This window comes from Streptomyces avidinii (assembly GCF_014650695.1).
In the GTDB taxonomy this organism is placed as follows: domain Bacteria; phylum Actinomycetota; class Actinomycetes; order Streptomycetales; family Streptomycetaceae; genus Streptomyces; species Streptomyces avidinii.
The window spans coordinates 309436-367106 of sequence record NZ_BMVL01000001.1; the positions used below are offsets into that span (position 1 = coordinate 309436).

Annotated in this window: 49 protein-coding genes (2 of these 49 only partly in view); 25 read left to right on the forward strand and 24 right to left on the reverse strand. The window is 72.1% G+C overall.

Annotation, left to right across the window (positions count from 1 at the left end; all coding sequences use genetic code 11):
* On the forward strand, positions 1-1396 hold the 3' portion of the coding sequence (gene pdxR / locus IE257_RS01435; RefSeq protein ID WP_189963695.1) for a MocR-like pyridoxine biosynthesis transcription factor PdxR. It extends 29 nt beyond the left edge of the window; the window shows 1396 of its 1425 coding nt (coding positions 30-1425); the start codon falls outside the window, past its left edge; the stop codon is at positions 1394-1396.
* Here the strand turns inward: pdxR and fabV are convergent.
* Complete coding sequence (gene fabV / locus IE257_RS01440) at positions 1285-2541, reverse strand: enoyl-[acyl-carrier-protein] reductase FabV (protein ID WP_189963697.1); 1257 nt, start codon at positions 2539-2541, stop codon at positions 1285-1287. The two genes, pdxR and fabV, sit on opposite strands and share 112 nt — an antisense overlap.
* 353 nt (positions 2542-2894) lie before the next feature.
* Between fabV and IE257_RS01445 the strand changes: the two genes are divergently transcribed.
* Positions 2895-3449: a hypothetical protein gene (locus IE257_RS01445; protein WP_229920048.1), complete on the forward strand. Its 555-nt coding sequence runs from the start codon at positions 2895-2897 to the stop codon at positions 3447-3449.
* On the opposite strand, the gene IE257_RS01450 is transcribed toward IE257_RS01445, so the two are convergent.
* Positions 3442-4311, reverse strand: a complete 870-nt coding sequence (locus IE257_RS01450) for a Gfo/Idh/MocA family protein (protein ID WP_229920095.1) — start codon at positions 4309-4311, stop codon at positions 3442-3444. The genes IE257_RS01445 and IE257_RS01450 overlap by 8 nt on opposite strands.
* Positions 4312-4620: 309 nt before the next feature.
* Here IE257_RS01450 and glnII point away from each other — a divergent pair, with 309 nt between their 5' ends.
* From glnII to IE257_RS01465, 3 genes are all read left to right on the forward strand, one after another.
* Entirely contained in the window at positions 4621-5640 is a 1020-nt protein-coding gene (gene glnII, locus IE257_RS01455; RefSeq protein ID WP_189963699.1) for a glutamine synthetase, read from the forward strand.
* Positions 5641-5815: 175 nt separating this feature from the next.
* Positions 5816-6145, forward strand: a complete 330-nt coding sequence (locus IE257_RS01460; RefSeq protein WP_189963700.1) for a hypothetical protein — start codon at positions 5816-5818, stop codon at positions 6143-6145.
* A 363-nt stretch (positions 6146-6508) separates the two neighbouring features.
* Complete coding sequence (locus tag IE257_RS01465) at positions 6509-7123, forward strand: winged helix-turn-helix domain-containing protein (protein WP_189963702.1); 615 nt, start codon at positions 6509-6511, stop codon at positions 7121-7123.
* A 112-nt stretch (positions 7124-7235) separates the two neighbouring features.
* Here the strand turns inward: IE257_RS01465 and IE257_RS01470 are convergent, their stop codons facing one another.
* Complete coding sequence (locus tag IE257_RS01470) at positions 7236-8690, reverse strand: PepSY-associated TM helix domain-containing protein (protein ID WP_189963704.1); 1455 nt, start codon at positions 8688-8690, stop codon at positions 7236-7238.
* A gap of 63 nt (positions 8691-8753) precedes the next feature.
* Positions 8754-9449, reverse strand: a complete 696-nt coding sequence (locus tag IE257_RS01475; RefSeq protein WP_229920049.1) for a hypothetical protein — start codon at positions 9447-9449, stop codon at positions 8754-8756.
* An 84-nt stretch (positions 9450-9533) separates the two neighbouring features.
* Here IE257_RS01475 and IE257_RS01480 point away from each other — a divergent pair, with 84 nt between their 5' ends.
* From IE257_RS01480 to IE257_RS01490, 3 genes are all read left to right on the forward strand, one after another.
* A complete protein-coding gene (locus IE257_RS01480; protein ID WP_229920050.1) occupies positions 9534-10121 on the forward strand; it encodes a rhomboid-like protein in 588 nt (195 codons plus the stop codon).
* 38 nt (positions 10122-10159) lie between these two features.
* A complete protein-coding gene (locus tag IE257_RS01485; RefSeq protein ID WP_189963706.1) occupies positions 10160-10954 on the forward strand; it encodes a tyrosine-protein phosphatase in 795 nt (264 codons plus the stop codon).
* Between the two features lie 91 nt (positions 10955-11045).
* A complete protein-coding gene (locus tag IE257_RS01490) occupies positions 11046-12986 on the forward strand; it encodes a hypothetical protein (protein ID WP_189963709.1) in 1941 nt (646 codons plus the stop codon).
* Between the two features lie 66 nt (positions 12987-13052).
* Here IE257_RS01490 and IE257_RS01495 read toward each other — a convergent pair whose 3' ends face one another.
* The 5 genes from IE257_RS01495 to IE257_RS01515 all read right to left on the reverse strand — a co-directional run bounded on the left by IE257_RS01495 (position 13053) and on the right by IE257_RS01515 (position 16936).
* A complete protein-coding gene (locus tag IE257_RS01495; RefSeq protein WP_189963711.1) occupies positions 13053-14042 on the reverse strand; it encodes a hypothetical protein in 990 nt (329 codons plus the stop codon).
* Positions 14042-15043 carry a hypothetical protein gene (locus tag IE257_RS01500; protein WP_229920052.1) on the reverse strand — a complete coding sequence of 334 codons (1002 nt, stop codon included), beginning with the start codon at positions 15041-15043 and terminating at the stop codon, positions 14042-14044. The genes IE257_RS01495 and IE257_RS01500 overlap by 1 nt, the downstream gene beginning before the upstream one ends.
* Positions 15033-16043: an ABC transporter ATP-binding protein gene (locus IE257_RS01505; protein ID WP_229920053.1), complete on the reverse strand. Its 1011-nt coding sequence runs from the start codon at positions 16041-16043 to the stop codon at positions 15033-15035. The genes IE257_RS01500 and IE257_RS01505 overlap by 11 nt, the downstream gene beginning before the upstream one ends.
* Positions 16044-16045: 2 nt before the next feature.
* A complete protein-coding gene (locus tag IE257_RS01510; RefSeq protein ID WP_189963713.1) occupies positions 16046-16579 on the reverse strand; it encodes a septum formation family protein in 534 nt (177 codons plus the stop codon).
* Between the two features lie 93 nt (positions 16580-16672).
* Positions 16673-16936, reverse strand: coding sequence for a hypothetical protein (locus IE257_RS01515; RefSeq protein ID WP_189963715.1), 264 nt, complete (start codon positions 16934-16936; stop codon positions 16673-16675).
* Between the two features lie 145 nt (positions 16937-17081).
* Between IE257_RS01515 and IE257_RS01520 the strand changes: the two genes are divergently transcribed.
* From IE257_RS01520 to IE257_RS01540, 5 genes are all read left to right on the forward strand, one after another.
* Positions 17082-18506: a hypothetical protein gene (locus tag IE257_RS01520; protein ID WP_189963717.1), complete on the forward strand. Its 1425-nt coding sequence runs from the start codon at positions 17082-17084 to the stop codon at positions 18504-18506.
* Between the two features lie 116 nt (positions 18507-18622).
* Positions 18623-19519, forward strand: a complete 897-nt coding sequence (locus tag IE257_RS01525; protein WP_189963718.1) for a metal-dependent hydrolase — start codon at positions 18623-18625, stop codon at positions 19517-19519.
* A complete protein-coding gene (locus IE257_RS01530) occupies positions 19516-20562 on the forward strand; it encodes a PDR/VanB family oxidoreductase (RefSeq protein WP_189963720.1) in 1047 nt (348 codons plus the stop codon). The genes IE257_RS01525 and IE257_RS01530 overlap by 4 nt, the downstream gene beginning before the upstream one ends.
* 39 nt (positions 20563-20601) lie before the next feature.
* On the forward strand, positions 20602-21354 hold the full coding sequence (locus IE257_RS01535; protein WP_189963722.1) for a TetR/AcrR family transcriptional regulator: 753 nt from the start codon (positions 20602-20604) through the stop codon (positions 21352-21354).
* Between the two features lie 42 nt (positions 21355-21396).
* Positions 21397-21933 carry a GNAT family N-acetyltransferase gene (locus IE257_RS01540; protein ID WP_052876246.1) on the forward strand — a complete coding sequence of 179 codons (537 nt, stop codon included), beginning with the start codon at positions 21397-21399 and terminating at the stop codon, positions 21931-21933.
* Here IE257_RS01540 and pulA read toward each other — a convergent pair.
* Both pulA and IE257_RS01550 read right to left on the reverse strand, forming a co-directional pair.
* The gene (gene pulA, locus IE257_RS01545) at positions 21920-27289 is read right to left on the reverse strand and encodes a pullulanase-type alpha-1,6-glucosidase (RefSeq protein WP_229920054.1); all 5370 of its coding nucleotides are present in this window, start codon (positions 27287-27289) and stop codon (positions 21920-21922) included. The genes IE257_RS01540 and pulA overlap by 14 nt on opposite strands.
* Positions 27290-27383: 94 nt before the next feature.
* Complete coding sequence (locus IE257_RS01550) at positions 27384-29096, reverse strand: carbohydrate-binding module family 20 domain-containing protein (RefSeq protein ID WP_189963725.1); 1713 nt, start codon at positions 29094-29096, stop codon at positions 27384-27386.
* 499 nt (positions 29097-29595) lie between these two features.
* Here IE257_RS01550 and IE257_RS01555 point away from each other — a divergent pair, with 499 nt between their 5' ends.
* Both IE257_RS01555 and IE257_RS01560 read left to right on the forward strand, forming a co-directional pair.
* The gene (locus IE257_RS01555; protein WP_189963727.1) at positions 29596-31527 is read left to right on the forward strand and encodes a multicopper oxidase family protein; all 1932 of its coding nucleotides are present in this window, start codon (positions 29596-29598) and stop codon (positions 31525-31527) included.
* 73 nt (positions 31528-31600) lie between these two features.
* Positions 31601-32392 carry a hypothetical protein gene (locus IE257_RS01560; protein WP_189963729.1) on the forward strand — a complete coding sequence of 264 codons (792 nt, stop codon included), beginning with the start codon at positions 31601-31603 and terminating at the stop codon, positions 32390-32392.
* 106 nt (positions 32393-32498) lie between these two features.
* Here IE257_RS01560 and IE257_RS01565 read toward each other — a convergent pair whose 3' ends face one another.
* From IE257_RS01565 to IE257_RS01585, 5 genes are read right to left on the reverse strand one after another with little or no spacing between them, the layout of a single operon-like run.
* Positions 32499-33512: a LacI family DNA-binding transcriptional regulator gene (locus tag IE257_RS01565; RefSeq protein ID WP_189963731.1), complete on the reverse strand. Its 1014-nt coding sequence runs from the start codon at positions 33510-33512 to the stop codon at positions 32499-32501.
* On the reverse strand, positions 33497-35086 hold the full coding sequence (locus IE257_RS01570) for a glycoside hydrolase family 13 protein (protein ID WP_189963733.1): 1590 nt from the start codon (positions 35084-35086) through the stop codon (positions 33497-33499). Before IE257_RS01570 ends, IE257_RS01565 begins: the two co-directional genes overlap by 16 nt.
* Positions 35087-35137: 51 nt before the next feature.
* The gene (locus IE257_RS01575; protein ID WP_229920056.1) at positions 35138-36064 is read right to left on the reverse strand and encodes a sugar ABC transporter permease; all 927 of its coding nucleotides are present in this window, start codon (positions 36062-36064) and stop codon (positions 35138-35140) included.
* A 2-nt stretch (positions 36065-36066) separates the two neighbouring features.
* Positions 36067-37116 carry a carbohydrate ABC transporter permease gene (locus tag IE257_RS01580; protein ID WP_189963735.1) on the reverse strand — a complete coding sequence of 350 codons (1050 nt, stop codon included), beginning with the start codon at positions 37114-37116 and terminating at the stop codon, positions 36067-36069.
* A gap of 7 nt (positions 37117-37123) precedes the next feature.
* Complete coding sequence (locus IE257_RS01585) at positions 37124-38398, reverse strand: extracellular solute-binding protein (RefSeq protein WP_189963737.1); 1275 nt, start codon at positions 38396-38398, stop codon at positions 37124-37126.
* A gap of 222 nt (positions 38399-38620) precedes the next feature.
* Here IE257_RS01585 and IE257_RS01590 point away from each other — a divergent pair, with 222 nt between their 5' ends.
* From IE257_RS01590 to IE257_RS01605, 4 genes are all read left to right on the forward strand, one after another.
* Positions 38621-40519, forward strand: a complete 1899-nt coding sequence (locus IE257_RS01590; protein WP_229920057.1) for a glycoside hydrolase family 13 protein — start codon at positions 38621-38623, stop codon at positions 40517-40519.
* Positions 40520-40545: 26 nt separating this feature from the next.
* Entirely contained in the window at positions 40546-41577 is a 1032-nt protein-coding gene (locus tag IE257_RS01595; protein ID WP_189963739.1) for a LacI family DNA-binding transcriptional regulator, read from the forward strand.
* A gap of 71 nt (positions 41578-41648) precedes the next feature.
* Complete coding sequence (locus IE257_RS01600) at positions 41649-42659, forward strand: DUF389 domain-containing protein (RefSeq protein WP_229920058.1); 1011 nt, start codon at positions 41649-41651, stop codon at positions 42657-42659.
* Between the two features lie 113 nt (positions 42660-42772).
* Positions 42773-43657, forward strand: coding sequence for a phosphatase PAP2 family protein (locus IE257_RS01605; protein WP_189963741.1), 885 nt, complete (start codon positions 42773-42775; stop codon positions 43655-43657).
* A 137-nt stretch (positions 43658-43794) separates the two neighbouring features.
* On the opposite strand, the gene IE257_RS01610 is transcribed toward IE257_RS01605, so the two are convergent.
* From IE257_RS01610 to IE257_RS01630, 5 genes are all read right to left on the reverse strand, one after another.
* Positions 43795-44226 carry a GNAT family N-acetyltransferase gene (locus IE257_RS01610; RefSeq protein ID WP_189963743.1) on the reverse strand — a complete coding sequence of 144 codons (432 nt, stop codon included), beginning with the start codon at positions 44224-44226 and terminating at the stop codon, positions 43795-43797.
* Positions 44227-44320: 94 nt separating this feature from the next.
* The gene (locus IE257_RS01615; RefSeq protein WP_189963745.1) at positions 44321-46390 is read right to left on the reverse strand and encodes a phosphocholine-specific phospholipase C; all 2070 of its coding nucleotides are present in this window, start codon (positions 46388-46390) and stop codon (positions 44321-44323) included.
* A gap of 183 nt (positions 46391-46573) precedes the next feature.
* Positions 46574-47080 (reverse strand): GNAT family N-acetyltransferase, encoded by a 507-nt coding sequence (locus IE257_RS01620; RefSeq protein ID WP_189963747.1) that lies wholly within the window; start codon positions 47078-47080, stop codon positions 46574-46576.
* Positions 47081-47084: 4 nt separating this feature from the next.
* Positions 47085-48230, reverse strand: coding sequence for a hypothetical protein (locus IE257_RS01625; protein WP_229920059.1), 1146 nt, complete (start codon positions 48228-48230; stop codon positions 47085-47087).
* Positions 48227-48388, reverse strand: a complete 162-nt coding sequence (locus IE257_RS01630; RefSeq protein ID WP_189963751.1) for a DUF397 domain-containing protein — start codon at positions 48386-48388, stop codon at positions 48227-48229. Before IE257_RS01630 ends, IE257_RS01625 begins: the two co-directional genes overlap by 4 nt.
* Positions 48389-48647: 259 nt before the next feature.
* Between IE257_RS01630 and IE257_RS01635 the strand changes: the two genes are divergently transcribed.
* Entirely contained in the window at positions 48648-48911 is a 264-nt protein-coding gene (locus IE257_RS01635) for a hypothetical protein (protein ID WP_189964813.1), read from the forward strand.
* Between the two features lie 254 nt (positions 48912-49165).
* Here the strand turns inward: IE257_RS01635 and IE257_RS01640 are convergent, their stop codons facing one another.
* Both IE257_RS01640 and IE257_RS01645 read right to left on the reverse strand, forming a co-directional pair.
* On the reverse strand, positions 49166-49750 hold the full coding sequence (locus IE257_RS01640) for a DinB family protein (RefSeq protein ID WP_189963753.1): 585 nt from the start codon (positions 49748-49750) through the stop codon (positions 49166-49168).
* 225 nt (positions 49751-49975) lie between these two features.
* On the reverse strand, positions 49976-51127 hold the full coding sequence (locus IE257_RS01645) for a hypothetical protein (RefSeq protein WP_189963755.1): 1152 nt from the start codon (positions 51125-51127) through the stop codon (positions 49976-49978).
* 292 nt (positions 51128-51419) lie between these two features.
* Here IE257_RS01645 and IE257_RS01650 point away from each other — a divergent pair, with 292 nt between their 5' ends.
* The 4 genes from IE257_RS01650 (at position 51420) to IE257_RS01665 (ending at position 53842) form a co-directional block, all read left to right on the forward strand.
* Positions 51420-51947, forward strand: a complete 528-nt coding sequence (locus IE257_RS01650) for a CAP domain-containing protein (RefSeq protein ID WP_189963757.1) — start codon at positions 51420-51422, stop codon at positions 51945-51947.
* Positions 51948-52054: 107 nt separating this feature from the next.
* A complete protein-coding gene (locus IE257_RS01655; RefSeq protein WP_189963759.1) occupies positions 52055-52327 on the forward strand; it encodes a hypothetical protein in 273 nt (90 codons plus the stop codon).
* A gap of 41 nt (positions 52328-52368) precedes the next feature.
* Positions 52369-52644, forward strand: coding sequence for a hypothetical protein (locus IE257_RS01660; RefSeq protein WP_189963760.1), 276 nt, complete (start codon positions 52369-52371; stop codon positions 52642-52644).
* Positions 52645-53071: 427 nt separating this feature from the next.
* Positions 53072-53842, forward strand: coding sequence for a CAP domain-containing protein (locus tag IE257_RS01665; RefSeq protein ID WP_189963763.1), 771 nt, complete (start codon positions 53072-53074; stop codon positions 53840-53842).
* A 39-nt stretch (positions 53843-53881) separates the two neighbouring features.
* On the opposite strand, the gene IE257_RS01670 is transcribed toward IE257_RS01665, so the two are convergent.
* Positions 53882-56869: a bifunctional [glutamine synthetase] adenylyltransferase/[glutamine synthetase]-adenylyl-L-tyrosine phosphorylase gene (locus tag IE257_RS01670; protein WP_189963765.1), complete on the reverse strand. Its 2988-nt coding sequence runs from the start codon at positions 56867-56869 to the stop codon at positions 53882-53884.
* A 228-nt stretch (positions 56870-57097) separates the two neighbouring features.
* Between IE257_RS01670 and IE257_RS01675 the strand changes: the two genes are divergently transcribed.
* Positions 57098-57671, forward strand: the 5' portion of a protein-coding gene (locus IE257_RS01675) for a PIG-L family deacetylase (protein WP_189963767.1). The gene runs 2309 nt beyond the window's last position; only the first 574 of its 2883 coding nucleotides appear in the window; the start codon lies at positions 57098-57100; its stop codon lies beyond the right edge, outside the window.

Sequence of the window (57671 nt, forward strand, 5' to 3'; positions counted from 1 at the left end):
CCTGCACCTCGACCTCCCCGCCGAGGGCGCCCGGCGGACCGCCCTCGCCCAGGCCCTGCGCAACGCCGTACGCAGCGGGCGACTCGCCGGCGGCACCCGGCTGCCGCCGTACCGGACCCTGGCCGCGGACCTCGGGCTGGCCCGCAACGCCGTCGCCGACGCGTACGCCGAACTGGTCGCCGAGGGCTGGTTCACGGCCCGCCAGGGATCCGGTACCCGGGTCGCGGAGGGAGTCGCGACCGCCGGCGTCCCGGCCGACGCGGCCGGTCCCGCGCCGGCGCGGCTGCGCCACGACCTGCTCCAGGGCAAACCCGACCCGGCCTCCTTCCCGCGGGGCCCCTGGGCCGCCAGCGCCCGCCGGGCCCTGGCGGAGGCGCCCACCGAGGCCTTCGGCCCCGGCGATCCGCAGGGCCGCCCCGAACTGCGGCGGGCCCTCGCGGGCTACCTCGCCCGGGCCCGGGGCGTGCGCTGCGCCCCCGAGAACATCGTGATCTGCTCGGGCTTCGCCAACGGACTGCGGCTCCTGGCGTCCGTCCGGCCCCGCGACTGGGCCGTCGAGGCGTACGGGCTCCCCTTCCACCACGACATCCTCCGGACCGCCGGCGTCCGCCCGCACCCCGTCGAGGTCGACGAGGACGGCGCCCGGACGACAGAACTCCCGGCCCGGGCCGGCACGTTGCTGCTCACTCCGGCGCACCAGTTCCCGACCGGCGCCCGCCTGCTGCCCGCACGGCGCGCCGCCGCGGTGGAATGGGCCCGCGCGGCCGGTGGCGTGATCGTGGAGGACGACTACGACGGGGAGTTCCGCTACGACCGCAAACCCGTCGGCGCCCTGCAGGGACTGGCCCCCGAACACGTGGTGTACGCGGGCTCGCTGAGCAAGAGCCTCTCCCCCGCGCTCCGCCTGGGCTGGCTCGTCCTCCCGGACCACCTCCGCGACCAGGTCCTGGCCGCGAAGGGCCTGCGGGAGTCCTGGGCGAGCGCGCTGGACCAGCTGGCGCTGGCCGACTTCATCGAGTGCGGGGCGTACGACCGTCACGTCCGCCGGATGCGGCTGCGCTACCGGGACCGCCGCGACCAGCTGGTCGCCGTACTGGCGGCACGCGCCCCGGAGGTCCGGGTGACCGGCATCTCGGCCGGGCTGCACGCGGTCGTGGAACTCCCGCCGGGCCACGAGGCCCGGGCCCTCGCGGCGGCCCACGCCGCGGGGCTGGCTCTGGACGGCCTCTCGTCCTACCGCCACCCGGCCGCGCCGACGCCACCCCGCGAGGGCCTGGTGGTCGGCTACGCGGCGCCCCCGGAGACGGCGTTCACCCGTGCGCTGGGGGCACTGGCGGAGGTGGTGGGTCGGACCTCGGCGGGCCAGGGGACGGTGGTCTCGGCCGCGACCCCGTAGTCCACGCCGGGAACCTCCCAGCCGTAGAGCCGGCCGACCTCTTCGCGGAACCAGCGGGTGTCCGCGCCGGCGGCGATGGTGTCGGAGTCGACCCGGTCCCACGTGGCGCGGACGGCGGCTTGAACCTCCGGATCCATCTCCCAGCCGTCCAGCCGGATGCGGTCCCGGTCGTCCAGGCCGAGCTCGGCGTCACCGGTGAGGCGGCGCCACAGGTCCGCCGCCTGGTCGACGGTGCCCTGCCAGCGGTCACCGGTGACGCGGTGAAGGATGCCGGTGTAGAGCGCGATGCTCGGGATGGCGGTGGAGGCCTGGGTGACGGCCGCACCTGCGACGACGGTGTGGGCGTGGCCCGTGCCCTTGAGGCGGGTGTTGATGGCGCGGGCGGTGTCTTCCAGGTGCTGCTTGGCGGCGCCGATGGTTCCGGCCCGGTAGATGGGCGCGGTGATGTCGGAGCCGACGTACGAGAGGGCGACGGTCCGGAAGCCGTCGGCGAGCAGGCCCTTCGACTGCAGGGCGTCGATCCACATCTGCCAGTCGGCTCCGCCCATGACCTGCACGGTCGCGTCGCGCTCGGCCTCGTCCGCGGGCTGCAGGTGCAACTCGCCCACCCGCGGGACGCCTTCCTCGAACACGAGGGTCTTGGCGCGGTAGTCGGTGCCGAGCGGCTTGATGACCGAGTGGTGGACCTCGCCGGTCAGCGGGTCCGTGCGACGCGGGGCCGCGATGCTGTAGATGAGCAGGTCGACCTTGCCGAAGCGGGCGGCGAGCCGGCCCACGGCCTCGTCCTTGACGGCGTCGGAGAAGGCGTCGCCGTTGAGGAAGGTGAAGTCGACGCCGGCCCCGGCAGCGAGTTCGGCGGTCCGGGCGGTGCGGTACCAGCCCGCGCCGGCGGTGCGGCGCTCGGTCTCGGCGGCCTCGAAGGCGATACCGAGCCCTCGCATCCGGTGGGCGCGCAGTCCCACCAGGGTCGCGGCCAGTCCGTAGCCGGCGCTCGAACCGATGACGAGGGCGACCGGACCGGGCCGGTCGCCGGCCGGCTCCGGCGCCTGCTCCCACATGCGGTCGACCACCGCCCTGCAGCCGGTCGGGTGGCTGTTGACGTACAGGTAGCCGCGGTTGCCGGGCTTGATCTCGCGGAGGCTCACTCGTGGGGTCCTTCGTGTGCGGGGATCATGATGGACGGTTTCCGACCGGCCGGTGGCTCCGTCGGCGACGAGGCGAACCGCACCCGTTCTCAATCGGGTTGGGCCCTTCCTCCATCCTCGGCGAGCGCGACCCGACCGAACGATGTTGATCTTCACCAGAAGTACCCGCGCATTCTTGTCGGTGTCGCGCGGGGGATTTGGGGTGGGCGGGGTGCGGGTGGGCGACCCCGCCCCGCCCCGCCCACCGACCCCGCCCCGAGCGGGTCGGTCCCGCCTCTTCACCTCACCCCCACCCCCCGCCCCCGTAGGGTGGCCGGAACACCAAAGAGGACGAATCGCATCAAAGGACCCTCGTGAACGAGCAGCAGCCTCAGCCCGAGCCGCATCCGCAGGACCAGCCGGCTCAGCCCGCCCGGTCGGTCCGGCCCGGTCGGCGGGGGGCCGACTGGATGTTCGGTGGGGTGTACGGGACCGTTCTGGCCAGTGCGTTGCTGGCCGCACTCGGTCAGGAGGGGGAGGCCTTCACCCCGTTCTACGACGCGAGCTGGGTGTTCGTGACGGGCGCGACCGCCGGGCTCGCGCACGGGTACTCGCACCACATGGCGGCCCAGCGGCAGGAGTCCGCCGGACACCGGTGGCGGATGCTGGCCCTGGCGCTGTGGAACGAGTGGCCGCTGATCGTGGCCACCCTCCCCACCGTCCTGCTCCTGCTCGGCGCCGGACTCTTCCACTGGGACGCGTACGCGGTGACCGCCGTCGGGCTGGGTCTGAACACCGCCCTGCTGTTCGGGTGGGGTTCGCTCGTCGCGCTCCGCGTGGGCTACCGGATCGGCTCCGCCCTGCTGATCGGCATGGCCGACGCCACCATCGGCCTTGCCATCATCGTCGCGAACGCCGTGATCAAGTAGCGAGCTGCGCCTCGGCCTCCGCCAGGATCTCCGTCAGCCGGGCCCCGAACTCCACCCCGCGCGGATCCGGCATCCCCGTCCGGGCGGCGGTGAGCAACGCGTCCAGGGCTCGTCCGTAGGCGCCCGGCACGTCGCTCCAGCCGGGCAGCTCGTGCACGCCCTCGGTGCCGCGCAGTTCCAGCCCCACTCCGGCGGCCGCGCGCGGCGCGCCCAGGCTGAGCACTGCGGTGCTGGCCGCGCCGGAGGTGTGCCGGAGTGCCAGTTGGACGACGTCGGAGGGGCCTCGGGTGGCGCTGACCTCGATGACCTCGCCGAGGACCGGGATGAGGACGGAGAGGGCGTGCGGGCCGACGTCCCACAGCCCGCCCTTGGCCTTGCGCCAGGGCGAGTCGGCGTAGGCGCTGGGCGTGCCGTCGGGCGGGAAGACGGCGCCGAGCCAGTGGGCAGCGGCCGTGAACCAGCCGGAGCGCGCGGCCTGCTCCTCGACCCAGCCGGCGGTGGGCTCGGCGAAGCGCAGGGTGAGGAAGACGACGGAGGCGACCCGGTGGCGCGCGACGGCTTCGGCGAGGCCGCGGGCGTCCTCCACGGTGGTGGCGACGGGTTTGTCGAGGAGCAGGTGGCATCCGGCCGCGGCGGCGCGGACGGCCATCGGGGCCTGGACGTCGGGCGGCAGGGCGAAGGCCACGATGTCACAGTCGGCGAAGAGCCGGTCGGGGTCTTCGTACACCTTCACGCCGTACTCGTGCGCCAGCTCGGCGGCGGCCTCGGGCCGGCGGCCCCACACACCGACGAAGTCGGAGCCGGGGTGTGCGGCGAGGGCGGGGGCGTGGGTGCGGTGCGCCCAGGGGCCGGTGCCGAGCAGCCCGACCCGGGGGCGGAGGCCTGCGGGGGCCTGATCGGCGGCGCGTTCGGCAGCACGGTCGGCGGCGCTCTCGACGGGACCCTCTGCGGAGTTCAAATCAGACGAAATGCTCACGCGGCCAGTCTGCCCCACTCGGACGGGCGCGCCGCCACCAACCCGCACAACCCGCCCGACCTGCGGTGCAAACCTCGGTAACACGGGGTTCACACATGGGCAACGGAAGAGAAATCGCGGACGGGCACGCTGCGGTCATCACCGCAGCGATGAAGCAGCGACCAGCAGCACCCGCAGAGTCTGAGGATGGGGCCCGTGAGCTACAAGGCTGAGTACATCTGGATCGACGGCACCGAGCCGACGGCGAAGCTTCGCTCCAAGACGAGGATCCTCGGCGACGGCGACGCGCTGCCGATCTGGGGCTTCGACGGATCGAGCACGAACCAGGCCGAGGGCCACGCCTCCGACCGCGTGCTCAACCCGGTCTTCTCGTGCCCGGACCCGATCCGCGGCGGCGACAACGTCCTGGTCATGTGCGAGGTCCTGAACATCGACATGACCCCGCACGAGTCGAACACGCGCGCGCTGCTGCGCCCGGTCGCCGAGAAGTTCGCCGGCCAGGAGCCGATCTTCGGCATCGAGCAGGAGTACACGTTCTTCGACGGCATCCGTCCGCTCGGCTTCCCGGTGGGCGGCTTCCCGGCGGCGCAGGGCGGCTACTACTGCGGTGTCGGCTCGGACGAGATCTTCGGCCGCGACATCGTCGAGAAGCACCTGGACCACTGCCTCGCGGCGGGCCTGAGCATCTCCGGCATCAACGCCGAGGTCATGCCCGGGCAGTGGGAGTTCCAGGTCGGCCCCGTGGGCCCGCTGGAGGTCTCCGACCAGCTGTGGATCGCGCGCTGGCTGCTCTACCGCACCGCCGAGGACTTCAACGTCTCCGCGACGCTGAACCCGAAGCCGGTCAAGGGCGACTGGAACGGCGCGGGTGCGCACACCAACTTCTCGACGAAGGCGATGCGCGAGGACTACCGCGCGATCATCACCGCGTGCGAGGCGCTGGGCGAGGGCAGCAAGCCGCTCGACCACGTGAAGAACTACGGCGCCGGCATCGACGAGCGCCTGACGGGTCTGCACGAGACCGCCCCCTGGAACGAGTTCAGCTACGGCGTCTCGGACCGCGGCGCCTCGGTCCGCATCCCGTGGCAGGTGGAGAAGGACGGCAAGGGCTACATCGAGGACCGCCGTCCGAACGCGAACGTGGACCCGTACGTGGTGACCCGCCTCATCACGGACACCTGCTGCACGGGCCTGGAGAAGGAGGGCCTGGTCTAGGACCACGCCCGGCCCACCCGGCCCCCGCCCCACCCGGCACCCGGCCCCGGCCCCCGGCACCGTCCGGCGCCGCCGGGACCGCACACGGCCGATGACCGACCGACGCCCGCCCGCCCGCCCGACCTCATGGTCCGGCGGGCGTTGCGTTGTCAGTGGCGTGTGGCACGGTGTGGCCATGTTGGCGATCAAGATCCAGACGGAACGCGGCGAGTCCTACGAACGCCCCGCGCTCGGCGTGCTGTCCGAACTCGTGGAGCGCATCGGCGCGGCCGGGGACCGCTTCGTCATCGTCGAGCGGCTCGTCGATGAGCCGGACCTCTACATACAGGTCTGGCACGACGAGGGCGACGACTACCAGTTGGAGCACCGGGACGGGTCGGCGGAGCGCCACTTCCAGGTGCATCTGCCCACGGCGGCCGAGGTGGTGGAGGTCATGGCGCGCTGGGCCCGCCAGGAGAAGGGCTGGGACGCCGGTCCGGGTTGGCAGCGGCTGCGTCTTCCCTGAGGTCCCCCGCCCCCGAGGAGTTGGCTTTGTCCCGGATTGACAGAGGGGTAGGCTCGGGATGTGAGATTTCGATCCACAAGGTGAGACGGAGCCTGCCTCGGGGAGGTGACATCTGCTTGAATGGGGCCATGGCCAGCCATTCGCACACCTCGTCAGGTCGCAGCGACCTCGAGCCTTTCTGGCCGTCCCGTCAGGATCACGATTACGACCGGGAGTGTTGCCGCGCGAAGAACGCGCCGGCCCTCTAAAGCCTCCGGGACCATCCACCTGACCTTCCCCGAGGCCTTCGGTCTGCGCGGTATCGACATCGACGACGTACGCACGTCTCCCTGCCGACCACTCGCGTGAAAGAGCTGACCACTCATGGCGAACACCCGCTCCCTCTCCTCCGCCGCCTCCGCTGCGACCGCTTCCCTGACCTATCCGCCCGGTCCGCGCCACCGGCTCCGTTCCGTTGACCGAGACGAAGTGGCCCGGGTCGTGGACCTCCTGCCGCCGGGAGCCACCTGGCTGCCCGCGCCGCAGCACACCCTCCCGGCGCTGCCGGGCCAGCCTCCGATGATCGGCTACCTGGTCCTCGTACCGGCCGACCAGCAGCCGCCGGTCGCCTTCGCCCCGCAGGCCGTGGCCGCCGCCGTCCAGGCGGCTCCCGTCGGCCGGGTCGCGGACCGGGCCCCGGTCGCGGCCGGGGCGGGTGACGGCCTGGTCCGCATCGACCCGGCGCAGCGCACCGCCGAGGTCGACGGCCGGGTGCTCGACCTGACGTACCTGGAGTTCGAGCTGCTGGCCCACCTCGTGCAGCACCCGCACCGGGTGCACAGCCGGGACCAGCTGGTCAACACGGTCTGGGGCTACGGCCACGTCGGCGACGGTCGGACCGTGGACGTCCACATCGCCCGGCTGCGCCGCAAGCTGGGCACGTCCCACCGCTCCGCCATCCGGACGGTGCGCCGGGTCGGTTACAAGTACGCCCCCTGAGCGGCCCGTTGACCCGATACGACGGTGGGCCCGTACTCCCTCGGGGAGTACGGGCCCACCGCGTGCGTGCGTTCAGCGCCTACCGGCTACCGGCACCCGCAACCGGCACCGGCTACGCCGCCGCGGCCCGGCGGCGGCCCGCGACGAAGCCCAGCAGGACGTCGGCCGCGAGGAAGACGACCAGGCTGATCCCGAGCAGCGGAATGAACCAGCCGATCACGGCGGTCACCGCGGCCAGCGGCAGCAGTACGGTCACCGGGAGCCTGCGCCAGGCGCCGCGCGGCTGGGCCCGGCCGACGGACAGCCGGCGTTCCTTGGTCGGCCGGCGCAGCCACCACATCCGGTAGCCCCAGAAGACGAGGAACATCACGGCGAGGGCGAGCGCGGCCAGTGCGAGCTGGTTGACGAGCCCGAAGGTCGTGCCCATGTGGAGGTCGATGCCGAAGCGGGTCATCTTGGCGAGCAGCGGGTAGTCCGCGAAGCGCAGTTCGTCCATGACCCGGGCGTCCGCGGGGTCGACGGAGGCCGCGTCCAGGTGCACCGGCACCAGCTTGTCCTGCTCCTTGACGACGTACCCCTTGCCCTTGGCGGGCAGGGTCACGCGGAGCGCCTCGGTGACCCCGGCGGCGCGGGCGGCGTCCACGGCCCGGTCGATGCCGACGTCGGTGGTGGGTGCGGGCGGCGGGGCCATCGGGGTGCCGTCGGGATTGGTGTGCCCGGCGTGCTCGTCGGAGCCGGAGTCCGCGCCGGCGGTCAGGTTGGCGGAGACGGCGGGGGTGGCCCCGCCGAGGCCGTCCTGGAGCTGCCCGATGTTCTCGCCGGCGTACTTCGACCAGGTCAGGCCGGTGGCGGAGAGTACGACGAGTCCGGCGACGGCCCACAGGCCGACGGTTCCGTGCCAGGAGAGGGTGCGGCGGCGGCCGGTGGCCTTGCGGTCCGGGAGGACCAGCTGCGACCTGCGCTTGCGGCGCCGGCCGAGCCACAGGGCGAGCCCGCCGAGCGCGACCACCCACATCCAGCTGGCGGCGAGCTCGCTGTAGTTCCGGCCGAACTCGCCGAGCTGGAGGCTGGAGTGGAACTCGCTCAGCCAGGCCCGCAACGGCAGCGCGTCGCCGACGGTGGCGAGCTGTCCGCGCACCTCGGCCGTATACGGGTCGACGAAGACGGTGAGGGTTTCGCCCTCGGGGAGACCCCGGCTCTCCATGATCACCCGGGTGGTGGCCTCGGTGTCGGGGGCGGGCCACACGGACACGACCTCGCCCTCGGGGGCCGCGCCCTTGGCCGCGTCGACCTGGGCGCTGAGCGGCAGGACGCTGTCGCCGACGCGGGCGACGGTCAGTTCGTCGGAGTAGATGATCGCCTCGGCCTGCCAGGAGGCGGCGTAGAGCAGCCCGGTGGCGGCGGCGAGGAAGAGCAGCGGGGCGATGAGCAGGCCGGCGTAGAAGTGCAGGCGCAGGAGCAGCGGCCGTACGGCTGCCCAGTTGCCGCCGCGGTCCGTGGCCTTCTCGGCCGGTTCGGCCGGTTCGGCGTCCTGGGTGCGGACGTCTTGAACCTCGTCAAGAGACATGGGGATCCTAGGTGTTGGCGAAGACATGGGGAGTGGGCCCCAGGTCTCGCCGCGACGCCGGGATCAGGCGTGGGCGGGTCGGCCGGGGGCCGTGGCGCGTGGGAGCGGGAGGCGTCCGGGTGGCCCGCGGCGCACCACGGCGTGGGCGAGCACGGCTCCGCGCAGGCGGCGCGGCCGTTCGTACGGGGTGGGGTGGACGGGCGGGGCCGGTACGGCGGCCGCCCGGGTCCGGACCAGGGCGAGCGCGCGGGCGAGCGGCCGGGCCGCGTGCAGCGCGGCGGTGGCCAGGACGCGGGCCAGGCGGAAGACTGCGGCCTCGCCGCGCGCGAGCCAGGCGGCGCAGAGCAGCCCGGCGAGCACGTGCGCGGCGATCATGCCGGCGCCGCCGTGTCCGGCCGTGCCTGCCATGCCCGCCAGGTCGGCCGTGCCGGGGGCCTCGGCGGCCATGGCGCCCGCGTCCGCGGCGGGCATGTGGTGGTGCCCGTACACCGGGGCGGTGACGGGGGCGGCCGGGTGCTTCGCGGCCGCCCCGCTCCCCGAGAAGACGAGGTGCAGCACGCCCTGGACACCGAGCACCGCGGTGGTGATGCCCAGGGGGCCCCGGCGCCGCCCGGCGGCGAGCCAGGCGAGCCCGGAGGTCACCCCGAAAGCACCCAGAAGGCCGAAGAGGGGTAGGTCCGTGCCGGACATGTACGAATGACCCACCGCGCCCAGGGCAACACACATGGCCGCGAAGGTCGCGGCTCGCGTGGCGCGCATCGGCGCGAATGATTCGAACATGGCCGGGACATGTTCGCACGGGCCCCCTCGGGTTCCGCCAGAGGCTTATCCGATCATGAGTGGATGAACCCAATTCCATGGGGAGCGGTGTACGCCGGTGGGGTCCAGCTCGGGGCGTACGCACTGGAGCGCTCCGGACCGGCCGAGCGGGAGCGCCTGCTCCGCGACTGCTCCACAAATGTCGACAATCTTGCCGCCGGGCGCTGGGAGACGCTGCTGAGCAGCGCCCTCGTCGTCGAGGAGCCGATGCCCCTGCCCTACGCACTGCTGCTGGTCGCGGTGCTCGGCTACGCCGAATACGCGTACGGGGCCTGGTGGGCGGCTGCGGTGTTCCTGTTCGGGCACGCCACGGCGACCCTCATCGTGTACGGGGCCCTGCGCAGGACGGCCGATGCGGGCACCCGGCGCGCGCTGGACGTGGGGACGAGCTACGGGTTCAACGCGGTGCTCGGCGCCCTCACCTCGGCCCTGCCGCGCGGGCCGGTCCGCACGGCCGCCCGGGTGGGGCTGCTGGCCCTGGCGGCAGCGCCGGTGGTCCGGCGCGGCCGGACCTTCACGGACGTGGGGCACCTGGCCGCGCTCGGGATGGGCGTCGGGGTCTCGCTGGCCCTCGATTGTCTTTCCGGGATGAAACATCCGAAAATTACATGAACCGACCATCACCGTATGACCTCGCTGGAGCCGCCACGATGACCGCCACCCCGTCCACCACCGTCGCCAACCTCCGCGACCTCGGCGGCACCCCGCTCCCCGGCGGCCGCACCGTCCGGCCCGGCCTGGTCCTGCGCTCCGGCCAGCTCGACCGGCTCGACCTCGATGCCGACCCGGTGGTGGCCGCGCTCGGCCTGCGTACCGTCATCGACTTCCGGACCGACACCGAGCGCACCGACCACCCCGACCGGATACCCGCCGGGGCACGGCTCCTGATCGGCGACGTCCTCGCCGACAAGCTGAACTCCGCCAGGATGCCCGCCGCGGTGCAGCTCAAGGACCTGCTGTCCGACCCGGCCGTGGCCGAGGAGCACCTGGGCGGCGGCCGGGTGCAGGCGCTCTTCGCCGACACCTACCGGTCCTTCGTGAACACCGGCTCGGCGCAGGCCGCGTACCGGATGCTGCTCACCGAGGCCGCCGCCGCCGACGCGGGCCCGCTGCTGTTCCACTGCACGGCCGGCAAGGACCGTACCGGTTGGGGCGCGACGATCGTGCTGGCACTCCTCGGCGCGGACGACGACACGCTGATGGCCGAGTACCTGTCCGTCAATCCGGCGGTCAAGCAGGCCTTCGCCCCGATGATCGAGGGTTTCACGGCGGCGGGCGGCGACCCGGACATCGCGCTCGCGCTGATCGGGGTCTTCCCCTTCTACCTGCAGGCGGCGCTGGACGAGGTCGAGACGCGGTACGGCTCCATGGAGAAGTACGTGCGCGAGGGGCTCGGCGTCTCCGACGAGACGGTCGAGGCGCTGCGCGCCCGTCTGGTGGCCTGACCCCGGCCCGCGACCGGCTCCGCACCGGCGACCGGCGACCGGGGAACCGGGGAACCGGTGACCATCCGACGATTCGCTCGTTCTGCTGAACGTGACTGCGCCGGATACCGCCACCCGCCCCATCCCTCCCGTGTCTCCCGTGCCGCCGGACGTCGAGCAGGCCGAAGCCGCCATCGTCGAGCACTACCCCCGGCTGGTGCGGCTCGCCTATCTGGTGCTGCCGCCCGCACTCGGCCGCAACCGGCGGGTGCTCACCGCCCACTCGCTGGTCCAGCGGGCACTGCCGCGGGGGCGGCGGGACGCGGGGGCTGCCGCGGCCGCCGTGCAGGGCGGGGTGCCGGGGCAGCGGGGCGGCGCGGACGACTCCGGGTACGGCTACGTCCGGCTGCGGGTGCTGCGAGCCGCCCTGGAGGCGGGGCTCCCGCTGACCTTCCGGGCGCTGCCCCGGCGGGCGCAGCTCCCGCCGGTGCTCCCCCAGGTGTGGGGGCTGCGGCTGTTCCCGCGCTCGGGCGGGGCCGAGGAGCTCGCCCTCGACCAGTGGCTGGCCACCCTCGACGGGCCGGGGCGGGCCGCCTGCGTCCTGCGGGCGCTGGAGCGGCTGCCCGAACCGGAGGTGCTCCGGGTGCTCGACGACGCCGGGGTCCCGGATCCGGCCGCCGCGGTCCGGGAGTCCGGGGATCCGGCGAACGACGCCCTGTTCACCTCCCCCGAGTTCGACCCGTGCGTGCTCCAGGCCCGGCCCACCGACCTGCTGCGGCGGCGCCGCCTCGGGCGGGCCGCGCTGGCCGCCGGGGCCGCCCTCGCGATCTGCGGGGCGCTGCTCGCGCTGCCGGGCGGGGGCTGGGGCTCGGACGGGGCCGCCGCCCCGCTGTACGCGCGCAACGCCGTGGCCGAGCAGGCCCTGGATCCCGGGAAGCTGGTCCGGGCCGCGCCCACCCTCTGGCACACCTCCTCCCGTACGGACTTCTCCACCTGGCCCGCCCGCGGCGACCGCGCCGCCGACACGGAGCTGCTGCGCAGGGCGCTGGCCGTCTGGGCCCGGCCCGGTCCGTCGGTGGTCACCTCGGCGACTCCGGGCACGCCCGCGGGGCCGCCGATGGGACCGGCGCAGCTGCTGTTCGCGGGCGCCGTGGACCAGGCCGTCGTGGTCCTGATGTACGACGGCCTGCGCGTGGTCCGCTATGCCGAACCGCGGACCGGGACCGCGGGCGCCGCGCTCGACTTCGCCCGCACGGACGGCGCCTCGGCGGACACCGCGACCGCGCTGGTGCTCAGCCGGGTCGACGGCAACGTCCGCTATCTCACCGCGCCCTGGGTGACCGGCGCCGCGCTGCGGGACCTGCTCAAGCCGGCCGTCCCGGCGGTGGTGCTGAAGTCGGCCCCGGACGGGGTGACGCCGCCGGTGGCGAGCCCCGCTCCGGCGGGCAGCTGCACGGGCTGGAACGCGCTGGCCCTGACGGGCGACGGCGCCACCCGGCTGATCACCGACCTCGGTGAACTGACCCCGGCCCGGCTGACGTCGGGCGCGCCGGGCGCGGAGCGCGATGTGACGGAGGCCGCCGAGCTCGGGGACTGGGCGCGGATCGCCTGCCTGCTGCCCGCGGTCCGCTCGCACGGGGTGCGTACGGTCAACGCCTGGACGTACGCGAAGCAGCCGCTGCCGGAGGGCGACGGGACGGCGGCCTGGCTCTGCACGCGGGCCGAGACCTGGCAGGGCGCGGCGGACCGGGTGCAGGCGCAGTTCCTGGCCCCGGGTGCCCCGATGGCGGCGCAGGCGGCCCGGTCGGAGGGGTCCGCGGCGTGCGGACCGCGCGAGCCGCGGGTGCTGGCGGGCGTGCTGTGGAAGTCGCGGGCCGGCCAGTGGTACGTACTGGCGGCGGGCAGTGCGCAGTTCGCCTCGCTCTCGGTGTCGGGCGGCGGGGTGAGCGGTTCGGCGAACGGCAACCGGCTGGCGGTGAAGGCGCAGGCGGGTGCCCAGGTGGACCTGTCGGGCAAGCTGACGGACGGGACCAAGGCGGGCGTGCTGCGGTAGCAGCCCCGGGGTGCACCCGATGCACCCCGGCCGCGTGCCTCCCGGCCTCCCGGCCCCCCGGTCGGCTCAGCCGATGTCGGTGCGGGTGAACCGCCACAGGGCGGCCGCGGCGACGGGGAGGAGATAGCAGGCCAGTGCCAGGAAGGCGTGGGTCGCGGGGGTTCCTTCGCGCATCGCGGCACAGGCGATCTCACCGACGCACTCGGTCTTGTCGTTGAGCATCAGGAGCCGTTCGTTGAGGACGGCGAAGGTGATGCCGGAGAAGTGGTACTCCGTCAGTGAGGGGACGTAGTCCCGCACGAGCCGTTCGGCGACGACGAGGTAGGCCAATGCGATCCCGAACGCCACGGTCAGACTGCGGGTCAACATGGCCAGGCTGTAGCCGAGCAGGGCCACCAGGGCGATGAGGAGGGCGCCTCTGAGCACGATGGTGGTCAGTACGGTCCAGAAGTGCGCGTCGGCGTCGGCCGTCGTGCCCCGCAGGTGGGCGGTGACCAGGAGCAGCGGGATCAGGACGATCGAGGTGGCCAGGGCGGTCGCCGCGGCGACGGCGGCAACGAGAACACCGCGGGTGACGAACAGACGGGCCCGGCGGGGCTCGGCCGCGACCAGGTTGAGGATGACCCGGGAGGCCCAGTCCGTTCCTCCGCTGACGAGGCCGAAGGCCAGGGCGGCCACCGCGACCCCGGACAGTACGGTCCGCAGGTCCACGAACGACGCCTTGGTCAGCTGGTAGCGCGGATCGTCGAAGAAGTACTGCGCCGACAGCGGCCCGGCGGTGCCCGGCCGCCGGGCCGCCTCCTCGGTGTACTGGCCGTAGGCCGCCTCCGCCTCGCGCCACGCGGTGGCCATGTCCGTGTTGTGGCCGAGGTACGCGGCGAGCGCGAACGCGCCGAGGAGCAGCGGCAGGGCGTACAGGGCCCGGCGCACTGGCTTGGGGCTGAGGATCCTGCGCAGTTCGGAGCGGGCGAGCCGGCGCAGGGACAGGGGGCTGGAACGGTCCGCATGCGGGCCGGGGGCCGCGGGACCGGCCGGGCGTGCGGCTGCCGTCGTCATCAGGTGATGTCCGTTCGGGTGAAGCGCCACAGGGCCACCAGCAGCACCGGTACGAGATAGATCAGCACGCCGAGGAACCCGTCCGCGGCGGTGAGGTCGACGTGGACGGCCTCGCAGCCGGGGCCGGCGATGCAGTCGGACTGGGCCAAGGGGATGACGGGCTTCTCGTTGAGCACGGCGAAGACCAGCCCGTCCATGGCGTACTCGGCGCCCCGCGGCCCCCGGCCGGCGAAGATCTGGTCCGAACCGGCCAGGTAGAGGAACCCGATGGCGAGGGCGACGGACGCCTTGCGCGTCAGCATGGCCAGCGCGTGGCCGAGCAGGCAGAGCAGTCCCACCAGGAGCACGCCCCGCGCGTACTGGCTGGCGAGGGCGGCCCAGTAGACGCCGTCGAGGCCGGCTGCGCTCCCTCGGGTGAACGCCGCGAGCAGGAGCAGGGGAAGGAGGAGCAGTCCGGCGGCCGCGGTCGCGGCCATCGACAGGGCGGCGACGAGCAGGGCCCGGGTGGCGAAGAGCCTGAACCGGCGCGGCTCGGCCGCTGCGAGGGTGAGCATGACGCGCGAGGACCAGTCGGCTCCGCCGGCGACCATGCCGAAGACCACGGCCGCGGCGGCCAGGGCGGTGTCGACCGTGCGCAGGTCGCCGAAGGACAGGGTCTCCATGAGGTAGCGCGGGTCGCGGAAGTAGTTCCTCGCGGTGAGGCCGGAGCCGACGGGCAGCCCGTGGGTCTGGGCGTCGGCGAGGTAGGCGGCGTACCGTTCCTCGGCCGAGCGCCAGGCGGTGGCGGTGTCACGGTCGTGGAGCAGCAGCTTGGAGAGGCCGAACGCGATGATCGCCAGGGGCAGGCCGATCCCGGCGTACCGCATGGCGCGCGGCGCCCTCAGGCGCAGCAGTTCGGCCCGGGCGAGCCGGCGCCAGGGAAGCGGCTCGCCGTCCGCACCGGCCGGGGACAGTGACGGGGACGGTGACGGCGGCGGGGCGACGGCCCGGTCACGTGCCATGCCGCGGCTCCTGGCGCGCCGTGGCCGTGGCCGCGTCCGCCGCGCGGACGGCGGCGACGTAGATGTCCTCCAGCGACGCCGACTCGACGACCAGTTCGCGCGGGTAGACGTCCCGCTCGGTGAGCAGTCTGAGGACGTCCGAACCGTCGGAAGGGGTCGGGCGGGTGGCGGGCGGCTCGACCTGGAGCTCGGCGCCGGCGGGACCGAAGGCCGGGACGGCCGTGTACCCGTGGTCCGTCAGGACGGACCGGGCGGTCACCGCGTCGTGGACCCGTACGACCAGGCGTGACGTGCCCCGGGCGAGCAGTTCGGGAACGCTCGCGTCGCAGATCACCCGACCGTTTCGGACGATCGTCACCCAATCGCTGACGAGTTCCACCTCGGAGAGGATGTGCGAGGAGACGACGACGGTCATGCCCCGCTCGTCGCGCAGCCGCTTCAGCAGCTCGCGCATGTGCCGGACGGCCTCGGGGTCCAGGCCGTTCATCGGTTCGTCCAGGACCAGGAGGTCGGGGCGGGAGATCAGCGCGGCCGCGACCCCGAGCCGCTGCTTCATTCCGAGCGAGTATCCGGAGTACGAGCGGTGGGCGGCCCCGTCCAGGCCGACCAGTTCGAGCACGTCGGCGACCTCGTCGCGGCGGGCGCCGTGCAGTTCGCCGAGGAGGCGCAGGTTGTGTTCGCCGGTGAGCGAGCCGGTGAAGGCCGGGCCCTCGATGAGGGCTCCCATCCGGCGGGCGACGAACCGCTGGTCGGCCGGCAGTTCCCGGCCGAAGGCGGTGATCGTTCCCCGGTCGGGGCGGGCGAGGCCGAGAAGCGCCTTGAGCGCCGTGGTCTTGCCCGATCCGTTGGGTCCCAGCAGTCCGACGACGGCGCCGGTCGGGACGGACATGGAGAAGCCGTCGAGGGCGACCTGGCGCCGTCCGCGCGAGGTCCGGAACGACTTGAAGACCTGGTCGAAGCGGACCAGGATCTCCGGCGCACCGCCCTCGGTCCCGGTCACGCTCACCCCTGGCCGCCGGACTCGGCGAGGGTTCCGGACCTGGGGGCGGCGTAGGCGATTCCGCAGTGTCCGAGGCGGTTGCCGGCTTCCCAGGACTTCTTGTTCATGGGGGCCAGGTAGAGGCTGATGAGCTCGCCGCGTCGAGAGCCGATCATCGGTGCGAGCTTCGGCTCGCAGGCGGTGCGCATGCGGTCCATCACGCCGCGGTCGCCGGGGAACCGGGCGGCTGCGTCGTCCGGCAGCGTCACCTGGGAGACGACCTCGAAGAAGTGCGGGGTCCCGCAGTCCACGGTGCCGACGGTCTGGTCGGACTGCACGTCGCCCCGGTGGTTGGAACACATGCCGGCCTTCAGGTCCTTGAACGCGACCGGGGTGCCCTGGGGCAGGTCCTTGAAGGGGTCCGCCGGCGGCGGACCGGAGTGCTGCCCGGCGTCCGGGGTGGACCCGGCGGGCTTGTCCGAGGTGGTGGCGCAGCCTGCCAGCGTCAGGACGCCGAGGACCGCCGTCGCCAGTAAGAGAGTGGGGGATCGACGCATGCTTGGCTCGCCTTCGGTCGTGCCGGAACCCACCGCCCCCTGCGCATGGGATTGCTTCTGCACAGGAGACAGCGGGTCAGTCAACAAACGGAATCAGCAGGCGCGCGTACCGTAGTCCGAGTCCTTCGTGTCGCCATCATCCCCGCCGTTGTTGTCGGCGTACCAGTCCACCAGGCCGTTGGCGTAGGCGCCGACGTAGTGGTTTCCGGTGCGGTGGCTGTGGCCGGAGGCCCAACTACCGGGCTCCGCACCGGGGTTGCCGTTGATGTAGACCGTGCCCCAGTCGCACCGGGTGTCGGCCTGAGCCACCGTTGCGCCTCCGCCGACCATCACCAGGCCGCCCAGCGGCCGCTCCATGGGCTGATGAAGATTCAACTTACTGCACACGTAGGACAGTTGGCGGGATCCGGACATGACGGTCGCGGGGGACACATGACATGATCGGGTTCCGGTTACCAGGTGGTAACCCCAACACCCCTCCCCCACCCGAAAGTCACCCCACGTGCGCACGCTCGCCCGACGAGTCCTCATACCCGGCCTGACCGCCCTCGCCCTGGCCGCCACCGGCTGCTCCTCGACCCCCCACGCCGGCGCCGCCGACCCGGCCGCCCCCGCCACCCTCAGCCCCTCCGCCGACGGCACCTCGCAACAGCTCGACGTGGCCGCAGCCCCGCAGGGGACGCCGACTCCCGCGGCCGTGGCCCGCGCCGACGGCAAGGGCAGGACCGAGAAGTCCGCCCTGAAGGTCGCCTCCTACGACAAGGCCAGCGGCCGGGCCGTGATCGCCAAGGCCCCTCAGGGATCCGGCAGTTCGCCCGCGCCCGGCAAGTCGCCGAGCAAGGCGCCGGGCGCGTCGCCCGAGGCCGACAAGCCCGTCGCGGTCGGCGACGTCATCGCCAGCGCACCGGCTCCCGGCGCCCCGGCGGGGCTGCTCGCCAAGGTCACCGAGGTCGTCGGCAAGACCGACAAGGGCACCGAGGTCAAGACCGCGTCCACCACCCTCGCCGCCGTCCTGGGTGACGACAAGGCCGACGGCAAGGTCCCCGTCGACCCGTCGGCGGTCACCGTCGAGCCCCTGATGAAGGGCGTCACCTTCTCCTGGGCCAAGGGCCAGGGCCTGACCTTCGGCCCCGAGGGCGCGAAGCTCCCCCTCGGCAACCTGCGGCTCGACGTGAACGCCGCCGTCGACACCGCCCCGGGCGCCCCCGCCTCGGCCGGCGCCTCGGTGTCCGGCTTCGTCCAGCTCGCCCCGCAGGTCGAGTTCGCCTACGACGGCAGCCCGGGCGGCGGCGCCGGCCCGCGCGGCGCCTTCCTCGGCATGAGCGGCGACTGGTCCTCGCAGTGGAAGCTCCAGGGTCGTGCCGCCGCCAGCACCGGGGCGCCCAAGCGGATCCCCTTCGCCAAGCTGCACAGCTCGCCCGTCATCCAGGTGGGCCCGGTCCCGGTCGTCGTCAACCTCGACCTGACCTGCTACATCCAGGTGGAGGCCGACGGCAGCGTGACGTTGGAGGTCCAGCAGGACGTCAAGGGCGACTTCAAGATCGGCGGCAGCTACGCCGCGGGCAAGGGCTGGACCCCGGTGAGCGCCTCGAACGTGCAGAGCACACCGGTCCGGGCGAGCGTCACCGCCGCCGGCCGGGTCAAGGGCGCGCTCGGCGCCGAGGCCTCCGTCGGTCTCTACGGGGCCGTCGGCGTCACCGCGGACTTCGCCCCCTACCTGCGCGGCGAGGCCGACCTCAAGGCGACCGCGTCCAGTGACGGCAAGACCTCCGTGAACGGCGCCTGGGCGCTCTACGGCGGCTTCGACCTGAGCGGCAACCTCCAGCTCCAGCTGTCCCTGTTCGGCACGCCCCTCTTCGAGCGCCGCATCCCGCTGGGCACCCTCAACCGAGAGTGGGCCCTCTCGACCGGCCAGGTCGGGCGGTAGCCGGCGCGTCACCACTCCACCCACTGCCCGGGCGCGGATGCGCCCGGGCAGTGGCATGTCGGAGAAGTCCGCGCAGGGGTCTTCTCCTCCTCCTTACCCGTCAGTACATTGACGCCATGTCTAATACGCCGCTCGCGCCCGCCCCCGTGGCGTCGGAACACGTGGACCTGAGGCCCCGGAACGTGTCCTTCGGCTGGGAGGACACCCCGCTCCACTGGCTGCCCGGCGACCCCTTCGCCGGGCACATGATCAATGTGCTGCACCTGCTGCTCCCCGCCGGAGAGCGCTGGTTCGTACACGTCTACAAGCAGGTGCTCCCCTACATCGAGGACGAGCGGCTGCGGGAGGACGTGGTCGGCTTCATCGGCCAGGAGGCCATGCACGCCACCGCGCACGACGACGTGCTCCCCCACCTCAAGCGGCTGGGACTGGACCCCACCCCGTACACCGCGCAGGTGGACTGGCTGTTCGAGAAGCTGCTCGGCGACCGGACCCTGCCGCCCGGCCGGGCCCGCCACTGGTGGCTGATGGAACGGGTCGCGATGATCGCCGCGATCGAGCACTACACGGCCTTCCTCGGCGACTGGGTACTCAATGCCGACGCGCTCGACCGGCGCGGAGCCGACCCCACCATGCTGGACCTGCTGCGCTGGCACGGCGCGGAAGAGGTCGAGCACCGCTCGGTGGCCTTCGACCTCTTCATGCACGTGGACGGCAACTACCGCCGCCGCGCCCGGACCTGGGCGACCGCCTTCTCCGCGCTGGTGTTCCTGTGGCAGCGCGGCGTGCGCTTCTTCATGGAGAACGACCCGCACCTGGTGGACGGCAGGGCCTCCTTCGGGCAGTTCTTCCTGGCCGGGCAGCAGGGGGTGCTCCCGTCGACCGGGGCCATGCTGAAGTCCATCCCGAAGTACCTCTCCCGCACCTACCACCCCTCGCAGGAGGGCTCGACGGCCCAGGCCGTCGCCTACCTCGCCGCCTCCCCGGGTGCGAACGGCGGGGTGCGGGCATGAGGCGCGCCCTCGCGGTCACGGCCGTCGCGGGCGCGGCCTGGGTGACCCGGCGCGCCCTGCGCCGCCGCATCGGCCGCTCCCCGCTCTGGCCGCTGCCGGCCCTGGAGACCCCGGTCTCGGGCCACTCCCCGCGCCGTGCGCTGCGCGCGCTGATCATCTCCCGTACGGAGCCGGCGCAGGGCGTGCTGCAACTGACCCTGGAGTCACCGGACCTCCCGGCGTGGAGCCCGGGCGCGCACGTGGACGTGACCCTGCCCTCGGGCCTCGTCCGCCAGTACTCGCTGTGCGGCGACCCGGCGGACGACGGCCGGTACACCATCGCGATCCGGCTCGTCGAGGACGGCCGGGGCGGCTCCCGCGAGGCGCACGCGCAGCTCGTCGAGGGGGCAGAACTGGAGCTGCGCCCGCCGCGCAACCGCTTCGAGCTGGTCCCGGCGGCCTCGTACGTCTTCGTCGCGGGCGGCATCGGCATCACGCCGATCCTGCCGATGCTGCGGGCCGCGACCGCGGCGGGCACCGACTGGACCCTCCTCTACGGGGGCCGCACCCTCGACTCGATGCCCTTCCTGGACGACCTCGCGCCGTACGGCGACCGGGTGTCGGTCCTCGCCGAGGACGAGACCGGCCTGCCCGACCTGGCCCCGGTGGCCGCGGCGGGACCCGGCACGCCGATCTACTGCTGCGGCCCGGAGCCGCTGATGGCGGCCGTCACCGCGGCCGCCGCGGATCCGGCGTCGGTGCACCTGGAACGGTTCGCCCCGGCGACGGAGCCCGGGCCGGGCCGGGCCTTCACGGTGGAACTGCGCCGCTCGGGGCGGGTCGTCGAGGTGGCGGCGGACGAGAGCACGCTGGCCGCCGTGCGCCGGGAGCTGCCGGACACCCCGTACTCCTGCGAGCAGGGTTTCTGCGGGACCTGCCAACACCGGGTGCTGGCGGGCGGGGTGGACCACCGCGACGAGCTGCTCACCGACCAGGAGCGCGAGGACTCGATGCTGCTGTGCGTCTCGCGCGCGCAGGGGGACCGCCTCGTCCTGGACCTCTGAGTCCCGGACCTGTGAACGCGCCCCAGTAGGGTGTTCCGCATGACAACCGGGGTGCGACGCAGAATGGGTGTCGAGGAGCGGCGGCAGCAGCTGATCGGGGTTGCCCTGGAGCTGTTCAGCCACCGCTCGCCCGACGATGTGTCGATCGACGAGATCGCGGCGGCCGCGGGGATATCCCGGCCGCTCGTCTACCACTACTTTCCGGGCAAGCTGAGCCTGTACGAGGCCGCGCTGCGGCGGGCCGCCGACGAGCTGGCGCTGCGGTTCGTGGAGCCGCGTGAAGGGCCGCTCGGGGCCCGGCTGCTGCGGGTGATGGGGCGGTTCTTCGATTTCGTGGACGACCACGGGCCGGGCTTCTCGGCGCTGATGCGCGGCGGTCCGGCCGTCGGCAGCAGCAGGACGAACGCGATGATCGGCGAGGTCCGGCAGGCGGCCTACGAGCAGATCCTCACGCACCTGGGGCTGGGGCTGGAGCACGTTCCCGCGCGGCTGGAGCTCGTGGTGCGGTCCTGGGTGTCGCTCGCCGAGTCCACCGCGCTGATCTGGCTGGACGGTCGGCGGATCCCGCGGGGCGAGCTGGAGTTGCAGCTGGTGCACGACTTCGCGGCGCTGGCCGCGGTGAGCGCCGCGTACGACGTGGAGATGGCGGGGATCCTCGTACGGATCCTGGCCGACGAGCCCGCCGACGGCCCCTTCGGGGAGCTGGTCGGGCGGCTGGTGTCGCTGGTGCCGGGCGAGGCACCGGCGGAGGCGGCGGGCGAGGCGCCGGCCGAGGTGGCGCAGCCGCGTTGATCGGGTGTGTGGCGGCCGCCCATGATCATCGATAATGCCCGCGTGATCATTGACGACGAGATCCTGTTCCGGCCGGCCGTGGAGAAGGACGCCGGCACGCTGGTGCAGCTGTACGACCAGGCTGCCCGGTGGATGCGCAAGCACGGGATCGATCAGTGGAAGCCCGGCGACAAGGACGCCGCGCACTTCCGGTCGAAGATGCGCGAGGGCGAGGTGTGGCTCGCCGCCGACGCCGACGGGCGCGTGTGCGGGGCCTACGAGTTGTGGTGGTCCGACGAGGACGCCTGGGGGGTCCAGCCGCCCGTGGCGGGCTACGTGCACCGGTTGATGGTGGCGCGCGAGGTGGCCCCCGCCGGGGCCGGGCGGCGCCTGCTCGAACATGCCGAGCGGCGGACCGCCCGGACCGGTCGGGAACGGGCGCGGCTGGACTGCGTCTCCACCAACCCCCGGTTGCTCGCGTACTACCGGGGTGCGGGCTACCGGGTGGTCGGGGAGCTCCCCAACAAGCAGGGGAAGGACGGCAGGACCTACGGGGTGATCCTGCTGGAGAAGCGGCTGGACCGGCTCAGCGCCGTGTGAAGACCGAGACGGTGCGGGCGGGGACGGTGAACTCTCCTGTCTTCGCGTCGTACGCGGACTGCTTGACGGTGGCGTCGGAGCCCGCGGCCTGCACGGGGTGCAGGCGGTGGGCGGCGCCGGCGAGGGCCGGGACGCGCTGGGTCTGCGCGGTGGGGGCCGCGTTGAAGACGACCACCAGGTCGCCCAGGGTCATGGTGATCACGCCCGGGGTCTCGTCCTTGCCCGAGAGGGGGAAGGCCAGCCGGGACTGGACGGCCTCGGCCGTGGTGAGGGCGAAGTCGGGCTCGGTGGTGCGGATCCTCAGCAGGTCGCGGTAGGCGGCCGAGGTGGCGTCGATGTCGGTGCAGGTGGGCGCCGGTCCCGTCAGGAGCGGCTTCGCGTAGGGCCACTTCGAGGCGTTGTCGGCGGCCGGGGGCAGGCCGCGGCCGAAGCCGTTGCCTCCTCTGCAGTCCCAGTGGATGGCGTTGAACCAGTCGCCGCTGTCGTAGGAGTTGCGGTCCAGGGACTTGGAGCGGAGCAGGTCGGTGCCCGCCTGGGAGAGGGCCGGGCCCTGGGAGAGGGTGGCCGTGGCCATCGCCAGGACCTGCATGCGGGCCTTGTCCGCGTTGCTGGTGGCCGGCGGGAGTTTGTAGGTCAGGGCGTCGGCGAGCGTCTCGTTGTCGTGGGCGTCGGCGTAGGCGAGGGCGTCGCCGGGGGCGGCCGCGTAGCCGGCCGGGGCGCCGTTGTAGTCCAGCTCGGAGCCCTTGATGCGGCGGCCGGTGGTGTCGGTGAAGGTGTACGGGGCGAGGTTGCCGGAGAGCCCGACCTTGATCAGGTCCTGGGCGTGCAGGAGGCGGGCCTTCTGCTGCTCGGGGGTGCCGTTGGCGGGCGAGGCGTTCGGGCTGGTGAACAGGCCGGACGCGAAGCCCTGGACGCGCGGGTCCTCGTCGAAGGGGCCGCCGCCGCGGACGGCGTCGCGGGCCCGGTCGGAGAAGGTGGCGATGCCGGTACCGGCCATGTTCTTCTGCGTGGCCTGCACGAAGCGGGCGTCGTCGGCGATCTCGCCGAAGTTCCAGCCCTCGCCGTAGAGCACGATCTTCTTGCCGTCGACGCCGTCCTTGGCGACGGTCAGGGCGTCGAGGGCCGTGCGGACGGCCAGGATGTTGGCCTTCGGGTGGTGGCCCATGAGGTCGAAGCGGAAGCCGTCGACCTTGTACTCCTTGGCCCAGGTGACGATCGAGTCGACGACCAGGCGCCCCATCATGGCGTTCTCGGGAGCGGTGTTGGCGCAGCAGGTGGAGGTGGCGACGCTGCCGTCGGCCAGCAGGCGCTGGTAGTAGCCGGGGACGATGCGGTCCAGGACCGACTTGTCCGACTGGCCCGCGGCGACGGTGTGGTTGTAGACCACGTCCATCACCGTGCGCAGTCCGGACCCGTTGAGGGACTGGACCATCCTGCGGAACTCGACCGTGCGGGCCGTGCCGTTGGGGTCACTGGCGTAGCTGCCCTCGGGGACGGTGTAGTGCAGCGGGTCGTAGCCCCAGTTGTACGCGTCCTTCGCGGCCGCGGCGGCCACGCACGCCTGCTGCTCCTGCGAGTCGGGGGCGTAGACCTTGAGGTCGCAGGCGGGCTCGGTGCGGTCGGCGGCCTTCTCCGGGATGGTGCCGATGTCGAAGGCCGGGAGCAGGTGGACGTACGAGGTCCCGGCGGCGGCCAGGTCGCGCAGGTGCCGCACGCCCGCCGAGGCGGTGTCGGTGAAGGCCAGGTACTGGCCGGGGTGGGTGCTGGTGCGGTCCGCCACGGAGAAGTCGCGGATGTGCAGCTCCTGGATCTGCGCGGAGGTGAAGGGGACGGGCGCGGGCTTGCGCAGGGTCTTCCAGCCGGGCGGGGCGAGCTTCGGGTCGGCCAGGTCGACGACCAGGCTGTGGACGGAGTCCGCGGTCAGCGCGGTGGAGTAGGGGTCGGTGACGAGGTTGCGGACCACCTGGCGGGTGCTCGGGGCCCAGACGGTGACGTCGTAGCGGTAGGGCTTGCCGGTCCAGGAGCGCTCGCCGCGCACCGACCAGACGCCGGTGGCGTCGTCGCGGCGCATGGCGACGGTGCGGCCGTCGAGTTCGAGGGAGACCTGCTGGGCGGTGGGGGCCCAGACGGAGAGGGTGGGGCGGCCGTCCTTGAAGACGGGGCCGAGGGAGGCGGTGGTCGTGTACAGGTCGTCGAGGACTCCGGCGAGCTGTACGCCGGTGGCGGCGAGGACCGCGCCGTTCGCGGCGCGGGCGCTCGCGACGAGCTGGCCGCGCAGGGCCTCGCGGACCCGGTCGCGGTCGCGCGGGTCGACGGGGTGGGCGCCGTATGCGGCCAGGTGCGGGAACTTCTGCTTCTGGGCTGCGGTCAGCTCGGTACGGGCTCCCAGGCGCAGCCACTGGGCGCGGCCGGTCAGGGTGCCGTTCTCGGCCTTGACGGCGCCGTCGCGGGAGGCGAGGAGCTGTACCGAGGCGGCTGCGGCGGGGGCGTTCCAGGCGAGGGTGTCGCGGTCGATCCAGACGGCCTGGGACTTGGTGAGGTCCAGGGCGGCGGCGGATCCGGCGGGCTGCGGCAGGAGGTACTGCTCCCGGCCGCCCAGCATCCACACCTCGTGACCGGTGGCCTTGAGGTCCAGGGACTGGTCGGTGGGCAGGTCCTTCTCGTCGCCCTTGTGGAGGATGTAGCTGAGGCTGGTGGCGCCGGCCGCGAGCGGAACCTCGTAGACCGCGCCGTAGGCGTCGGTGCGGGTGGGGAGCAGCGGCTTGGACCAGTCGGTGGGGGTCGCGGCTCCGGTCCAGACGTGCAGGCCCCAGCCGTCGTAGGCGCCGTCGGGGCGCTGGTAGTGCAGGACGGCCTTCGCCGTGTCCTGCGGCGGGTAGGCGGGACGGTCGGTGCGGGCAGGCTCCTTGCCCTGCTCCAGCCAGATCTCGCCGGTCTTCGTCACGTCGATGGTGCGGTCGGCGGCAACGTCCTTGGTGCCGTCCTTGTCGATGACGAGGTAGCCGACGGAGGAGGCGCCGGGCTTGAGCTTGACGTACGCGAAGGCGCCGTAGGCGTCGCGGCCGGTGAAGTCGTGTCCGGCGGGCCAGGGAGTGGCCTCTCCCTCGGCGAGGTCGCCCCAGGCGTAGAGGCGCCAGTTCGTGTAGTCGCCGTCGGGGCGGTTGTAGTGGACGACCGCGTAGTCGCGCTGGGTGGCGGTGGGGATCTCGGCGGGCGGGGCCTGGCCGGCGGCGGACTCGGCGAGGGCGCTCGCGGTGCGGCCGGCGGAGTCGACGACGACGGCCTTGTAGCGCAGGGCCGTGCCGGCCGGGGTCTTGGCGTCGACGTGCTGGGTGACCTTGTAGGGGGCGTGGTCGGCGGTGCCGAGGACCTCCCACTTGGCGTTGCCGGTCTGGGCGGCGAAGACGACCCGGTTCAGGCCGCCGCCGGACACCTCTGCCGTGATGTCCACGGTGCCGGTGGCACCGGGGGCGGGGGCCTTCAGCGTCAGGGCGGGCTCGGCGGCGGGCTTGGCGGCGGGGGTCACGGCCTGGAGGACGACGGAGCCGAGGGCGGGGACGGGCACGGTGAGCCTGCCGGCCGCCGAGGCGCGGATCAGCGCGGTGCCGCCGTGGAGGGTGCGGTACTGGGCGCCGGCCGGGGCGTCGATCTCGACGGTGCGGGATGCGGCGCCGTTGTTGGCGGCGACCAGGTATTCGGTGCGGGTCTTGGTGTCGGTGCGGGCGAAGGCGTAGACGGAGCCGTCGGAGAAACGTTCACTCTGCACGCCGTCCCGGAGGGCCGGGTGCGCCTTCGTCAGCTTCGAGAGAGCACTGATCTGCGCGTAGAGCGGGTGTCCCGGATCGTAGGCATCGCTCGCATGCGTGCGCACCGTTCCGAGCTGGTCGTCGTCCAGGTAATCGGCGACCTGCGAGGCGAACAGCGGCTGGCGGGCGTCCTTGTCGCCGCCCGCACCCGTGAAGCCCTGCTCGTCACCGGAGTAGATCACCGGGTTGCCCCGGGAGAAGAACATCAGCTCGTTGGCCAGCCGGAAGCGGTCCAGCAGCTCCTGCTCCCCCGCCTCCGGCCGGTCCTGCTTCAGGAAGGTCGCGAAGCGGCCCATGTCGTGGTTGCCGAGGAAGGTCACCTGCTCGTAGGCGTTGGCCTTCCCCGAGGTGTACCGGTAGTCGTCACCCAGTACGGAGGCCAGCCGGCCGGCTCCCGCGCCCTGGGAGGCGTATGCGCGGATCGCGTCCTGGAGCGGGAAGTCGAGGGTGGCGTCGAGCTTCCCGCGCGTCACGTACGGAGAGGTGACGGCGGTGTCGGCGGAATAGACCTCGCCGAACATGAAGAAGTCGTCGCGGCCGCGCTTCGCCGCGTAGGTGTCGAGGGCCGTCGCCCACTGCGTCCAGAACTCGGTGTCGACGTGCTTGACGGTGTCGATCCGGAAGCCGTCTATCCGGAAGTCCCGGACCCACTTCTCGTAGATCTTCTCCATCCCGCTGACCACCTCGGGACGCTCCGTCCACAGGTCGTCGAGGCCGAAGAAGTCACCCTGGTCGGAGGACTCGCCCGCGAAGGTCGAGTCCCCGCGGTTGTGGTACATCGTCGGGTCGTTGAGCCAGCCCGGCACCTTGAGGTTCTTCTTCGCGTCGGGCACGAAGGGCGTCCTCGGGAAGGACTCGCCGTCCACCTTCGGGAACTTCGCCTTCCCGTCGGCGGCCGCCTTTGATTCAGAAACAGTCTTGTCCTCGAACGGCACGCCGTCCTTCGTCAGATAGGGGAAGGCTCCCTTCGACAGGTACGAGTACGACGCCTCGCGGTAGTCCACGACATCGGCGGTGTGGTTGGTGATGACGTCGAAGAAGACCTTCATCCCCTTCCCGTGCGCCTTGTCGATCAGCCGCTCCAGATCGGCGTTGGTACCGAAATGCGGGTCGACCTGCGTGAAGTCGGTGATCCAGTAGCCGTGGTAGCCGGCGGAGACGTCCGCCCCCTTGCCCTGCACCGGCTGGTTCTTGAAGATCGGCGCCAGCCAGATGGCCGTGGTGCCGAGCCCCTTGATGTAGTCGAGCCGGTCGGTGAGCCCCTTGAGGTCGCCGCCCTGGTAGAAGCCCTTGTCCGTGGGGTCCAGGCCGGTCTCCAGACGCGAGCCGGTCAGCCCGCCCCGGTCGTTGCGCGGGTCGCCGTTCGCGAACCGGTCCGGGAGCACGAAGTAGAACTGCTCCCGGGTCAGGTCGTGCCGGGCCGGTTCGGCGGCCAGTTTCGCGTCGGAGGGCGGGGCGGGCGGCCCGGTCGTGGCGGCCGCGGCGGGAAGGGCGGGCAGGAGCGTCACGGCCAGGGCGGCGGCGAGCACTCCTGCGGCAGGGCGTATCAAGGCAGGTCTCCTTGTGTACGTGTCGCATGGATGAGGGCCGCCCGGCGTGGCGGGGATGATGGTGCCGGGCGGCCCTGGTCGGTGGAGCGGCGGCTCAGCTGCGCCAGGTGTCGGTCAGCGTCACCTTGCCGCTCGCGGGCACAGTGGCGGTGCGGTTGGCTCCGCTCTCCCACGTGACGTTTCCGGCGGCGTCCTTGCGGAGGTACTTGTACGAGAACGCGGTGCCGGCCGGAATGGTCACGTCGAGCTTCCAGACGGGATAGGCCGCCGGGTCGAGCTTCAGGGCGCCACCGGTGTTCCAGCCGCCGAGTTCGGCGCGGTCACCGGTGACGTAGATGTTCTGTCCGGGAACGGTGGTGGCGTTGACGCCGAAGGCGGCCCCTGCGGACCCCGCCGGGGTACCGGAGCAGGTACGGGCTCCGGTGTGCAGGGCGAGAGCCGTCCCCGCGGCAAGCGTGGCCGTGAACTGCCCGCCCGAGCCGACCGTGACGGTCCGCCCGCTCTGCACGTCGCAGTAGTCGCCGCCGGGGAGGGAGCTCTGGAAGGTCCGGGTGAGGGCGGAACCCTCGTGGTTGATCGCCACGTACGCCTTGGTGCCGCGTCCGAAGGCGATCTGGTCGCCGCCGTTGTCCCACCAGTTCGTGACCCCCTGGCCGCGGGCCGCGTTCCGGAGGGCGACCATGGAGGAGATCTCCCGCCAGGCGTGCTGGCACTTCCATCCGTCCGCGTAGCAGGCACTCACGGAGCCCCCGTTGGGCGGTCCGGCGTCCTTGTCGGTCCACTCGTAGCCGGAGTGCACATCGGGGGAACCGTAGGGCCAGGCCAGCGCGAACACACTGGCGAGCGTGTAGGCGGAACCGTCCTTGTAGCTGAGGGTGTCACCACCGCGCTCGGTGTCGTGGTTGTCGACGAAGACCCCGGCCTGCCCGCTCGCCATGTACCCCCAGGCCTCACCGAAGTTCTTCAGGTGGGCGAGGTTCTCGTTCTGGAAGACCCGCTTGAGGTCCCGGGCGTAGCGGAACTCCTGCACGTCCCCGTTCCCGAGGTACTCGCCGGGTGAGACGGCCTCGCCGGCCCCGTATATCGCCTCCTGCTTCCAGTAGACGCCCGGGTTGGTCAGCCGGGACTTGATGTTGGCGAGGTCGGCGGCGGGCATGTGCTTGGCGGCGTCGATCCGGAAGCCGTCCACGCCGAGCGACAGCAGGTCGTTCAGGTACCCGGCGATGCGCCCGCGCACGTAGTCCTCACCGGTGTCCAGGTCGGCGAGCTGCACGAGCTCGCAGTTCTGGATGTTGCCCCGGTCCTGGTAGTTGGAGATCGTCGCGCGGCAGTCGTCCATGTCGGCGCCCGAGTAGAGCCCGGGGTAGCCGTACTTCGTGTACGAAGACCCCCCGGTCCCGGTGTGGGTGGCGCCCGGGTCCGCGGGGCCGGCCATGTGGTTGATGACGGAGTCGACGACGACCTTCACCCCGGCGGCGTGACAGGTATCGGCCATGGCCTTGAAGGCGGCCCGGTCGCCGAGCCGGCCGGCGATCCGGTAGCTGACGGGCTGGTACGAGGTCCACCACTGCCCGCCCTGGACGTGCTCCTGGGGAGGCGAGACCTGCACGTACCCGTACCCGGCGGGCCCCAGGGACTCGGTGCAGGCCTTGGCGACGGAGTCGAAGCGCCACTCGAACAGGACGGCGGTGACGTCCTTCTCACCGGGCGGCGCGGCGGCGGCCTGCGGCCCGACGGCGGTGAGCGCGGCGGCGGCGAGTGCGGTGGTGGCGCAAAAGGTTGCAGCTCTGACGGCTCTGGCAGGCATGCGGGGGGCCTCCTGGCGGAAGACGTGGGGGGATTGGAGCGACCGTAGGGGCCAGGTAGGAGCCCTGCAAGAGTTTGCGCAAGAGATTGCAGAATTGTTTCCGACGCGTGTCCTGCCGGCCGGGCCCCCTCTGGACTCCGGCCCCGGCGCGCCGAGTTCACCTGCCCAGGACGCCGCCGCGGCACCCTCGCCGAGCCGGGCACGGGCTCCCGCCGGACGGACGGGTCCGCGGCCGACCTCACCCGCGGACCCGCATCCCACCGGGCGGAGTACGTACGGAAGGAAAGCATTCGGTCGCACCGGGGGAGATATTTTGGGACCGGCGACAATAACTCGATCTCAATTCCTGCCCATTTACGGCCGGAATCGGCTCAACGAGCCTTTCTCGAATGGAATCGGCGCGCTGCGACAGCGCCCCGGAACCAGCGCGGTATGCCTTCAGTGACACGCGGCGTCGACGGAAAGCTGGAGATGAATGGTCGGGCGAAGGAATTTCCTCATGGCCGGTGCCGCCGGGGGTGCGGCCGTGCTCTCGGGGAGCGGTCCCGGAGCACAGGCGTACGCGGACCCCGGTCCCGGCCATCACCACGGCCACACACCGGGGCCCGACGACGCCCCGGTGCCCAAGACCCCTCCGCTGGAGAAGTTCGTCGACGCGCTGCCCACGCCGGAGACGGCCGTCGCGGACACGTCCGCCTATCCGGGGGCCGACTACTACGAGCTGACGATGAGGCCCGGCACCTGGCGCTTCCACCGGGATCTCGGGCCGGCCGACGTGTGGGGCTACTGGGCCGGAAATCCGCGCGATCGCCACGAGCCGATCGGCATGGGCTATCTCGGGCCGACCATCAGCGTGATCAAGGACCAGCCGACGGTCATCAAGTACCGGAACGAGCTGCCGACCACGCACCTGTTCCAGTTCGTGATCGACGCGATTCGCAGCGGGGACCCCCAGCTCGCCCCGATCGCTCCGCCTCCCTACACGAGCGAACCGCCCTTTCCCGAGAACGTCAACGTGTGGAACGTCGTGCACCAGCACGGCGGTTTCACACCACCGCAGTCCGACGGCATGCCGCTGCACTCGTTCAGCCCGGACGGCATCCACGCCGAGTCCTACACGACCCTGGAACCGGACCGCGTCAAGCGCAACGAGGCCATCTGCGCGTACACCAACCACGAGCGCGCGTCCATGCTCTGGTACCACGACCACGGCATGGGGATGACCAGCGTCAACGTCTATGCGGGCCTGGCCGGCCTGTACCTCATCCGCGACCCCGCCGACGAGCGGCTCGGGCTGCCGCAGGGCGAGTACGAGGTCCCCCTCATCCTGCAGGACCGGACCTTCCATCCGGACGGCAGACTCGCCTACACGATGACCCAGCAGGAGGGCGAGGACACCCCGGTCGTCAACGGCAAGGCGTACCCCTTCCTGGCCGTGGAGCCGCGGCGCTACCGGCTGCGCATCCTCAACGCCTCGAACGAGCGTTTCTGGCGGCTGAGGTTCGACCCGCCCCGGGACGTGGTGCTCCAGCCCAATCTTCCCTTCTGGCTGATCGGCACCGACGGCGGATTCCGTGCTCCGCTGCACATGCTGAATTTCCTGATCGGGCCGGCCGAACGGTACGACCTGATCGTCGACTTCGGTCAGCTGCCCATGGGCTCGAAGGTCACTCTCACGAACTACCACGCGCCGGTGCACTACCCCGGCGTGCCCGGCCAGGGGCCGGAAATCTCGGAGGTCATGCAGTTCCAGGTCACCAAGCCGCTGTCCGGCGCGGACAGGACGACGCCGCCGAGGAAGCTGAAACTGCCGGCGGTCGTGCCCAACGAACCGGAACCGCGGATCCACCGGCGGGAATGGGTCGTCTACCAGCACAAGCTCTTCAGCACCATGACGTTCAACGCGGTGCCCTTCATGGAGCCGTCCCAGGACTTCATCAAGGCGGGCGAGAAGGAGATCTGGGAGTACGTCAACCCCAACCACGACGCCCACCCGATGCACGTCCACCTCGTCAACTTCCAGGTGCTGAACAGGCAGCCGATCGACGCGGCCGCCTACCAGGCGGATTACGAGAAGTGGATCGACGGTGGCCGCAAGGCGGCGGACAAGCCGGTGCTGGCGAACTACTTCACCGGCCCACCCATTCCACCGGACCCGGACGAGGCGCTGTCCTACAAGGACACGTTCAAGTCCTATCCGGAGACGGTGACCAGGATCATCACCGATCCGTGGAGCCCGCCGACGGAGCCGATCGCGTCGATCCCGAACAGCGGAACCGAACTCCCGGCGACCTACGTCCACCACTGCCACCTGCTGGAACACGAGGACGACGACCTGATGCGCCCGTTCACGATCGTCGACCCCGTGGCCGCCGTCCCCGCGCCGGGCGACGACGGCGGCCACGGGGGCCACGGGGGCCACGGCCACTGAGGCACCGATCTGCCGCGGACACTCGGGTAGCCTGCACCCTCGACAATTGAACTCGTTCAAACCAGGGGGTCACATGGGTGGGACACAACGCCGGCCGGACATCGCGCTGTGCTGGGCGCTCGGCATCGAGGCGGTGGGGCTGCTGGTGGGATTCGGGCTCGCCGAACCCACCGGCCTGAGACCCGACCACTCCAGCGGCCTGCTCGCCATGTGCGTACTGCTCATCGCCGGGTGCGGGTCGCTCATAGCCCTCGTACTCGCACTGGCGCACCGGCGATCCGGTCCGGCCTGGTGGGCGGCCGCTTCCACGATTGCCCTGCTGGCGGTCCTGGTGATGCTGATGGAGTCGGGGATGGGGGACTGGTTCACCGGGTGCGCCGTAGCACTGCTCGCGATTCCCGCAGGCGCCGTCGTGAGCCTCCGACGTGCGTCCCGGCACGCGCCGGAAGGGGACGCCGGAGCAGGCGCCACGCCCGGCGGTGACATCGGGAAGGCCGCGACGGCCCTGGCCGCTGTCGCACTGGTGGCCTCGCTGTCCATGGGCGGGGGGATGGAGGACGTGGACTTCGCCGGAACCTGGACCGCCGATCGGCACGACCTCACCCTCACCCTGACCGACAGCCGGCTTGGAGACGGGCAGTACACCCTGCAGCGGGAAGGGTGCTCGGAGGAGGGCTCCTGGACTCTGGACAACCCGGCGGTGACGACCTCGGTCAAAGCCCGGCTGCACCAGGACACGGCGACCACCGCGTGCCTCCCCGGCACCAACAGCGTCATGCTCCACATAGCGGGCGGCACAGTGGCCGCCCCGATCCTCGACCTCAGGGGCCCGGACGGCACGAGGTGGACCCTCAGGCGGGATTAGCGGAGACCGGGGGCGGCTGCGGCGGGCAGGAGCCGGGCGGACCGGGCCGGGCAACGCCCGCTCGCGAGCGGGGTGCCGAGGGACCGGTCATCCCGCCCGCCGAAGCCTACGGCGCCTCCGCCGTCGAGCCGCGGACCACCAGTTCCGGCTGGAAGACGTACTCCGTGCGCTGGACCGGGGTGCCCGACACCGCCTCCAGGAGGGCGCCCACCGCCGCCGTCGCCATCGCGCGTACCGGCTGGCGGACCGTCGTCAGCGGCGGGTCCGTGAACGCGATCAGCGGGGAGTCGTCGAAGCCGACCACCGACACGTCCTGCGGCACCCGCAGCCCGCGCTCGCGCGCCGCGCGGATGACGCCGAGCGCCATCGGGTCGCTGCCGCACACGATGCCAGTGCAGCCGCGGTCCAGCAGGGCCATGCCCGCGGCGTGCCCGCCCTCCACCGTGAAGAGCGTGCGCTGGATCAGCCCGTCCTCCTCGGCCGCGGGCAGGGCGGTGAGGAATCCCTGCTCCTTGCGGGCCGACGGTACGTACCGCGTCGGCCCGATCGCGAGTCCGATCCGGCGGTGCCCCAGGTCCTGGAGGTGCCGTACGGCCATGTCGGCCGCCGCCCGGTCGTCCGGGGAGATGAACGGCGCGTTCACCTGCTCGTTGAAGCCGTTGATCAGAACGAACGGCACCCCGCGCGCCGCCAGTCTCTGGTAGCGCGCGGGGTCCGCGTGGGCGTCGGCGTGCAGGCCCGACAGGAAGACGATCCCGGTGACCCCGCGCTCCTCCAACTGTTCCACCAGTTCGTCCTCGGTGGCCCCGCCCGGGGTCTGCGTGCACAGCACCGGCGTGTACCCGTGCCCGGCCAGCGCCTGCTCTATGACCTGCGCGAACGCCGGGAAGATCGGGTTGGTGAGCTCCGGGATGAGCAGCCCGACCAGCCCGTTGCTGCGGCGTTTGAGCCGTACGGGCCGCTCGTAGCCGAGCAGGTCGAGCGCGGCCAGCACCTTGTGCCGGGTGCCGGCCGCCACGCCCGGTTTGCCGTTGAGCACACGGCTGACGGTCGCCTCGCTGACCTCGGCCTGCGCGGCGATGTCCGTCAGCCTGAGCGGGGAAGTCACCCCTGCCACCACACCGTGCAGTCCGCCGGAAGGACGTCGGGCTCGCCGAGTTCACCGCTCGCGAGCACGACGGTGCCCGGTGCGGGCAGCCGTACCGGCTCGTCGGTGGTGTTCACGGTGCAGACGAAGTCGCCGCGCCGGAAGGCCAGTACACCGGCCGGGGCGGGCAGCCACTCGACGGCGTCGCCCGCACCCAGCGCCGGGTGCTCGCGCCGCACCCGCAGCGCGGAGCGGTAGAGCTCCAGGGTGGAGTCGGGGTCGCCGGTCTGCGCCTCCACACTCAGCCCGGCCCATTCCGCGGGCTGCGGCAGCCAGCTGCCGCCGGTCCCGAAGCCGTACGGGGCCTGGTCGCCGCTCCACGGAATCGGTACGCGGCAGCCGTCGCGGAGACCGTCCTGGCCGTTCGCCTTGAAGAAGGAGGGGTCCTGGCGCACCTCGTCCGGGAGGTCCACCACCTCCGGGAGGCCGAGCTCCTCGCCCTGGTAGACGTACGCCGACCCGGGCAGGGCCAGCATCAGCAGCGCGGCCGCCCGGGCCCGCTCCAGGCTGCCGAAGCGGGTGCGGTGGCGGACGACGTCGTGGTTGGAGAGCACCCAGGTCGTCGGGGCGCCGACGGGCCGCATCGAGTCGAGCGACTCGTCGATGGTGGCGCGCAGCGCTTCGGCGTCCCAGCCGGTGTTCAGGTAGTGGAAGTTGAAGGCCTGGTGCAGCTCGTCGGGGCGCAGGTACAGGGCGGTGCGGTCGGCGCTGGGGGTCCAGGCCTCGGCGACGCCGATGCGGTCGCCCGCGTACTCGTCGAGGACCAGGCGCCAGGAGCGGTAGATCTCGTGGACGCCGTCCTGGTCGAAGAAGGGCAGCACCTGGTTACCGAGCAGCTTGAGCTGCTCGTCGCGGCCGAGGTCGGGCAGGCCGGGGGCCTTGACCAGGCCGTGGGCGACGTCGATGCGGAAGCCGTCGGCGCCGAGGTCGAGCCAGAACCGCAGGATGGAGCGGAACTCGTCCTGGACGGCGGGGTGTTCCCAGTTGAAGTCGGGCTGCTCGGGGGCGAAGAGGTGCAGGTACCACTCGCCGTCCGGGACCCGGGTCCAGGCCGGACCACCGAAGATCGACTCCCAGTCGTTGGGCGGCAGCTCTCCGGAGTCCCCCTGCCCGGGGCGGAAGTGGAAGCGCTCGCGCAGCGGGGTGCCGGGGCCTTCGCGCAGTGCCTGCTTGAACCATTCGTGCTGGTCGGAGCAGTGGTTCGGGACGAGGTCGACGATGATGCGCAGGCCCAGTTCGTGGGCTTCGCGGATCACGGCGTCGGCGTCGTGCAGGGTGCCGAACATGGGGTCGATGGCCCGGTAGTCGGCAACGTCGTAGCCGGCGTCGGCCTGCGGGGAGGCGTAGAAGGGGCTGAGCCAGACGGCGTCGACGCCCAGCTCCTTGAGGTAGGGCAGTCGGCTGCGGATGCCTTCGAGGTCCCCCATGCCGTCCCCGTTGGAGTCGGCGAAGCTGCGCGGATAGACCTGGTAGATCACCGCTTCTCTCCACCAGCCGGGCTGCGTGCCGGTGGAGGTGGGGAGTGCGTCGGCGAGGTGCTGGGTCATGGTGTCCTTGGAGAGATCGGGCCGGGGGTGAGAGGGGGCAGGCTCGGGTGGTCAGCCCTTGGTGGCGCCTGCCGTCATCCCGGCGACGAGGTGACGCTGGGCGAAGACGAAGAAGATCGCCGCGGGGATCGCGATGAGGACCGAAGCGGCGCTCATGGCTCCCCAGTTGGAGGTGTACTGCGTGACGAAGGTCTGCAGTCCGCCGGCCAGGGTGAGGTTCTCCTCGCCGACCATGAAGGCGGAGGCGTACGCGACCTCGCCCCAGGCGGTGATGAAGGCGTAGAAGCCGGTGACGGCGAGGCCGGGCTTGGCGAGCGGCAGGATGAGGCGCCAGAAGGTGCCGAAGGGGTTGAGCCCGTCGACGCGGCCGGATTCGTCGATCTCCACCGGGATGGTGTCGAAGAAGCCCTTCATCATCCAGGCGCAGAACGGCACGGCGATGGTGAGGTAGGTGATGATCAGGCCGAGCGGCTGGTTGAGCAGGCCGAGGTCGCCCATCAGGTTGTACAGCGGCACGATGAGGATGGCCATCGGGAACATCTGCGTGATGAGCAGGGTCCACATCAGGGGCCGCATGCCGGGGAACTTGAAGCGGCTGACCGCATATCCGGTGGTGGCGGCGATGAAGACACCGAGGACGGTGGTGACGCCGGCGACCAGGACGGAGTTGGCGAACCAGCTGAGGAAGTGGCTCTGCTCCAGCAGGTACGTGTAGTTGCCGAGGGTCGGTTCCTTGACGAAGTCCGTGGTGATCGCGTGCTTGGCCGGCTTGAGCGAGGTCAGCACGATCCACAGCACCGGGAAGACGGCGATCACGGACGCCACGACGAGGGTGGCGTGCAGGCCGACGGAGGCGAGCGGGGAACGGCTGCCCCGGGCACGGGTGGTCGACTTGCCGGCCGTTGCCTTGCCGGCCGTTTGCTTGCCGGCGGTCGCCTTGTCCGCGGTGGTCGTAGCGGCGGTGTTCGCAGTGGACATGGTCACCACACCTCTCCCTGCTTGCGCAGCGAGCGCCGGTAGACCAGCGCGAAGATCATGAGCAGGGCGAGGATCAGGACGCCCCAGGTGGCCGAGCCGGCGAAGTCGCGCGGGCTCGACACGAACGCCTCGCGGAAGGCCTGGGTCACCAGGATCTCGGTGGAGTCGCCCGGTCCGCCCCGCGTGAGCAGGAAGATCACCGGGAACATGTTGAAGGTCCAGATGGTGGAGAGCAGGATCACCGTCATGCTCACCGCGCGCAGCCCGGGCAGGGTGATGTGCCGGAACCGTTGCCAGGCGCTGGCGCCGTCCATCTCGGCGGCTTCGTAGAGCTCGCCGGGGATCGACTGGAGGCCGCCGAGCAGGGCGACCATCATGAAGGGGACGCCGAGCCAGACGTTGACGGCGACGACCGAGAACTTGGCCCAGGTCGGGTCGTCGAGCCACGGGATCGCGGCGATGCCGCCACCGTCGAGGATCTTGTTGAGGATGCCGTTGTCGCGGTTGAAGAGGAACCGCCAGGCGAAGACGGAGACGAAGCCGGGGACGGCCCAAGGCAGGATGAGCGCCATCCGGTAGGCGGCGCGGCCGCGGAAGTCCCGGTTGAGCATGTTGGCCAGGGCCAGGCCGAGCGTGAAGGTGATGGACACGCACGCGACGGTCCACATCACCGTCCACACCAGTCGCTGCAGGAACACCGGGTCGCCGAGCACGGCCACGTAGTTGTCGAGTCCGACGAACTCGTAGGTGGCCTCGATGTGCCGGACGCCGATGGTGCGCGAGACGTTGCGCTCGTTGGCGTCGGTCAGGGACAGGTAGATGCCCCGGACCAACGGCCAGCCGATGATCACGCCGAGGACGAGCACCACCGGGGCGACCATGGCCCAGGCGTACCAGTGCGTGGCGAGGGCGCGCCGGAGTCCGGACGCGCCTTTGCCGCCACGGTCAGTGGGGTCGCTGTCAGTCCTGCGGCTCCGGCCGCGGGCGGCGACGTCGTTCTCGACGTCGTCGCCCGCGGCCTTCGCCACCGACTGGCTGGTGTCGGCAGCCATGGTTTCGTTACTTCCAGCCCTTGAGGATCTTGCGGAACTCGACGCCGGCCGCCTTGGCCGCGTCCTCCGGGCTCGACGCCCCGGTGATCGCCTTGGTGTATTCGACCTTCAGCGGCTCGAAGAGGGAGCCGTTCTCCGGGATCCAGGCGCGCTCGACGGCCTTGTCCACGGCCGGCTTGAAGAACTGGACCATCTCGCTGCTCTTGACGTCCGCCTGGTCGTAGGCGGCGGTACGGGTCGGGAGCAGGCTGAGGTCCTTGGCCGACTGCACCTGGACCTCCTGCGAGGTCATGTACTCGACGAAGGCGTGCGCCGCGGCGGTGTTCTTGGAACCGGCGTAGACGGCGAGGTCGTGGCCGCCCTGCGGAGCACCGGCCTTGACGGAGCCGGCCGGGACTGCGGCGACGCCGAGGTTGGCCTTGTCCTTGAACTGGTCACCGGCGAAGGTGTCCGCGACGGCCCACGGACCGTTGATCATCATGGCGGCCTCGCCGGACTTGAAGGCCGTCTGCATGTTGGTCCAGCCGTCGGTGGCGTTGGTGACCGCCGCGCCCGAGGTGACCAGGTCACGAGCGGTCTTGAAGGCCTTGACGCCGGCCTCGTTGTCGACCGTGACCGTCTTGTTCTTCGCGTCGACCAGGTCGCCGCCCTCGCCGTAGATCAGCGGGAGGAACCAGTAGGCGTCGTCGCCGCGCAGGTAGAGGCCGGCCTTGCCGCTCTTCGCCTTGATGGCGGCGGCGGCCGTCTTCAGCTCTTCCAGCGTCTTGGGGGGCTGGACGCCGGCGTCGGCGAGCATCTTCTTGTTGTAGAAGAGGCCGAGGGTGTCGATGACCTGCGGGACGGCGTAGGTCTTGCCCTCGTACTTGCCGCTGGCCGCGGCCTGCGAGAGGAACTCGGCGTCGACCTTCTTCGCCGTCTCGGCCGGGACCTCGTCGAGGTAGCCCAGCGAGGCGAAGTCCGCGACCCAGCCGACGTCGGCGCGGATCACGTCAGGCGCGTCGGAGCCGCTGCTGAAGGCGTTCTTGACCTTGTTCTGCGCGTCGCCGTACGGGACGTTGACGTACTTGACGGTCACCTTCGGGTGCTTGGCGGTGAACGCCTCGGCGAGCTTCTGGAAGCTGGCCTTCTCGGCGTCGTTCGAGGTGTCCCACCACGTGACCGTGCCGGAAAGCTCGCCGCCTGCCTTGGCCTCGCCGGCTGCGTCCTTGTCGTCCCCACCGCAAGCCGTTGCCGCGAGCGCCAGGGTCGCGACCAGCGCGGTGGCCGCTATGCCACGCCGCATATGAACTCCTTCGATGATCCCGGCCGCGCCCTCGCGGTCCCGAGTTGCCAGGAACGTAACAAGACTGAAAGAGGACCGAAAGGCCTTGCGCAAACTTTCTGCAAGCGGAGGCGATCGTTACATCCGTGTGTCCGTACGGTTGCCGCAGCTTGCTGTTAGTTCGAGTCACCTTCGACCGCCCGGGCCCGCAACCAGGGGGCGTGTACCCGCGTTGACCCCGATATGACCCACGACTCGACGGCCGTCCAGCTTGCAAGCTCTTCCAGCAACGCGACCGCGAGCGGTGGCGGCTGGTGGCGCGATGCAGTCATCTATCAGGTGTACGTGCGCTCCTTCGCCGACAGCGACGGAGACGGGATCGGCGACCTCCGCGGGGTCCGCTCCCGCCTCCCCCACCTCGCCCGGCTCGGGGTCGACGCCGTGTGGCTCACCCCCTTCTACGTCTCCCCGCAGGCGGACGGCGGCTACGACGTCGCCGACTACCGGGCCGTCGACCCCCTCTTCGGGGACCTCTCCGACGCCGACGAGCTGGTCCGCGCCGCCCACGCCCTGGGGCTCCGGGTCATCGTCGACGTGGTGCCGAACCACACCTCCGAGCAGCACCCGTGGTTCCGCGCCGCCCTCGCCGGGGAGCCGGGAGCCCGCGAGCGCTACCACTTCCGCCCGGGACGGGGGCCTGCCGGGGAGCTGCCGCCCAACGACTGGGAGTCGATCTTCGGCGGCCCCGCCTGGACCCGGGTGCCGGACGGCGACTGGTACCTGCACCTCTTCGCCCCCGAGCAGCCGGACCTCGACTGGGACCACCCCGAGGTCGCCGCCGAATTCGCCTCCGTCCTGCGCTTCTGGCTCGACCTCGGCATCGACGGCTTCCGCATCGACGTCGCCCACGGCATGGTCAAGGCCCCGGGCCTGCCGGACATCGGCCGCGGCGCCCAGGCCACCCTGATCGGCACCGAGCCGCTCCCCTTCTTCGACCAGGACGGGGTCCACGAGATCCACCGTTCCTGGCGCCGCCTCCTCGACTCCTACGGGGGCGGGCGGATCGGGGTCGCCGAGGCCTGGGCGCCGACCTCCGAGCGGCTCGCCCTGTACGTGCGCCCCGACGAACTGCACCAGGCCTTCAATTTCCGCTTCCTCAACTGCCCGTGGGACCCCGCCGCGATGCGCACCGTCATCGACGAGTCCCTGGCCGCCACCACCGCCGTCGGCGCCCCGACCACCTGGGTGCTGTCCAACCACGACGTCGTGCGCCATGTGACCCGGTACGGCGGCGGGGCCCGCGGCCTGGCCCGGGCCCGGGCGGCCGCGCTGCTGATGCTGGCCCTGCCCGGGTCGGCGTACGTCTACCAGGGCGAGGAGCTCGGCCTCCCGGAAGTGGCGGACCTCCCGGACCGGGCCCGCCAGGACCCGGCCTTCCGCCGCGGGCGCCGTCAGCAGTGGGCCACGGCCGGCCCGGCGGGGTGGGAGCGGGAGGCCGACGGTGCCCGGCCCCCTGCCTCCGGCACCTCCGGACCGCAGACCACCACCCCCACCGGGTCGGAGTCCGGGCCCGGGGGCGCGTCCGGGAGCGGGCGCGGGTCCGAACCCGATGTCACGACCCGGCCGGAAGCTCCCGGGCAGGACGGGCTGCGCGACGGATGCCGGGTGCCGCTGCCCTGGTCCGGGGCGCAGGCCCCGTACGGCTTCGGGCCGGCCGGCAGCTGGCTCCCGCAGCCCGCCGGCTGGGGCGACCTCAGCGTCGCCGCCCAGACCGGCGACCCGCACTCCACGCTGGAGCTCTACCGGGCCGCGCTGGAGCTGCGCCGGGCGATGCCGGGGCTGGGTGCGCCCGAGGCGGGAACGGGGAGCGCGGAAGGGGCCGCGACGGAGAGCGGGACGGAGGCGGGGACCGGCCCGGACGGGTCGGCCGAAGGCCCGTACCCGTGCGGGATGCGCTGGCAGTCCGCCCCCGAGGGGGTGCTCCTCTTCACCCGTCCCGGCTTCGCCTGCACCCTCAACAGCCGCCCCGACCCGGTGGAACTTCCCGCGCCCGGACGTCCCGTACTCTCCAGCGCCCCGGTGGAGACGGACGGGCGGACCGTCCGGCTCCCCCCGGAATCGTGCACGTGGTGGTCATGGTGAACGTCCGACCGGTACAGTCCAATCCCGTGACCGCACGGCTAGCCGACATCGCAGCCCAGGCGGGGGTCAGCGAAGCCACAGTCAGCCGCGTGCTCAACGGCAAGCCCGGTGTGGCCGCAGGCACCCGTGAATCCGTGCTGGCCGCCCTCGACGTACTCGGCTACGAGCGGCCCGTGAAGCTGCGCCAGCGCAGTGCGGGGCTCGTCGGTCTGATAACTCCGGAACTGGACAACCCGATCTTCCCGGCGCTCGCCCAGGTCATCGGCCAGGCCCTGACCCGGCAGGGGTACACGCCGGTGCTGGCCACGCAGACGCCCGGCGGGTCCACCGAGGACGAGCTGACCGAGATGCTGGTCGACCGCGGCGTCTCCGGGATCATCTTCGTCTCCGGCCTGCACGCCGACACCACGGCCGACATGGGCCGCTACGACCAACTCCGCGGGCAGGGCGTCCCGTACGTCCTGATCAACGGGTTCTCCGACAAGGTGCAGGCCCCCTTCGTCTCCCCCGACGACCGGGCCGCGATGGTGCTGGCCGTCACCCACCTGACCGCGCTCGGGCACACCAGGATCGGGCTCGCGGTCGGGCCGAAGCGGTTCGTGCCGGTCCTCCGCAAGATCGAGGGCTTCCGGCTCGGGATGAAGGAACGGCTCGGGCTCGACGAGGCCGAGGTCGAGGAGCTGATCCAGCACTCCCTCTACTCGCTGGAGGGCGGCCAGGCCGCGGCGGCCGCGCTGATCTCGCGGGGCTGCACGGCGGTGGTGTGCGCGAGCGACATGATGGCGCTCGGCGCGATCCGGGCGGCCCGGCAGCAGGGGCTGCGGGTGCCGCAGGACGTGTCGGTGGTCGGCTTCGACGACTCCCCGCTCATAGCGTTCACCGACCCGCCGCTGACCACCATCCGCCAGCCCGTGCAGGCCATGGGGCAGGCGGCCGTCCGCACCCTGCTGGAGGAGATCGGCGGCACGCCGGCCCCGCACAGCGAGTTCGTCTTCCTGCCCGAACTGGTCGTGCGCGGCTCCACGGCCTCGGGCCCCGGCCAGCGCCGCCGGGACTGAGCCTCCCCGTAAGGCCTCCGGAAGCACGTGTCCTGCGGCGGTGGGCCGATCCCGGTCTCGATACTGGGCAGATGCCCCTGCCAGGCCGCCTTCGCGACAGGATCCTGCCCGACCACAAGCGACGTTCCCTGGAGGACCTCCAGGAGGATCTCGACCTGTCGTCGGGCGACAGCCGGGCGAAGCAGTCCGCCTTCTGGACCATGCTCACACTGTCCTCGGTGATCGCCGCCTGCGGGATCCTGACGAACTCCACCGCCACCGTCATCGGCGCGATGATCATCGCGCCGCTCTCCACGCCGATCATGGGCATCGCCCTCGGTGCCGTGCAGCGCCGACGCTCCACGGCCCTCGCCTTCGTGGCGCTCGGCGGCCTGCTGGTGCTCCTGATCGGCGCGGCGGCCTCCCTGGTGGTGCCCGCCTCCTACGACCTGCTGTCGGACAGTCAGATCTCCAGCCGGACCTCCCCCGGGCTCCTCGACCTGATCGCCGCTCTGGCCACGGGCTTCGCCGGCGCCGTGGCGCTGTCCCGCAAGGACGTCGCCGCGGTCCTGCCGGGCGTCGCGATCGCGATCTCCCTGGTACCGCCGCTCGTGGTGACGGGCGTGTGCGCCGGCCAGACCTCGTGGTGGCTGGCCCTGGGCGCGCTGGTGCTCTTCGTGTCCAACCTCCTCGCCATGGTCTTCGCGGGCATGGTGGTCTTCGCCGCCCTCGGGTACAGCCGGGCCGCCGGACACCCGGAGCGGGCCGGGGCTTCCCGCCGCGCCTACGTGATGCTCGGGCTGCTGTTCACCGCGGTCGCCCTCCCGCTGGCGGCCAACACGGTGACCGCGGTCCTGCTGAACGCGTGGACCGCCCGGACCTGGAGCGCGGCGGAGAGCTGGCTCTCGAAGAGTCCCGGCGCCGCCGTCACCGGCGTCGACGCGCAGTCCAGGACCTTCTACGTGCACGTGCGCAGCCCCGGTGACCTCCCGCCGATCGAGGACCTCCTCGCGGACCTCGAAGGGCAGCTCCCGGACGGCGTGCCCATCGTCGTCGACGCCACCCGGGGGCAGCAGATCATCGCCGGGAAGGTGGGGGAGTAGCCGGGACCGGGATGGTCTGCGGGCCCGTGTCGTACCCAAGGCGGACCGGAGGCGCCGAAGACCGTCCCGAGGGATGATCGGAGGCGAGAACGCATCTGGCAGACTCTCTCCCCATGGGTGAATCGAGCGTGAAGACACTGGAAACCCGGACGGATGTCTCATCACCCACCGTGGCTGAGACCGAGACCCGTCCGGGGTCCGAGCGCACCCTGCTCTCCCGGTTGCGTGCCCCTCGACGGCCGCGCATCTGGTTCGAGGTCCTGCTCATCGCGATCAGCTACTGGACGTACTCGCTGATCCGCAACGCGGTGCCCGAGCAGAAGGCGGCCGCCCTCGCCAACGCGGACTGGATCTGGAGCGCGGAGCGGACCCTCGGCATCGCCGTCGAGCAGTCGGTCAACCACGCGGTCAACTCCGTGACGTGGCTGATCGTGGGCATGAACTACTACTACGCCACGCTCCACTTCATCGTGACGATCGGCGTGCTGGTCTGGATCTACCGGTTCCATCCGGGGCGGTACGCCGCCACGCGCATGGTCCTCTTCGCCACCACCGGCGTCGCCCTGGTCGGCTACTACTGCTACCCGCTCGCACCGCCCCGGCTGATGAACGGGCAGAACTTCATCGACACCGTGCTGGTCCACCACACCTGGGGCTCGATGGCCTCCGGCAACCTCAAGCAGATGTCGAACCAGTACGCTGCGATGCCGTCCATGCACATAGGGTGGTCGCTCTGGTGCGGCCTGACGATCTTCGCGGTCGCCTCTGCCCCCTGGGCCCGGATCCTGGGCCTGCTCTACCCGACGGCGACCCTCGTCGTCATCGTCGCCACGGCCAACCACTTCTGGCTCGACGCCGTGGGCGGCATGGTCTGCCTGGCCTTCGGGTACGCGGTCTCGCGTTCCTGGTACGGCTCCTTCGCCCACCACCTGCCCCGCCACCCCGAGCCCGTGGGCCCGCACCCGGCCGCCGAGCTCGTGGGCCGCTTCCGGCGCTAGGGCCGTCTCCCCGGTCCGCCGTCCTGGTGGGCGATGCATCCGCCGGATGCCGTGGGGCCCGTGGCGGTGCCGGGCCGATGCCGAGGAACCGCGCCCGGGCCGCCGCCGGCCGCCTGAACGCGATCGCCCCGGCCCCGCTACTGCTCCCCGAGGGCCATCCACTTCTCCGGTGTGGCGAGGGGCTCGAAGCCGGACCGGGCGTAGACGGCGTGCGCGTCGGCGGTGGCGAGCATGACCCGGCGCAGCCCGTACGGCTCCAGGTGCGCGCACACCGCATCGACGAGGGCCCCGCCGAGCCCCTTGCCGCGGGCGCCCGGATCGACGTAGACGTCGCACAGCCAGGCGAAGGTGGCCCGGTCGGTGACGATCCGGGCGTACGCGAGCTGAGCCCCGGAGGCCTGGTCGTAGAGGCCGAAGTTCAGGGAGTGCGCGATGGCGTCCTCCTGCTTCTGCCGGCTGCGCCCGAGGGCCCAGTACGCGTCCTCGGACAGCCACCGGTGGACGAGCCCGACGTCCAGCCGGGCCGCGTCGGTGGAGATCTCGTAACCGTCGGGAAGGTGATCGCTCATCCCGACATCCAAGCAGCGCCCGCTCCCCCGGAGAAGTCCGGGGGCGGGCGGGCGCGGCCGGGTCAGCGGGTCAGCGGGTCAGCCGGTCAGCGGGTCAGGAGGACTGGTTCGTCAGGATCGCCGGGTCCGACAGGCCGGCCGCGCCGGTCTCGACCTTGCCGGCGAACCGGCGGCGGAAGTCCGCGAACTCGGACGCGGTGACCGTCACGTCGTACCAGCGTCGGGTGTTCTTCAGGGAGACGCTGTGGGTGACGGTTGCGCCCTTGGCGACCGTCAGGCGCTTGGGGCCGCCGCCGTAGGCGTTGGTGACCGTGAGCGTCGCGGTCGACGTCCCGGCGTTGGTGAGGGTGAGGTCCAGGTTGCCCGTGGCGGCGTTGTGGCGGGCGGTGACCTCGGGGCCGGGGGTGGTGCCCGGGTTGCGGAAGCCGCGCAGGAAGCCGTTGGGGCCGTGGACGGTCAGGTCGGTGACGCCGGCGGAGTAGCGGGTGTTCCAGGTGTCCGAGATCGACTTGCCGGCCTCGGTGGTGTACGTCCAGGGGGCGTCGGTCCGGTTGCCCGCGGTGACGTAGAACTGCGCGCCCAGGTCCGGACCGCCGCTGAAGGTCAGCTTGAACCTGCCCTCGCCGGTGAGCGCGGCGCCGTCCACGTACGGGGCGTACTTCAGCGGACGGGTGTGGCACAGGCCCTTCTCCTGGCGCGGCATGCTCCCCACGGCCGGCGGGGTGGCCCGGAAGTCGGGATGCCGCTCGCGGTCCTGCGGCTCCCACGAGCCGGTGTCGGGCAGCGAGACCGTCGCCGTGTCCCGGCGGGCGAAGTCGAAGGCCGAGGTCAGGTCACCGCAGACGGCGCGGCGCCAGGGCGAGATGTTGGGCTCGTGCACTCCGAAGCGCTTCTCCATGAAGCGGATCACGGAGGTGTGGTCGAAGGTCTCGGAGCAGGAGTAGCCGCCGGTGCTCCACGGCGAGACGACGAGCATCGGGACGCGCGGGCCCAGCCCGTACGGTCCGGCGACGTAGCCGGCCTTGCCGGGGAAGACGTCCAGGGCGGTCGGCGTGGTCGACAGGCCCTGGCCGGCGTCGGCCGGGGCGTACGGCGGGACGACGTGGTCGAAGAAGCCGTCGTTCTCGTCGTAGGTGATGAACAGCGCGGTACGGGCCCACACGTCGGGGTTGGAGGTCAGCGCGTCCATCACCTGCGCGATGTACCACGCACCGTAGTTGGAGGGCCAGTTGGAGTGCTCGCTGAACGCCTCGGGGGCCGCGATCCAGGAGACCTGGGGCAGGGTCCCGGTCGCGACGTCGGCGCGCAGCCGGTCGAAGTAGCCCTCGCCGGTCCTGGCGTCGGTGCCGGTGCGGGCCTTGTCGTAGAGCGGGTTACCGGGCTGGGCATTGCGGTAGTTGTTGAAGTAGAGGAGCGAGTTGTCGCCGTAGTTGCCGCGGTAGGCGTCGTCGATCCAGCCCCAGGATCCGGCGGCGTCGAGGCCGTTGCCGATGTCCTGGTAGACCTTCCAGGAGATGCCGGCCTGCTCCAGGCGCTCCGGGTAGGTGGTCCAGCCGTAGCCGGCCTCGGCGTTGTTGAGGACCGGGCCGCCGCCGGCGCCGTCGTTGCCGGTGTGGCCCGACCACAGGTAGTAGCGGTTGGGGTCGGTCGAGCCGATGAAGGAGCAGTGGTAGGCGTCGCAGATGGTGAACGTGTCGGCGAGGGCGTAGTGGAACGGGATGTCGTCACGCGTCAGGTGGGCCATGGTGGCCGGTGTCTTGGCCGGCACCCAGTTGTCGTACTTGCCCTTGTTGAAGGCGCTCTGACCACCCGCCCAGTCGTGGTTGAGGCCCTGGAGGAACTCCATGCCGAGGTCGTCGGACGGCGGGCGGAAGGGCAGCGTCTCCTTGCCCGCGTTGTCGGCCTGGTGCCAGACGGACTTGCCGCTGGGCAGGGTCACCGGGCGCGGGTCGCCGAAGCCCCGGACACCGCGCAGCGCACCGTAGTAGTGGTCGAAGGAACGGTTCTCCTGCATCAGGACCACGATGTGCTCGACATCGGCGATGGTTCCGGTCGTCCCCTGCGCGGGGATGGCGGCGGCGCGCGCGATGCTCTCGTTGAGCAGGCTCAGGGCGGCGGCGCCGCCGGTGAGCTGGAGGAAGCGGCGGCGGTTGAGTTCTGCCATGGCGAGAGAGACCTCTGCTTTGTTCGAGGGTGCTTGAGGTGCTTGAGGTGCTTCAGCGCCTTCAAGAACAGCGTGCCCGGAGTACCGGAGAGAAAGCCCGGTGTGACGGCAGCGGGTACGTCAGGCGAACGGCAGTCGGATTCTGCCGGAGTTCGGGAGAGTTCGGGAGAGTTCGGCAGAGCGTCAGCAGCCGTGCTCGTACTCGACCTGGGTGAGCGGCTTCCCGTCGCCGAAGTCGAAGGGCCGCTCGGCGCCGGTGCCGGTGAAGCCGCATTTGGTGTAGAAGCGGCGGGACTGCGGGGTGTCGCGCAGGGTCCACAGGTGCGTCCGGGCGAATCCGGCGTCGCGCAGGTGGTGCAGCGTCTCGGTCATCAGCGCCGCGGCGACGCCGCTGCCCCAGCTGTCGGGGTGACTGTAGAAGGAGAGGATCTCGGCGAGGCCCGGCCGGGTCGAGGACGGGCCGAAGGCGGACAGGGCCAGTGCGCGACCGTCGCGTTCGGCCAGCAGCATCGTGGTGGACGTGTCGGCTCCCGGCGCGACCCTCGCGTGCCACCGGGTCAGTCTGCTCCGGACCCCGTCCGCGGCGAACTCCGGATCGAAGAAGGGGGCGTAGGCCGCCTCCCAGGCTGCGGCGTGGATCTCGCCGAGGATGTCCCCGTCGTACCGGTCCGTGCGGCGAAAGGTGAACATCCGGTCAGCCTTTCCGCGCCACATGCCGGGACGCCGGAACGGTGTCGCCCGCTCCGGGAGCGATCCGTTCCAGCGCATCGGTGAGCGTGCGGACGTAGGCCTCGTCGGCCAGGATCCGCGTGCGGTCGAAGGCGTGGGTGAGGCGTTCCTCCCGCGCCAGGATCCGGCGCAGCAGGGGCACCGCCCCGGCGGCCGGGGTGCCGATCTCCCCGAGACGGCCGACCGCCTCCTGGACCGGCACGGCCGGCCGGCCCGTCCAGTCCGGGTCCACCTCCGCCAGCAGCACCGGCACGGCGGGCTCCGGGTCCCCGGTGATCCGCCAGTACGCGTCTGCTGCCGCGACCCTGGTCCACGCGCCGGGCGAATCCAACAGGCCGTGCACGGCGTCCGCATGCGCGGTGGCCAGCGGGCCGAGGTCGGCGAGTAAGGGCAGGCCGTGGCCCGCGGACCCGGATCGCACGGCCGCTCCGCACACGTCGAGGGCCAGGGTGGGGTCCCCGGTGACCCGCCAGTGCGCCCAGGCCGCCCGCCGCGGGTGGTTGCGGCTCGTGCGGGGGTCACGCCCGGTCGCGTACGCGGCCAGCCGGTCCGCGGTGGCGACCGCGGCGGGCCCGATCCGGCCGAGGACGCGCATCGCGTCGTAGGCGTAGGGCATGTCCAGGCGCCGGGCGACCTCGGCCACGGCGAGTGCGGCGGCCTCGCCGCAGAGCCCGAGGACTTCGAGGGTGGTGGTGTTGCCGTGGTAGTCGTCCGCATCGCGCCGCAGCTTGGTCCGCATGACCGGAACCAGCTCGGCCGCGGGCAGCGCGGCCATGACCCGGGCTTCCGGGCGGTTGTAGGGAAGTCCGCCGTGCTCCGCGAGGTGGCGGAGGGCAGGCAGGGCCCGCACGTCACCCGTCCCCGCGAGAGCGATGGCGCGCACGCTCACGCCGTGGCTGACGGCGGTCCCGAAGACCCCCTGCTGTCGGCGGAGGTCCGCGGCGATCCGGTCGGCGTGCCGGGCGATGGCCGGGCCTCCTTGGACCAGCGCCCGGTCGGCCCCCAAGCTCGAAGATTCCCCGCAGACCGCGTCGACGACGATGTCCCAGCACGCCGGATCCGGCCGCCGGTACCGGTGCACGGCCTCGACGGCGGAATCCACCCGTCTCACGAGGTGACGGCGTGGGCGACGAAGCCGGTCCAGGCGCCGGGGCCGACGGCGAGACGGGCGTACTCGGGCCGCTTGGAGTCCCGGACGAGAACGGTGCCGGGGGTGTGGGCGACCTCGACGCCCGCCGCCCTGACGCGCGCCCTGCCCTCGGCCACCATCCACTCCCCGGCGGCGCTGCTCGCCCACCGCCTGCGGGAACAGCTGCCGCCCCGGCTCCCGGACCCCTGGGCAGCGGCGCACGCCGAGCCCCCGGACCGCGAGGTCCATCCGCTCCGCTCGTGCGAAGAGTGCGACCGGGCCTTCCGCTCCCCCGTCCCGGGCCACTGCCACGACTGCACCCCACCACCGGCCACGGCAACGACAGCCGCTCGGCTTGCCGTTTAACCTCATGAACAGTTCACGCTTACCGTAGGCCGCGTGAACAACATCAACACCGAAACCCTTGGGTGGAACCTCATCGGCTGGGACAGCGATGGGCAGGCCTCACACATCACTGGCCTCAACCGAGTTGAGATTCTGAGGATCAGAGACCTGTTCCCCGGCCGGGACGACGACTTCCTTGAGACCGCGGTCCACGAGGTGCCGCCCGCGCTGTACTCGGCGATGCAGAGTGCCATCCCGCATCTGGAGTTCCGTGAGGGGCTGGAATACCAAATCGGTGGATTCCTCCTATCGGTCTGAGCTTGCCGACCCGCCAATGCACCGGGGCTTCGTGCCGACCTTGTGGTGTGCGGGTCGGGTGTAGGACTCGCCGGTCGCGAGGACGCGTCCGACGTCGTAAGCGACAATCTGCTGCTGGCTTCCAGCGGTGCCGACCGAGGCGTTCTCCGGACTCGATGCCGGGCCGCGCGATGCGCGCGACGAGCCCGCGCCCGCGCGGCCAGGCACAGGTGGGCGGCGGAGAAGTACGCCTGGTCCGCACGGAGTTGGCTCGGTCAGGTCTTGATCGGTGCGGCCGACCTGGCGGCCTGCTCGATCTTCGCGCACTGGGCTGCACGGGCTTCCTCGTCGATCTGCTGCTCGTGTTCGGCGCGCAACCCGGTCCGGCCGTCGAGGCCCTCGCGCAGGATATCGGCCTGCCCGGCATGCCGGATGCACTCGCCGAGGACATGGACCATGACGGCGAACAGGTTCGTGTCGGCATGAGGCTCCGGCCACCACGGCACGTGGCCGGGGGCGTCGAGGGGAAGCTCGTTGATCGTCGCGTCCGAGTGTTCCCACGTGCGCCGGTAGAACCCGACGATCTGATCGCGGGTCTCGTCCTCGGTCGCCCACAGATCGCTGCCGTTGGAGTCCTGCCACCGGGGCAGCGGTTCCGGGGAAGGGCGGTCGAAGACCTCGCCGAAGTACCTGGCCTCGACGCTGGCCACGTGTTTGACCAGGCCGAGGAGGTTGGTACCGGTCGCTGTCAAAGGTCGGCGGGCGTCGTATTCGGACAAGCCGTCGAGTTTCCAGAGCAGCGCCTTGCGGTCCCGCCGCAGTCTCCCGTGCAGGGTGTCTTTCGCGAACTCATCGATCATGCGGCACGAGCCTGCCACGGGCTGCTCGTGGTCTCAAGATCCCGTACGCGGTCCGCAACGACTGGCAGAGCCGAGGCCCGGCCACGGCCGCCGCCCTGACCTGCCACAAGAAGCTCGCGAAACTTGGTAGGGCGGTCCTGCGCGCTGGAGGTCGCCAGATGAACGCGTCGGCGATCTCGTCCCGGAACATCCGTGCATCGCACCACTGGTCGAACGGTGGAGCCGTCACGGGCAGGCGGTGGCCGGATCGTCGTGCACGAGCGCGCACACCATCTGTGCGCCGCGCCGGTCGTCGGGGTACGCCGCGAGCAACTCGGCCTTGAAGTCGTTCCACTGGCGGGTGATCTCGGCCGTGGCTCCGGCCGTGGCGTGGCCGAGGTTGTCATCCGTCCTGGAGCGGGCGGATTCGGCGGTGTCCTTGTTCAGCACGAGGTTGTGGGGGACGCGGCCGTCGCAGTCGGCCGGTTTGACGCCGGTGGAATCGACGTCGGGGTAGCAACCGGTCGCGAGGTCCGCCGGGATGCGCTCGCGCGCGTCGCGGGTCCAGTCGGCGTCCTTCATCGCGCTGTAGCGGCGGATGTCGAGGAACGGCGCGACGTCCTTCCGCCCCAGCCCGGGCGGGTTGTCGAGGCCGATCGGGCCGGGGGCGGGCCGGTCGGCCCAGTTGGAGTGCGAGTAGAAGTCCTCGATCGGGTGCCAGCCGCGGCCGAGCTGTTCGAGCACGGCGCATTTGGCCCGGCCGGGCTTCTCGTCCCACGTGCAGGGCGAGGACAGGTCACTCTGATCGGCGCGCACCTTGCCGGCGGCGTCGACGAGGCCGTCGGCGTCCCGGACCGCGTTGCGGAAGCGGCCGACGGAGGTGCGGATACAGGCGAGGAGCTCCGTGGTGGCCTCGTCCCGGCTTCGGGGGTAGTCGGCGGCGTAGCGGGGGGCGAGGTAGTCGGCGTTGTCGCAGTGCAGGGGGCCGACGTCGAAGTACGGGCGCTTGTCATCGGCGTTGATCGCCCCGCCCCGGGCGTCGGCCATCGCGGTCAGCGTGACGGGCTCCCAGGGCAGCGCCGCCCGGGTGATGTCCTCGTGGTTGTCGCCGGTGAAGGCGTGGGCGGGCCCGCCGGGCAGAGCGGTCAGGGCCGCCGCCAGGAGGGCTGCGACAGTCACGGAGGCGGGCCGGGCCGTGCCCGCCCCTCGCCCGTGAAGGGACCGTTCGACGGGGATCCGGGTCCATGACCGCGGCACAGTGGGCAGGGGCACGGGCACGGGCGAGGGCGAGACCACGGCCACGGGCACGGGCGACGGCGAGACCACGGCCACGGGCACGGCCACGGGCACGGGCGCAGTCTCCTGCGCATGGCTCACCATCGGCGGGAGGACAGCCATGACTCCATGCTGGGCACCCGCCCCGGCCTCCGCACGCGCGCGCGGCGAATCGGCCGGATACGCCTCGGAGCCGCCCCGCACACCTTCGCCGATGTCGCACGCGGAGGCGCCCGGTCGTGGGGAGGTGCCACCGGTCGTACGGTGGAAGGAGGCGCGCCCCTCGCAGCAGGCTGCGGCGGTGCCCGCGCCTCCGCAGGCCGCGCAGCACCCCGCGGCCGCCCCACGGGCGGCCGCCCGGAGAACCGGGTGCCACGGGCGGCTCCCCACGACCCCCGACGAGGGGAAAACTCTGATGCGTACCAAGAACAGCCGGATCCGTCGCGTCTGCGCCGCCGCCTGTACCGTCCCGCTGCTCGTACTCGGCGGCGCGGTCACCGCGATCGCCGCCCCGGCGGCGGCCACGGCGACGACGGCCTCCGTCACCCGCAGCGTGCAACAGTCCTCGCCGGAGGAGATCCTCACGCTGGTCAACACCGAGCGAAAGAATGCAGGTTGCGAACCCCTGACGGTGGACCCGCGGCTCGCGGCGGCCGCCCAGGCCCACGCGGACGACATGGCGGCGAACAACCTGACCGCGCACACCGGCTCGGACGGCTCCAGCTACCTGGCCCGTATGGAAAAGGCCGGCTACTCGCCCGCAGGCCCGTCCTCGGAGAACGTCTCCGGTCCGGGCCACGACTCCTCCAAGTCCCACGTGGACGGCTGGATGGTCAGTACGAAGGGCCACCGGGCCGCCATCTTGAACTGCGAGTACAAGCAGACCGGGATCGGTACGAGCGGCCAGTACGCCGTCGAGCTCTTCGCCGTCCAGTCGAGGTAGCCGCACAGCCGATCCAGCGCCGAACGGGGAGGAAGCCCTGCCGAGCGGTCCGGTACGGGGGAGGTCCGGACCCGGCGGCGACGAATTCGGAGAGCAGGTACGTCCCCATGCACATGTCGACCCGTATCGCCGGTGTCCTCACCGGCCTGGCCCTCGCCCTCGGCGGAGCCGCCTTCGCGGCCCCCGCCGCCCACGCGGACGTCACGGCCTGCATCAACCAGGTCGAGCGCGAGCTGCAGGGCGGCGAGGCCCCGGACTCCGTCCGTATGGCGTGCTACGTCGGCCTGACCGGCGACCACGCGCAGTGCGTGTCCGGCCTGACCGCGGCAGCCGTCACCAACGGGACCGCGGAGAGCGCCTGCCGGGTGGCCCCCGACTAGGAGTTCCGCGCGCGACGATTCCGAGAGCAGGTGTGTGCCCCATGCGCACGTCGACCCGTACCGCCGGTGTTCTCACCGGGCTGATCCTCTCCCTCTCCGGCGCCGCCCTCGCCGCTCCCGCCGCTCACGCGGACATCCCCGCCTGCATCAACATGGCCTCGCAGGCGGGCGCCGAGGTCACCGACGCCGTCACTGCGGCCTGTACGCGTGGTGTGAGCGGCGATCTCCAGGGCTGCGTGAGCGGCCTGACCGCGGCCGGAGTACCCGGCGGCGCCGCGAACGGCGCCTGCCGGACGGCGGCCCTCGAACCGCGGTAGATCGATCACTGCGCCCGTCTCCCTCGGGGAGACGGGCGCAGCCGCGCGGAAACAGTGACATGCGTCACGGTGCGCACGTCGGCGCCGGGCTTTCTTGATGGAGCGTTAACCCGCCGACATTTCGATATTTGTCCCTTTTGGAATTGACATTCCCCTCTCCGCCGGAAACGCAATCCGTGGTACCGACAGGGCCGCCCCCGACCGGCCAGGTCACAGCCGTTTCTGAACACTCATCAGACGGTTGCGGGAGTGACCAAATCGTGATGATGCACGATCACGGTCCCGTTTCAAGCCGCATGCCGACCGCCCCAGGCTCGTGATCAGCGGAAACTTGCCAGGCCATTCAGAGGCTTTTAAGAATGGCGGCCTCTTCGGCGCCCTGCACTTCCGGCGCCGGAAGCTTCGCGATCACTGAATGAGGTCAGGCATGCAGAAGCATCGGAAGAAGTCGTCCTACAAGAAAATAGTCATCGGCGTCGGCGCCCTCGCCCTCGTGGGCGTTCCCACCGCCGCCATGGCCTGCTTCGACGCACAGGACAACGGCAACAGCCGGACGCGGACCGCGAGCCACCAGCAGCAGCGCCCATGGCAGTACGCTCCCTCGGCCACTCCGAGCACCCTCGCGCCCGTGGACGCCCCGCTCCCGGCCACGTCGCCGAGCAGCAGCCCCGCCGAGGCCTCCCCGACCAGCCCCGCCGCGCCCACGCAGCCCGTCGTGGAGACCACGCCGCCCGCGCAGCAGCCGAAGCCGGTGAAGCCGCCGGTCGCCCCCGCGAAGCCGCAGGCGCCCCAGCCGTCGAAGCCGGCCGCCCCGCCGGCCTCCGGTGACGTCGCCGCGGTCCTCGCACTCGTCAACCAGGAGCGCGCCGCCGCCGGATGCTCGGCCGTCGCCCTCAACGCGAAGCTCACGAAGGCCGCGCAGGACCACAGCGCCGACATGGCCTCCCACAGCAACATGTCCCACACCGGCTCCGACGGCTCGGACCCGGGCGCGCGCATCACCCGCGCCGGGTACACGTGGCGCACGTACGGCGAGAACGTCGCCTACGGCTACAGCTCCCCCGAGAAGGTCATGGAGGGCTGGATGAACAGCCAGGGCCACCGGGAGAACATCCTGAACTGCGCCTTCAAGGAGATCGGCATCGGCCTGGCGCAGCCCGGCAACTACTGGACTCAGGACTTCGGCACGGCGCGCTGACGCACCGCAGCCGGGGGCCGAACCGCCCGGGGCCGCCGTTCAGCCTCCGTAGAAGAGTTCCTCCACCACCGCCCGGGCACGGCGGGTGATGCGACGGTAGTCGTCCAGCATCTCCCCGACCGTGCCCTCGGCGTATCCGAGGTAACGCCCCACGGCCGCCAGTTCCCGGGCCTCGGTCGGGAAGGTGTCCCCGGCGCGGCCGCGCACCAGCATCACCGCATTGCGGACCCGGGTCGCCAGCACCCAGGCCTCGTCCAGGATCTGCGCCTCCTCGGCCGGAATCAGCCCGGCCGAGTGGGCGGCCGCGAGGGCCTCGCGGGTACGCGTGGTGCGCAGGCCCGGTTCGGCCCAGGCGTGCCGCATCTGGATCAGCTGGACGGTCCACTCGACGTCGCTGAGGCCGCCGCGGCCGAGCTTGGTGTGCAGGGTCGGGTCGGCCCCGCGGGGCATCCGCTCCGACTCCATGCGGGCCTTGAGCCGGCGGATCTCCCGTACGGCGTCCTCGCCGAGCCCCTCCATCGGGTAGCGCAGCGGATCGATCAGCTCGATGAACCGCGCTCCGAGCTCGGCATCGCCCGCCACCGGCTCGGCGCGCAGCAGGGCCTGGCTCTCCCAGGTCAGCGACCAGCGCCGGTAGTAGGCGGCGTAGGAGGCCAGCGTGCGCACCAGAGGACCGGAGCGGCCCTCGGGGCGCAGGTCGGCGTCGATGAGCAGCGGCGGGTCGGTGGTGGGCAGCTGGAGCAGCCTGCGCATTTCGGCGATGACGGTCTGGGCGGCCTTGGCGGCCTCCTGTTCGTCGACGCCCTCGCGGGGCTCGTGGACGAACAGCACGTCGGCGTCGGAGCCGTAGCCGAGTTCGTGTCCGCCGAAGCGGCCGACGCCGATGACGGCGAAGCGGGTGGGCAGCGTATCGCCGTAGTGGCTGTGGACAGCGGCGCGCAGGGCCCCGGCGAGGGTGGCTGCGGTGAGGTCGGAGACGGCCCCGCCGACCCGGTCGACGAGGGCTCCGTGATCCTCCTCGGCCGGGTTGTCCTCCGTACCGTACGAGCCGATGATGTCGGCCGCGGTGGTCCGGAACAGCTCGCGGCGGCGCACGCCGCGGGCGACGGCGACGGCGGCCTCGGGGTTCTCGGCGCGTCCGACGGCGGCGAGGACCTCCTGCTGGAGGGCCTCGTGCGTACGGGGCTGCAGGCCCTCGGGGTCGCCGAGCAGGGCAACGGCCTCGGGGGCGCGCATCAGCAGGTCGGGGGCGAGCCGCCCGGCGGACAGGACGCGGGCGAGGTTCTCGGCGGCGGCGCCCTCGTCGCGCAGCAGGCGCAGGTACCAGGGGGTCTTGCCGAGGGCGTCGGAGACCTTGCGGAAGTTCAGCAGGCCGGCGTCCGGGTCTGCGGAGTCGGCGAACCAGCCGAGCATCACCGGCAGCAGGGTGCGCTGGATGGCGGCCTTGCGGGTGACGCCGGAGGCGAGGGCTTCGAGGTGGCGCAGGGCCGAGGCCGGGTCGGCGTAGCCGAGGGCTTCGAGGCGCTGGCCGGCGGCGCGCGGCGAGAGCCGGGTCTCGCCCGGGGTGAGCTGGGCGACGGCGTCGAGCAGCGGCCGGTAGAAGAGCTTCTCGTGCAGCCGCCGCACCACGGAGGCGTGCCGGCGCCAGGCCTTGTTGAGCTCGGCGACCGGTTCGGTGCGCAGGCCCATCGAGCGGCCGAGGCGCCGCAGGTCGTTCTCGTCCTCGGGGACGAGGTGGGTGCGGCGCAGCCGGTAGAGCTGGATGCGGTGCTCCATGGCGCGCAGGAAGCGGTACGCGTCGTGCAGTTGGGCGGCGTCGGCGCGGCCGACGTAGCCGCCGGCGGCGAGGGCGTGCAGGGCGTCGAGGGTGGTGCCGGAGTGCAGGGTGGCGTCGCTGCGGCCGTGCACGAGCTGGAGCAGCTGGACGGCGAACTCGACGTCGCGCAGGCCGCCGGGACCCAGCTTCAGCTCGCGTTCGACCTGGGCGGCGGGGATGTTGTCGACGACGCGGCGCCGCATCTTCTGGACGTCGGGGACGAAGTTCTCGCGTTCGGCGGCCTGCCAGACCAGCGGGCTTATGGCGGCGATGTACTCGGCGCCCAGGGCCTCGTCGCCGGCCACGGCGCGGGCCTTGAGGAGGGCCTGGAACTCCCAGGTCTTGGCCCAGCGCTGGTAGTAGGCCAGGTGGGAGGCGAGGGTGCGGACGAGGGGGCCGTTGCGGCCCTCGGGGCGGAGGTTGGCGTCGACGGGCCAGATGGTGCCCTCGACGGTGGTCTCCGAGCAGATCCGCATGAGGTGGGAGGCGAGGCGGGTGGCGGCCTGGAGGGCTTTGCCCTCGTCGGCGCCGGGGGCCGCGTCGCCGACGAAGATGACGTCGACGTCGGAGACGTAGTTCAGCTCGTTGCCGCCGCACTTGCCCATCGCGATGACGGCGAGGCGGCACAGGGCCGCGTCCTCGGGGGCGGCGGCGGAGGCGATCCGCAGGGCCGCGCGCAGGGTGGCGGTGGCCAGATCGGCGAGCTCGGCGGCGGTCTGGGCGACGTCGATGGTGCCGCAGACGTCGCGGGCGGCGATGGAGAGCAGGCAACGGCGGTAGGCGACGCGCAGCGTGACGGGGTCGTGCGCGTCGGCGAGCCCGCGCTCGAACTCGGCCAGTCCGGGGTGCAGGTCGGCAGCCTCGTAGGTGACGAGGCCGAGCCAGTCGCGGGGGTGGCGGGCGAGGTGGTCACCGAGGGCCTCGGAGGCCCCGAGGACGCCGAGCAGCCGGTCGCGCAGCGGCTTGGCACTGACGAGGGTGTCGAGGAGCCCGGGCAGCTCGCCGTCGGGCTGGGCCTCGGCGATCCGGACGAGTCCGAGGAGGGCGAGGTCGGGGTCGGCGGTCGCGCCGAGGGCGTCGAGCAGCACGGGATCGGTGCGTACGGCCGCCAGCGCGTCGCAGTCCAGCAGCCGTGCGGCCGCGGAGGGGTCGGTGAAGCCGCTGCGGAGCAGCCGGATGAAGGTGCTGCTCCTGCGTCCCGGGACCGTCATCCCGCCGCCTCCCGCGGTTGTCGCTGCCACTGCCCTGGCGTGCTCTTCTCCTGAGCCTAGGCCCTGGAACCTGTCGACGGAGTCCCGGCCCGGCTGCGGCGCTGCTCGGAGCGTGTCCTGAGCAGGTGTTCGACTCCGGGCACGTACGATGCCGAGAGTTATCGGATTATCAGAATATTTATCGTGTGATGGGGGCAACTCCTCGCCGATCGGCCCGGGGGGAGCCACATGTCCGACTCATGGCAGAGCCTTGGGGCGGGTGCGGGTGCGGGTGCGGGTGCCGGTGCGGGTGCCGGTGCCTGGGACCAGCAGGGTCCGCCGGCGGAGGCTCCGTGGGGGCAGCCGCATCCCGGGTACCAGGTGCACCCGGGGTACCCGGGGTATGAGCGACACCCGGCACAACAGGCGTCCCAGGGCTACCCGCAGCCACATGCGCATCCGTCCCCGCAGATCTACCAGGCCCAGCAGCCCCAGCAGTCGTACCCACCCCGTGAGGCCCATCACCTTCAGCAGCCCCACGAGGCCCTGTCGGCCCACTCGGCCCAACCGGCCCAACCGGCCCACGAGGGGCGGCAGTACCACCAGGCGCAGCAGGGCCAGCAGCCCTACCCGGCGGAGCTGCCTCAGCAGGCGTACGCGCCCCGCGAAACCCATCACTCTCAGCAGGCTCAGCAGGCCCAGCAGGCTCACCAAGGCCAGCGGGCCTACCGGACGCAGCAGGCGCAATCGACTCACCGGGCCCACCCGGCCGAGCCGGCCTACTCGGCTCAGCAGGCTCAACCTGCCCACCCGACGCCGCCCC

Coding starts and splice junctions, on each gene's coding strand:
- IE257_RS01660 (WP_189963760.1), top strand. CDS start 52,369: ATGCGCACGTCGACCCGTACCGCCGGTGTTCTCACCGGGCTGATCCTC.
- IE257_RS01650 (WP_189963757.1), top strand. CDS start 51,420: ATGCGTACCAAGAACAGCCGGATCCGTCGCGTCTGCGCCGCCGCCTGT.
- IE257_RS01645 (WP_189963755.1), bottom strand. CDS start 51,127: ATGGCTGTCCTCCCGCCGATGGTGAGCCATGCGCAGGAGACTGCGCCC.
- IE257_RS01460 (WP_189963700.1), top strand. CDS start 5,816: ATGTTGGCGATCAAGATCCAGACGGAACGCGGCGAGTCCTACGAACGC.
- IE257_RS01470 (WP_189963704.1), bottom strand. CDS start 8,690: ATGTCTCTTGACGAGGTTCAAGACGTCCGCACCCAGGACGCCGAACCG.
- IE257_RS01585 (WP_189963737.1), bottom strand. CDS start 38,398: ATGCGGCGTGGCATAGCGGCCACCGCGCTGGTCGCGACCCTGGCGCTC.
- IE257_RS01530 (WP_189963720.1), top strand. CDS start 19,516: ATGAGGCGCGCCCTCGCGGTCACGGCCGTCGCGGGCGCGGCCTGGGTG.
- IE257_RS01535 (WP_189963722.1), top strand. CDS start 20,602: ATGACAACCGGGGTGCGACGCAGAATGGGTGTCGAGGAGCGGCGGCAG.
- IE257_RS01495 (WP_189963711.1), bottom strand. CDS start 14,042: ATGACGACGGCAGCCGCACGCCCGGCCGGTCCCGCGGCCCCCGGCCCG.
- IE257_RS01560 (WP_189963729.1), top strand. CDS start 31,601: ATGGGTGGGACACAACGCCGGCCGGACATCGCGCTGTGCTGGGCGCTC.
- IE257_RS01555 (WP_189963727.1), top strand. CDS start 29,596: ATGGCCGGTGCCGCCGGGGGTGCGGCCGTGCTCTCGGGGAGCGGTCCC.
- IE257_RS01475 (WP_229920049.1), bottom strand. CDS start 9,449: ATGCGCGCCACGCGAGCCGCGACCTTCGCGGCCATGTGTGTTGCCCTG.
- IE257_RS01665 (WP_189963763.1), top strand. CDS start 53,072: ATGCAGAAGCATCGGAAGAAGTCGTCCTACAAGAAAATAGTCATCGGC.
- IE257_RS01670 (WP_189963765.1), bottom strand. CDS start 56,869: ATGACGGTCCCGGGACGCAGGAGCAGCACCTTCATCCGGCTGCTCCGC.
- IE257_RS01510 (WP_189963713.1), bottom strand. CDS start 16,579: ATGCGTCGATCCCCCACTCTCTTACTGGCGACGGCGGTCCTCGGCGTC.
- IE257_RS01465 (WP_189963702.1), top strand. CDS start 6,509: ATGGCGAACACCCGCTCCCTCTCCTCCGCCGCCTCCGCTGCGACCGCT.
- IE257_RS01485 (WP_189963706.1), top strand. CDS start 10,160: ATGACCGCCACCCCGTCCACCACCGTCGCCAACCTCCGCGACCTCGGC.
- IE257_RS01480 (WP_229920050.1), top strand. CDS start 9,534: ATGAACCCAATTCCATGGGGAGCGGTGTACGCCGGTGGGGTCCAGCTC.
- IE257_RS01525 (WP_189963718.1), top strand. CDS start 18,623: ATGTCTAATACGCCGCTCGCGCCCGCCCCCGTGGCGTCGGAACACGTG.
- IE257_RS01515 (WP_189963715.1), bottom strand. CDS start 16,936: ATGGAGCGGCCGCTGGGCGGCCTGGTGATGGTCGGCGGAGGCGCAACG.
- IE257_RS01590 (WP_229920057.1), top strand. CDS start 38,621: ATGACCCACGACTCGACGGCCGTCCAGCTTGCAAGCTCTTCCAGCAAC.
- IE257_RS01640 (WP_189963753.1), bottom strand. CDS start 49,750: ATGATCGATGAGTTCGCGAAAGACACCCTGCACGGGAGACTGCGGCGG.
- IE257_RS01550 (WP_189963725.1), bottom strand. CDS start 29,096: ATGCCTGCCAGAGCCGTCAGAGCTGCAACCTTTTGCGCCACCACCGCA.
- IE257_RS01570 (WP_189963733.1), bottom strand. CDS start 35,086: ATGACCCAGCACCTCGCCGACGCACTCCCCACCTCCACCGGCACGCAG.
- IE257_RS01575 (WP_229920056.1), bottom strand. CDS start 36,064: ATGTCCACTGCGAACACCGCCGCTACGACCACCGCGGACAAGGCGACC.
- IE257_RS01615 (WP_189963745.1), bottom strand. CDS start 46,390: ATGGCAGAACTCAACCGCCGCCGCTTCCTCCAGCTCACCGGCGGCGCC.
- IE257_RS01500 (WP_229920052.1), bottom strand. CDS start 15,043: ATGGCACGTGACCGGGCCGTCGCCCCGCCGCCGTCACCGTCCCCGTCA.
- IE257_RS01655 (WP_189963759.1), top strand. CDS start 52,055: ATGCACATGTCGACCCGTATCGCCGGTGTCCTCACCGGCCTGGCCCTC.
- IE257_RS01605 (WP_189963741.1), top strand. CDS start 42,773: ATGGGTGAATCGAGCGTGAAGACACTGGAAACCCGGACGGATGTCTCA.
- IE257_RS01620 (WP_189963747.1), bottom strand. CDS start 47,080: ATGTTCACCTTTCGCCGCACGGACCGGTACGACGGGGACATCCTCGGC.
- IE257_RS01610 (WP_189963743.1), bottom strand. CDS start 44,226: ATGAGCGATCACCTTCCCGACGGTTACGAGATCTCCACCGACGCGGCC.
- IE257_RS01580 (WP_189963735.1), bottom strand. CDS start 37,116: ATGGCTGCCGACACCAGCCAGTCGGTGGCGAAGGCCGCGGGCGACGAC.
- IE257_RS01600 (WP_229920058.1), top strand. CDS start 41,649: ATGCCCCTGCCAGGCCGCCTTCGCGACAGGATCCTGCCCGACCACAAG.
- IE257_RS01630 (WP_189963751.1), bottom strand. CDS start 48,388: ATGGTGGCCGAGGGCAGGGCGCGCGTCAGGGCGGCGGGCGTCGAGGTC.